Below are 57,671 nucleotides of genomic sequence, written 5' to 3'. Positions count from 1 at the left end.
GCCTGATGCACAAACCCCGTACCTTCTTTCCGGAGCTGCTGGGCTACACCCTTGCTCATTGCTTTTTGGATTCGGCTTGGTGGGCTACTCTCTCGGATAGCCCTGAAACCGCTTGGATTTCGGCACGGGAACGATTTTCGAACGCTGTCCGCCCTTTGGCATCAGCTGCGTTGGAGTCCCACCTCCGGGAATACGGCCACTTGGCGCGTATCCGCGCCGGCTGGCACCTCTACCGCCATGCGTTCGAATCACTTCTGCTCGCTTTCTCCGCCGACCGGAATCGACGCCCGACGGCCGCCGACGCCATGGCCGACATCGTTAGGGCGAAGCGCCGGTACGCCATCGGCTACCATCGTCGGGTGATGCTCCAAGAGCGTAGCCTTGATCAATGGCTGGCACAGGCCGAGGACGATCCCGGTGCGATGCTCGAAGCATTGCGCACCTCGCCTTATGTGGATCTCCGATGTCCAGCCGCCGGCCGGCTGATTCGAGCCATGCAATTCGGTGGCGCCATGTTCGGCGTGTTCACCGAAGAGGAACGGCGGTCCTGTCTCAACTGGATCGAAAATCCCGATGCCGAATCGGAAGCAATCGACGCCGGCGAAACGGCTCGCCGGTCCATTAGCGAACCCCGTGCAGTGCCAACTCCACAGAACGCACGGGCTGGACCGAAAAAACACCAGCCCTCGCCGCCTGCCATGAGCCGCCGACGGCTCTTCTCCGCGCTGCTCCGTGCCGAATCCGCCGGCGACTGCCCGCCCGAAGCGACGATCGCGGTGAAGCGCATTCTTGGCCGCAGCCGATGGCTGGACTTGCTGAAACCGATCCGTCGTTCTTTGCGCCATTATCATCCGGCGGCCTTCAGCGAGTGGATAGAAGCCGCTTATCGGCAGGAAGCCGCGCGCTATCGTCCCCTGAACGGCAATCCCAGGATTGGGCGGGAGTTTTGTCTTTGGGCAATTCTGCAACTGGCGCCGTCCATTCTGGTCGACGGCTGCTGGCTGGCCGCCATTCCGACGGCCTCCGAAAATCTCGGCGAGATCGAACGGCATCTGTTGCATATCTATGCCGACGAGGTGGGAAACGGCAGACCGGGACGCAATCATGCCAATGTCTATCGACGGCTGCTGGAGAGCTTGGACTTGGCGATTCCCGAGTTCGAGACCGAAGGCTTCGCCCAGGATCGAAGATTAACCGACGCCGCGTTTGAATTGCCGGTTTACATGCTGGCTATCGGGCTGCTCAAGGACCGCTATTTCCCGGAACTGCTGGGTCTCAATCTCGCCATCGAGTTGAGCGGACTCGGGGCCGGCTATATGCAGGTTGCGGATATTCTCCGCCATTACGGAATCGATCCCACCATCATTCAACTTCACCAGACCATCGACAATCTGGCATCCGGGCATGCGGGCCGGGCACGCGACGCCATCCTGCTCTACCTGGACCGAGTACGACAGCGGAGTGATTTTTCGGGCATGCAAGAAGCATGGCGCAGAATCCGGTTAGGTTACGTATCCCTCGGCGTCGCCATTCTGCCGATGACGGGCCGATTCATGCAGCGCTATTTTGCTGACCGTTTGAAGACGGCGTACCCGACAAGATAGGTAAACGTACGAATGGGCGAACCGGACCACAAGACGTTTATATGAACGTATCGATCGGGCAACGACACGCCAATTCTTGACTCAGAGATTCACGGACACCGAATCGAAAAAGCGTCAAGCCCAATCGCGATCCGACTGCCCGGCCGAAAAGGACAATGGCCGCTTTGCGCACGCTAGGCAGGCTTTAACCAACGATCTGGAACGACATTTCCAAGGAAGGCTTTATGTCGCAGCTTCAGCGTAACAGTGCATCTGCCGATTTTTCCGGAGAAAGCCGCATCGGTCTTGACGCGATCGACGTTTTCTCGACCTGCCCTCAATCCACTACCGGCGATCCGAAATCCTATCGACAGCGTGTCATCGAGGTAGCCCGCTGGAGCGAGCGTATCGGATGCCGAGGCATTCTGGTCTACACCGACAACTCGCTGGCGGACCCGTGGCTGGTGAGTCAAATCATTCTGGAACACACTGCGACCTTAGCTCCGCTGGTGGCCGTTCAGCCGATCTATATGCACCCTTATACGGCCGCGAAGAAAGTCGCGACGCTAGGATTTCTGTACGGGCGGCGTGTCTATTTGAACATGCTGGCCGGCGGCTTCCGCAACGATCTGTCGGCCCTTGGCGATGATACGCCCCATGACCAGCGCTACGCGCGTACGGTCGAGTACACGACGATTATCCGGCAACTGCTGGAGAGCCCGGCGGGCATAAGCTTCGAGGGAAAGTATTACCACGTCCACAATCTCAAGATGTCTCCGTCGCTGCCGCCTTCGCTGCAGCCCGGCATCCTGATATCGGGCTCGTCGGATGCCGGTATGGCGGCGGCTCACGCGATAGGCGCAACCGCGATCAAGTACCCCTTGCCTCCAAATGAAGAGCGAGGCGTAGAAAAGGATATCGGAGTGCCCTGCGGCGTTCGGGTGGGCATCGTGGCACGTTCCTCGGCCGAGCAGGCATGGCGGGCCGCCTTAGAGCGTTTTCCGGAAACCCGCGAAGGGCAGCTGACCCATCATCTCGCAATGAAAGTGTCGGACTCCGACTGGCATAAACAGCTGTCGTCGCATGCAGCGGCCGTGGACGACGATAACCCCTATTGGCTCGGCCCCTTCCACAATTACCAGACGTTTTGCCCTTATCTGGTGGGCTGTTACGAACGGGTGGCACGGGAAATCGCCAGCTACGTCAGGCTCGGCCATCTTACTTTCATTCTCGATATCCCGCCCAGCGAGGAAGAACTGGAGCATACGGCAGTCGTTTTTCGCGAAGCCCTAGAATCCCTAAAGGGGTAAGCACCGTGCCCGAACTGTTGCAAGATTACGTATCCCGACAGGCCGAGCTGCGCCCAAATGCCATTGCCGTTACCCTGGGAAGTTCCTCTTTGACTTACGGAGAACTGGATTCAGCGAGCTCGCGCTTGGCTTGGCATTTGCTAAAAGCCGGTTGCCGCCGCGGCGATCGAATTTGTCTGTTGCTGCCTAAATCGCCGGCTGCCGTCGTGGCCATGCTAGGCGTGCTCAAGGCAGATGCGGTTTATGTTCCGATCGATCTGACCAGCCCCCCCGCGCGCCTGGCACCGATGATCAGAATTTCCGAGCCGTGGGGAGCGCTGGTCTCGTCCGAGGCGGTGAAACTCTTGGATGACATCCTTGAAGAGATCGGCGACTACCCCATGATGATCGGCTCGATCGAGCAATATCGCTTGAACGGACGGAAATTCACCGCATGCTTCGATATGACCGAGGTGGACACATATCCTTCCGTACCGCCGGAGACCGAAAACAACGGGCTCGATATCGCCCACATTCTATTCACTTCCGGCTCGACGGGCGTCCCCAAGGGGGTGGTCATCACTCATCGTAACGTGATCGCCTTCGTGGAGTGGGCACGGAGTTACTTCGGCATCGAACCCGGCGACCGGATTTCGGGCCATACGCCCTTGCATTTCGATCTGTCCATGTTCGACATCTACGGCACGCTTTCGGCGGGAGCCGAGCTGCACATGATCCCGTCTGCGCTCAATTTATTGCCGCACAAACTCGCCGAATTCATCCGCTCGGCCGAGTTGACCCAATGGTTTTCGGTCCCATCGGTATTGAACCTTATGGCCAAGCACGGCATCGTGACGCAGAACGACTTTCCCATGCTCAAACGGATGTTGTGGTGCGGCGAGGTATTGCCCACTCCGACCCTCATCCATTTCATGCAGCGACTGCCGCATGTCCGGTTCACCAATCTTTACGGTCCGACCGAAACGACCATAGCGAGCAGTTATTACACCGTACCTGAATGCCCGCGGAGCGAGCTGGCGCCTATTCCGATCGGCACCGCTTGCGCCGGCGAAGAGTTGCTGGTGCTGGACTCGAACCTGAACGAAGTTCCGCCCGGCGAAATCGGCGATTTGTACATCGGGGGAGCGGGCCTGAGCCCCGGTTACTGGAAAGCCCCGGAAAAGACCGCTGCGGCGTTTCTGCCCAATCCCCGCGCGGCAAATCCCGAAGATCGCATCTACAAGACCGGCGATTTGGCGAAACGGGGAGAAGATGGCCTTTTCTATTTCGTCGGACGCGCCGACACCCAGATCAAGAGCCGTGGTTACCGGATCGAGCTCGGAGAAGTCGAAGCGGCATTCTATTCGATCGAGAGCCTAGAAGAATGTGCCGTAGTAGCCATGCCGACCGACGGATTCGAGGGCAATGCCATCTGCTGCGCCTACGTACCGCGGCAGGGTTCAACGGTGTCGGCAGCCCATTTGCGAGAGCAGGCGTCTCGATTGCTCCCGGGCTATGCGTTACCGATGCATTGGCTGCCACTGGAGCGACTCCCCAAGAACGCCAACGGCAAAATCGACCGGCCTCGTTTGCGGAGCCTCTTTCAACATGACACAGCTGTGGAACCTTGACGGCAAGTGGTTGGCGACCGCCGCCGACTGGCTCGCTGCCGAAGAGAACTATCGATGGCTGGACTTCGGCGGCGACGTGCAAATCCTGACGCCAATGCTGTTACAGGTGATGGTCCAGCGCGACATCCACTGTTTACGCCTTTTCGCGCCGCCGGAGAGCGAACAGCCGATTGGCATCGTCGGGCTCAGCAGCATCACGGATTTCTTCAAAACCGCCACTTTATGGTACGTGCTCGGCGACAAGACGTACGCAACCGGCGGTTATACGACCCAGGCAGTCCGCCAGTTACTGGACCACGGCTTCGGCAGCTTGGGGCTGCAAGCGATTAACGCGTGGGCCGTGGAGGGAAACGTCGCGTCGATCCGCGTTCTGGAGAAAACCGGTTTTCGACCGATCGGGCGGCAACGACGCTGTCACCGGTTGGGCGATCGATACCTGGACCGTCTGCTATTCGATTTATTGGCCCATGAGCACCGGAGAACAAAATGCCTCAAAGCACCGAGTCACTGATGCAAGCCGTTACGCGCCTCCTCTTCGATCGCCTCAACATCGAAATTCCCGAGCCCGATACCGATCTGGTGGACGCCGGATTGCTGGATTCTCTACTGCTCGTCAACTTGATCGCTCAATTGGAGCGGGAGTTCGGCATCTCGGTATCGATCGACGACTTGGATCTGAACCTGGAAAAATTTCGCTCGGTAAGCCGAATTGCGGCTTATATCGAAAGCCGGCGGAATCTCACCGATGTCGCTTGAGCCGGCGCGAGTCAGGAGTCTGCGGCGCCAGTCCATTCGCCCGCTCACGTCTAATGACATCGCGGCGGTAGCGGCAGTCCTCGAACGGGTATTCCGCTCGGATCGCTCCGCGGCACCGGACCGACTGGCCGACTACGTACGCCGCATGTGTCTCGATCCGCCAGGCTACGATCCCGAGATTCCGTCGCTGGTCTACGAGGATGCTCAAGGCCGAATCGGCGGATTTCTGAGAGTGAGCGTGCAGCGGATGATCTTCGACGGCCGGCCGATACGCATGGCGTGCAGCGGACCGTTCGCGACACTTCCGGAGGCAAGGGCCAAGGGCGCCGGCGTATTCCTGCTTCGGCACTTTCTCGGCGGTCCTCAGGATTTATCGATTACCGACGGCGCAAACGACCAGGGGCGTTATTTGTGGGAGCAACTGGGAGGACAGACCGCGCACCTGCACTCCTTGGGCTGGATACGGTTACTCCGGCCGGCGGCATTCGCCAGCCAATACATCGGCCGGAAGCATCCTGCTCTCAGGCCGGTCGTAAGCATGTCCCGACCGCTTTCGGTGCTGCTCGACGGTGCGGCACGGAGTCTCTTGAAAAACGGCATGTTGCGTCCGGCACGTTCCACCGAAAAGCTTGTCGAGGAAGATCTCGCGCCGGAAGCCATGGCGGCGGCTTGGCCTAGGCTCTCGGCGCGCTGGCGTCTTCACCCCGATTACGGCAAATCCTATCTGGCCTGGCTGCTGGACGAGATGTCGAGCGTGACCTCGCGGGGTCCGCTGATCGGACGGCAGGTCCGCGATTCGAACGGTAAGCTGTCGGGTTGGTATCTTTATTACCTTTCGCCCAGCCGCATCGCGGAGGTGATGCAGATCGTCGCGGACGAAAATAACGAGAACGAAATTTTCGCATCCCTGCTGCTCGATGCCGACCGCCACGGCACGACGGCCGTGCAGGGCCGGCTGGAAGCCTGGCTTATCGATCCGCTGTATCGCAACCGGTGCCGCAGCTATCACCGGGCGCCGACGCTGGCTTTGGTGCATGCCCGCAGAAGCGAGGTGACGGCTGCCGTTCATGCAGGTCAAGCTTTTTTGACACGGGCTGACGGCGAGTGGTGGACGGGGTTTCGTGAACAGTTCTGATTCGACGCCGAATTTCCGATAATCGAATATGAATCGATTCGGACAGAAAAAAACGGTTGTTTTGACATTCTGACAACGATCGCTTTCCGTCAAGCACTGCACTGTTTCAAAGTGCTCTGACAGATTCTCCTCTTGCTCCGGAATTTCTTCCAAATCGCTTTCAATCAGGAATGAATTTTGTAGGGTTGGTTAGGCCGCGAGGCCGTAACCCACCGAGCGACTTCGGATCGGTGGGTTACGCTTCGCTAACCCACCCTACGTAATGTTCACTCGAATCCCGAATGGGATTACTCCTTGTAGTAACACTACGGTTAGCCTTGAAAGGCTCGGCGTTTTAGAATGCCCCCTGCGATCCAGGGAGGTAAAACATGATACAAGCCGATCGTTCCGCTCGCTTCGCGCGCAAAGAGAATCCGGCCGATGCCTTGCTCGAGGACTACCGCGCCATTCGCAGGGACAGCGAAACCTTGTGCGCGCCGTTGGCCACCGAGGATTACGTCATCCAGGCCATGCCCGACGTCAGTCCGCCGAAGTGGCATCTGGCCCACACCACCTGGTTCTTCGAAACCTTCCTGCTAATCCCTTACCTGAAATCTTACCGGCTCTTCCACAAACAATACGGTTATTTGTTCAATTCTTATTACGAAACCGTCGGAAGCTTCTTTCCACGGCCTCAGAGGGGCCTGTTGGCGCGGCCCACCGTAGAGGAAATCTACCGGTATCGCGCTTACGTGGACGAAGCCATGGCTGAATTGCTGACTGCCCCGCCGACGTCGGACAAGGATGAAATCGCCTCGCGCCTCCTGCTCGGCTTGAATCACGAGCAGCAGCACCAGGAACTTCTCCTCACCGATATCAAGTACAACTTTGCCGTCAATCCCCTGCGCCCGGCCTACCGCCCCGCGAACCATCCGAGAGCTCCGGCAGCACCGGCATTGGAATGGCTGGACTACGGCGGCGGCATCGAAGAGATCGGCTATGCGGGCGCCGGCTTCGCCTACGACAACGAAACACCCCGCCACAAGGTTTACCTCCGGGACTACCGCCTCGCCTCGCGCCTCGTCACCAACGGCGAATACCTGGAGTTCGTCGAGGCCGGCGGCTATCGGCGGGCGGAATTGTGGCTTTCCGACGGTTGGGCGGCAGTCAGGCAGCGTGGCTGGCAGGCTCCGCTGTACTGGGAGAACATCGAGGGCGAATGGTGGCTGATGACTTTGTCGGGAATGCACCCTCTCGACGAAAGCGAACCCGTTTGCCACGTCAGCTTCTACGAAGCGGACGCCTATGCCCGTTTCCTGGGCAAGCGCCTGCCGGCCGAAGCGGAATGGGAATGCGCCGCATCCCGTTGTGCGATTCGGGGTCATTTCCGCGAATCGGGCCGCTATCATCCCGCTGCGACTTCGGAAACGGCAGGAGGCGATATCGCGCAGATTTTCGGAGACGTCTGGGAATGGACCCGGAGCCCTTATGCGCCCTACCCCGGATTCAAGCCGCTGGCCGGCTCGATCGGCGAATACAACGGCAAGTTCATGTGCAATCAGATGGTGCTCCGAGGCGGTTCGTGCGCGACGCCGGAGTCGCACATCCGCACCACTTATCGAAACTTTTTTTATCCGCCGGACCGCTGGCAGTTTACCGGCATCCGCCTGGCGGAGGATGGCTCATGACCGCTCGGCGCATCCGATTCACGGACCGGGAGCCGGCGCAGGCGGATATCCTCGACGAGGTATTGAGCGGCCTCTTCAGCCCGAAAAAACGGCTGCCCCCGAAACTGTTCTACGATAAGCGGGGCAGCGAATTGTTCGAGGCCATTTGCGAGACGCCCGAGTATTACCCGACTCGCACCGAAGTCGGCATCCTCCGCGACTCCGCTCAAGAGATCGCGGAAACCATCGGCAAGGACTGCATCCTCATCGAGCCGGGCAGCGGCAACAGCCAAAAAGTGCAGCTCCTGCTGGAAACCCTGCACCCAGCCGTCTACATGCCGATGGATATTTCCAAGGATCATCTGAAACTTTCGGTTCAGGCGCTGGGAGCCGCATACCCATGGTTGCGCGTGCATGCGATGTGCATGGACTATACCGCCGGCTTGGAACCGTTCGAGCCGCCTCCGGCTTCGGCCGAATCGAAAAAAGTCGTGTTTTTTCCCGGATCGACCATCGGTAATTTCGAGCCCGGAGAGGCTCTGGCTTTTCTTCGACGGGTCGCTCGACTCGTGGAACCGGACGGCGGTTTGCTGATCGGCGTCGATCTCAAGAAGGATCCGGCGGTGCTGCATCGGGCCTACAACGACGCGCAAGGACTGACCCGTGAGTTCAACCTGAATGTGTTGCACCGCCTCAACACCGAGTTGGACGCCGATTTCGATCCCGGTCGGTTCTATCATTACGCCTTCTACAATGTCCGAGAAAGCCGCATCGAGATGCACCTGATCAGCCGCGGCGCGCAAGAAATTCGCCTGGCCGGAGAATTCCTCACATTTGCCGACGGCGAATCGGTACACACGGAAAACTCCTACAAGTACACGGTCGAAGAGTTTCAACGACTCGCCCGGACGGCGGGCTTCAGGGTCCGGGGATGTTGGCTGGACGACTGCAATCTGTTCAGCATCCATTACTTCGACTTACCGTCGTAGGGCGAAACCACCCGATCACCAACAGCGATTTGCATACCGAAGCCCCCGCCGCCATCCATTCCGAGCGACCGCTGCTGATGCTGCGCGGAGTGACTCATGGTTATCGGGAAGGCGACCGACTGCGTCCGGTGCTCCAGGGTATCGACGGCGACATCGGCGAAGGGCGCTTCGTGGCCTTGCTGGGACAGAGCGGATCGGGGAAATCGACTCTTTTGAATCTGATCGCAGGTCTGGACGTGGCAGACTCCGGATCGATCATTGTTCGAGATCTCGATCTGAACCGGCTGCGCGAACCGGAGCGAACCCTGTTCCGGCGCAGCCATATCGGCTTCGTATATCAGTTCTTCAATCTGCTGCCGACCTTGACGGTGCTGGAAAACGTCGCCCTGCCCGCCGAATTGAACGGTTTTTCCGCCGACGAATCCCGGCGCCGGGCAGTTACGCTGCTCGAAGAAGTCGGTTTGGCCGACCGGCATGACAGCTATCCGGATTCGCTTTCCGGGGGCGAGCAGCAGCGGGTCGCCCTGGCTAGGGCGCTGGTGCACGATCCCTCGCTGATTCTCGCCGACGAACCGACCGGCAATCTGGACAGCGCGACGGGGCGGCACATTCTGGATCTCCTCGATCACGCCGTCAGAAGGCGCGGCAAGACTTTGCTGGTCGCCACCCACAGCCGGGAAGTGGCCGAGCGCGCCGATGCGGTGTGGGAGCTGCGGGACGGCAGGCTCATGTCACGATGACGCTGCTGAACAAAGCCAATCGCCGGCACTTTTACCGGCATCCGCTACAGCTCGTGCTGGCGATTCTGGGGATCGCCCTCGGGGTAGCGATGCTGGTTTCGGTGGATTTGGCCGTAGAGAGTTCGCGCCGCGCCTTTCAGCTGTCGATGAGCGCGCTGACCGGCAAGACTACCCATCACATCGTCGCCGGGATCGGACTCCTCGACGAGACGCTTTATCCCAAGCTCAGACGGGATTTAGGCGATGTGCCCATGGCGCCCGTCGTCGAGGGCTATGTCGCGGCGCACGATCAGACCCTGCGACTCGCCGGCTTCGACCCCTTCGCTGAAAGCCCGATACGGCAAGGGCTCACTCGATCCTCGTTCGCCGCGATGGTCGATCTTCTGACGGAGCCCGATACGGCGCTGATTTCCCGTGTCACCGCCCAGCGGCTCAACATCGGCCCCGGCAACAACCTGACCGTGGAGGTCGCGGGCACGCCGCGGACGGTACGCGTGGTCGGCTATGTCGATCCCGAGGAAAAGCCCGATCCCGCTTTGGAAGGCCTGCTGCTCGCCGACATCGCCACGGCCCAGGAGATACTGGGCAAGATCGGCGGGCTCGACCGCATCGACCTCGTCTTGCCCGACGAATCCCGCGAACTGGAGAAGCTACGCGGCATGCTGCCCGAAAACGCCGCGCTGATCGATGCCGCGGGACGAAACACCGCAACCGCGCGCATGGCCCATGCCTTCGAAATCAACCTGAAAGCCATGAGTCTGATGGCGCTGCTGGTCGGCCTTTTCCTGATCTACAACACGATGACCTTCACGGTGCTGCAACGCCGCCCGCTGCTCGCCAATCTCCGCATCGTCGGAGTCACTCGCAGACAGGTCATGAGCGAAATCCTGTTGGAATCCGGACTGCTCGGTCTCTTCGGCAGCTTGCTCGGATTGATGCTGGGATTGGTCGCGGCTCGCGGTCTCCTGGATCAAATCACCCGCACCATCAGCGATATGTATTTCGTCGTCACGGTGACGGAGTTTTCGGTCTCTCCTGCGGCTTTACTGCGCAGCCTGTCGATCGGAATCTCGGCCTCGGTATTGGCGGCATTGCCCGCCGCCCTGGATGCGGCTTCGACCCGGCCGGTCCGCGCCCAGCGCCGCTCCGGCCTGGAACAGAGCGTGCGCCGGTGGCTGCCGAAATTGACTTTATTGGGGATAGCAAGCGGAATCCTCGGAGTCTTCCTCCTGAACTGGCCGGCGGCCGGTCTGATTACGGCGATAGTCGGGATCTTCCTGCTGGCGGGGGCTTATGCGCTCTTTATCCCCGCAGCGATGCTGGGGCTCACCAGACTGTGTCCGCGCACCGCCAGGCCAATCGTCCGCCTGGCCATCCGAGGTACGTCCGCCGCTTTGAGCCGAACCGGTTTGGCGACGGCGGCATTGAGCATTTCGGTAGCCGTCGCCATCGGCGTCGGCATGATGGTGGAGAGCTTTCGCTTCACCATCGCCGATTGGCTGCAACAACTGCTTCAGGCCGATCTTTACGTGGCCCGTCCCACGGAAACCGGCATCGCGAGCGAACCCTTGCCCTCATCCCTGCTGGAGGACGCCGTCCGCTTGCCCGGCATCGCGGGCTTCAGCCTCGGACGCCGGACCTTCGCCGAATCCTCAGTCGGCCGCATCGAGCTCCTGGCGTTTCAGCCGGCTTACCCGGAGCGGCCGACGTTCCGTTTCAAATCGGCCGACGATCAGACGGTTTGGAAGCGGTTTATGGCCGAGCCGGTCGTCATCGTTTCCGAACCTTTTGCCACGCGGCACGGGCTGGGAGCCGGCGATTCCTTAATGTTGAGCACGTCACGAGGTCCGAAGCCGTTTGTCATCGCCGGAGTCTTTTTCGATTACCGCTCGGATCAGGGACTCGCAGTCCTGCGACGGGACTTGTATGCGGACCTTTGGAACGATACCGGCGTAACCTCGCTCGGCCTTTATCTCGCAAGCGGGATTACGGCAGAAGCGGTAAAAGCGAAAATACAGGACCTGACTCGGCAACCCGGCACCGTGCTGATCCGTTCGAATATCGAAATCCGGCAAGCCTCGATGGAGTTTTTCGAACGCACCTTCGCCGTCACCCATGTGCTGCGCCTCCTCGCCGTCGGGGTCGCGCTGATCGGGATCCTGAGCGCGCTGCTGGCGATACAGCTCGAACGGACGCGGGAATTCGCCGTGCTGCGATCGCTGGGAATGACGCCGCGGCAACTGATCGGCCTCGTGCTCACGCAAACCAGTTTTCTGGGCCTTTGCGCCGGGGTTCTTGCACTGCCCCTGGGGTTCGCCCTGGCCATGGCACTGGTCAAGGTCATCAACCTTCGGTCTTTCGGCTGGAGCATGGATTTGGCGGTTTCCGGCGTGGAGCTGTGGCAAGCGCCGCTTCTTTCGATTACCGCGGCGTTGATCGCCGGACTCTATCCGGCATGGAGGGCTAGCAGACTAACTCCGGCCTTGGCGTTGAGGGAGGAATAATGGTCGTCAAGGCTTACCCGCGTCCAAATCCTCGACCTTGAGAAAAATCCTGTTTTGCTGGCTGCGGGTGGAATAGCTTCGGCTGGCGAGCCCGCTTTCTTCGCGGACGGACGTTTCCACTTGTCCGCCGATCTCGACCCATTCGCCGAGCGCGGCCCGTATTACCGTGTGTGCGCTTTGCGTGTCGATGACGCCGAACCGGTCCCGGCTGAGCCGGTCGGACCAAGGCGACAGCTCTATGATCACCTCGCTGCCGGACAATCTGGGCGTTACCGCAAATCCGGTGGTTGCCGGCCGGTATTCGATGTTTTCGCTGTAGCCGTACCCATAGCCGTAATAGGATTGAGTCGGAACAGGGATCTGTTCTCCGACTTCGATATAGGCGGATCGCCCCTCCAGAGTCTGCAACTGTTGCGTGTGGCCGGCTGAATCGCGGCCTTCCGACTGATAAAGATGCCCGCGGATACGAATATCCGAATCGGCCGGACGGTTCAGATCGATCCGTCCGCGCAAACGCCCCTGCGCATTCAAGGTTTCCGTGGACAGATCACGGCCTTGAGTGACCGTGATCAGAAGTCTGTGCGAACTTTTATCGAGCTGCCGAACCAAGTCGCGGATTTCTTCGACCTTTCCGGGGTCGGCCTTCAGAATAAGCCGATCGCGGGCGGGGATCACGACATCGCCCGGCCCCAGCAAGGGCTGGATCAACGGCACCATCTCATCCGACGGACGGTGGAACAGCTCGATGGTCGACAAATCCTGAGCGGCGGCCGGGGCATTCGAGACTGTGACGGCGATTGCGATAAAGGCGAGACGTAGCCACATATCGGCACGAAAAGCTTAGGTTTCCACGTCGAGACGCAGCAAGCTGTCGGCAGTCAGGCGATCGGCCATGGCCCGATCGTACAAATCGAGATAACGCTGAGCGCTTTGCTGCCAAGAAAAATCCTTGCTCATACCGGCTTTTTGGACCTTCTCCCGAAGCACCTTATTCTGACAAAGCACGAAACCTCGATTCAAGGCGTGGAACAAATCATCGGCGGCAGCATCGCGGAAAACCACCCCGGTAGCCCGGCCCATCGTCAGATTCGTGGCGTTGGCATCGTCCACGGTATCCGCCAAACCGCCCACATGACGTACGACCGGCACGGCCCCGTAGCGTTGGCTGTACATCTGATTGAGACCGCAGGGCTCGAACCGGGAAGGCATCAGGAATAGGTCGGTACCGGCTTCGATTAGGTGCGCGCTCGGCTCGTCGTAACCCAGCTTGACCGCGATACGATCGGGATACAGACGTGCCCAGTGCAATAGAATCTGCTCGTATCGGGCTTCGCCGCTGCCCACGATGACGAGCTGAATGGGCATCCGAATCAGCTTGGGCAGAAGCTCGATCACGAGATCGATGCCTTTTTGCTGAACCAAGCGCCCGACCCAAGCCATCAAAACGATCCCGTCATCCTCCGCCAGCTTGAACGCCCGCTGCAACGCCGCTTTGTTGGCCGGCCTTTTTTCCAGCGAATCGATGTCGAAATTCGTCCCAATGAAGGGATCGGTGGCCGGATTCCAAGCGTCGGCATCGATACCGTTGAGTATGCCGCTGAGCCGCTCCCGGCGATGCTTGAGCAAGCCTTCGAGTCCGGCACCGAACTCCTCTCCCTGAATCTCCTCGGCATAGTGAGGGCTCACGGTAGTGATCCGGTCGGCGAAAACCAATCCTCCTTTGATGAAGGACAACTGGTTGTAAAACTCCAGCGCCTGACTGGACCAAAATCGATTCGGCAAGCGCAGCTTGACGAAGGTTTCGTGAGGAAAGACTCCCTGATAGGCGAGATTGTGGATCGTGAAAACGGTGGCTGGCCGTCCCGGCTCGTCGCTGAGCAACGCGGGTGCCAAACCGGTTTGCCAATCGTTGCAGTGCACGATGTCGGGCTTCCATCGGAGTCCCAGCCGATTCATGGCCATCTCCACGGCAACATGGCACAACAACGAGAACCGCTCGGGATTGTCGGGCCAGGGTTTTCCATCCGGCCCCAAATATGGATTGCCGGACCGCCCGAAGTACTGGGGATGGGCGAGCAGCCAAACCGGTACCGTCGAACCGGGCAGAACGCCTTCCAGAATGGCAATTTCGCCATCGCCGTGCAGCAGTCGGACCTGTTCGAAATGACCTGCCGCCATGGCCGAAGCATATCCCGGAAGCAGTATGCGGACATCGTGGCCTAGGCCCTTTAAGGCTATCGGCAGGCTTCCCGAGACGTCGGCGAGCCCCCCGGTCTTAATGAGCGGATACGCCTCGCTGGTGACGAAGAGTATTTTCTTCATTCGGGAGGTTCCGGTTCATCCTCCTTAAGAACCTCGCAAGTCAAAACGATTCCGGCCAAAGGGGGCAGTGTAAGACTGATGGAATACGGCCTTCCCATCCATTCCTTTGCTTCCGTGGTCACGGCGCTATTGCCGATATTACTCCCGCCGTAATGACGCGAGTCGGAATTGAAGATCTCTCGGTAGACGCCGGGCTCCGGCACGCCGATGCGATAGTTCTGCCTCGGCACCGGGGTAAAATTGAACACCATGACCGCGAACTCGTCGGAGGACCGTCGCAGATAGCTCAGAGTCGACTGAGGCGCATCGTGGCAATCGATCCATTCGAAGCCTTTTTGTTCGAAATCGAACCTATGTAACGCCGGGTTTTCCCGATAAAGGCGGTTGAGATCGCTCACCAGTTGCTTGAGTCCGCTGTGATTGGGGTACGCGAGTACATACCAGTCCAAAGCCTTGCTGAAATTCCATTCACCGCCTTGACCGAACTCGCAGCCCATGAACAGCAGCTTCTTGCCCGGATAAGTGAACATGAAGGTGTACAGCAAACGCAGATTGGCGAAACGCTGCCAATCGTCTCCCGGCATTTTTTGCAGCATCGAACCCTTGCCGTGGACGACTTCGTCATGGGAGAACGGCAGTATGAAATTCTCCGTGAACGCGTACAGCAAGCCGAAGGTCAGCTGATCGTGATGATAATGGCGATGGATGGGGTCCTTGCTCATGTAGAGCAAGGTGTCGTGCATCCAGCCCATGTTCCATTTCATCGAAAAGCCCAACCCCCCGGTCCAGGTGGGACGGGTCACCTGCGGCCAGGCGGTGGATTCTTCGGCCATGATAAGCGTGCCTGGAAATTGCTGGTGCGTCACGGTATTGAGCTCGCGCAGAAAGGCGATCGCTTCCAGATTCTCGTTGCCGCCGTACTTGTTGGGGATCCAGTCGCCGGGTTCACGGGAATAATCCAGGTAAAGCATCGAGGCGACCGCATCGACGCGAAGTCCGTCGAGGTGAAATTCTTCCAGCCAGAATAACGCACTGCCGATCAGAAAATTGCGGACTTCGTTTCGGCCGTAGTTGTAGATCAGCGTACCCCAGTCGCGATGTTCGCCGAGCCGCGGGTCCTCGTGTTCGTATAGCGGCGTACCGTCGAACCAGGCCAACCCGTGCGCGTCCTTCGGAAAATGAGCGGGCACCCAGTCCAGAAAGACACCGATTCCGTTTTGATGGCAGTAATCTACGAAGTAGCGGAAATCCTCCGGAGTACCGAAACGGCTGGTGGGCGCAAAATAGCCGGTGGTTTGATAACCCCACGATCCATCGAAAGGATGCTCGGTGATCGGCAGTAATTCGATATGGCTGAAGCCCTGCTCCTTGACATAGGCCACGAGTTGCCTGGCCAGCTCCCGGTAGTTTAGAAATTCGCCTTCGGCATCATGCCGCCAAGACCCTAAGTGGACCTCATAAACGGACATGGGCTCGTGGAGCCAATCGCGGTTCGCGCGGTGTTCCATCCAATCGTCGTCATTCCAATCGTAAGCCCGGTCGGGCACGACCAAGGAAGCGGTATTCGGGCGTAGCTCGAACTGCCGGCCGTAAGGATCGGTTTTTAAAAGAACGGTACCCTGCTGGCGGTTGCGAATTTCGAATTTGTACAGCGTTCCGGGTTCGAGCTCGGGAATGAATAGTTCCCACACTCCGCTGTTGCCCCGGACCCGCATCGGATGCCGCCGCCCGTCCCAGGCATTGAAATCGCCCACCACGCTGATTCTCTCCGCGTTCGGCGCCCATGTTGCGAACAGGATGCCGTCGATCCCGTCCACGGTGTGCGGATGGGCACCGAGGATACGATAGATATGCCAATGTTTGCCTTCGCCGAAAAGGTAAAGGTCGAAGTCGGAAAGCTGCGGCGGAAACGTATACGGGTCGATATGGCTTTGCGGCTGCCCCGACTTGTCCGTCCATAACAGGCGGTAATGCTCGGGAACGGAATCATGATCCAGATGACATTCGAACACATCGGTGCCGGGAATGCGTTGCATGTCCGGGCCTCGCTCCCCGATCCGCACCGTCTCGGCTTGCGGAACAATCGCCCGGATGACATCGCCACCCTCGGTCCGATGCCGACCCAAAACCGCAAACGGATCGTGGTGGCGCGCCAGAACGATCCGCTGCAATTCAGAATCCATCTGAGGCAAAACGCCGCCGGCTTCGTTCGCGGATTGTGTGTCGGTCGAGTTCACTTTATTTGGCCTCTGATAGTAAAATATAGCCGTTGGCAAATGCCCGAAACACCTGGGCGTTATGGTATCAAATTTGCGCCCCCAGTGGATGGCACAGTCTAAAGGAGCCTTTCATGCCAGAGTCGATGCATGCGTCCCGTTTCGTCAGCCGCCTTACTAGGCATACTTTGGCTCTTATTCTGGCTGGAGGCCGCGGAACACGATTACATAAGCTGACCGAGTGGCGAGCCAAACCGGCCGTGCCTTTCGGAGGCAAATTTCGAATTATCGATTTCCCACTTTCAAATTGCATAAACTCGGGCATCAGACAAGTTGGCGTATTAACGCAATATAAAGCGGACTCGTTAATTCGGCATATTCAGCAGGGTTGGGGGTTCTTACGAGCCGAACTGGGCGAGTTTGTCGATATCCTGCCTGCCCAGCAGCGCCTTCAGGAAGCTTGGTATGCCGGGACCGCCGACGCGGTATACCAGAATTTGGATATCTTCCGCCAAAGGGACCCTGAATATATCCTGATTCTCGCCGGCGACCATGTCTACAAAATGGATTACGGCTTGATGATGGCCTACCACGTGGAAATGCAGGCCGACTTGACCATCGGTTGCATGGAGGTGCCGCTAGCCGAGGCGAAAGCGTTCGGAGTCATGCATGTCAGTGAAGACAAACGCGTCTCCAACTTTGTCGAAAAGCCGGAAAATCCACCGCCCATGCCGAATCGGCCCGATCATGCATTGGTGTCCATGGGCATTTATGTCTTCAACACCGGCTTCTTGTTCGAACAGCTCATCAAAGATGCGGACACACCGGGTTCGAGTCACGACTTCGGCAAGGACATCATCCCCGCGGTAATTAAAAAATATCGAGTATTTGTCTATCCATTCCGCGATGTACAAAGTGGCGTACAAGCGTACTGGCGAGACGTCGGTACTGTGGACTCTTATTGGGCCTCCAACATGGAGCTGATCGGCATCGATCCCGAGCTTAACTTGTACGATAAGGATTGGCCGATTTGGACTTATCAGGCACAAACCCCGCCCGCCAAATTCGTGTTCGACGACGACGATCGCCGTGGAATGGCGGTAGATTCCATGGTATCCGGCGGCTGTGTTATCTCCGGCGCCGAAGTCAGGCACTCGCTGCTGTTCAGCAATGTCCGCGTGAACTCGTACTCCAAGGTAAAGGATTCAGTGATATTGCCGGATGTTAACGTCGGCAGGCACTGCCGCATTACCAAAGCGATCATCGACAAGGGCTGCCATATTCCACCGAATACCGTGATCGGGGAGAATCCGGAAGAAGATCGAAAACGGTTCTATGTCAGTCCGGGTGGCGTGGTTCTGGTGACTCCGGACGCTCTCGGACAGCGGCTGCATTTCGCCCGTTGAGGCTCGGTTAATCTTCCGGCTTTCTGCATTGGCGCTTAAAGCGCCATCGAAAATTATTTGATAAAAAAAGCTCTTGCGTTTTGAATGGCGCCCACATCGCTATTTCGCTCGATCTCTCCGAGATCCCCCTTAGCCAGCTAGTGTGATCGAAAAATTGCGCGCGCAATGCCCTCAAAACACCCGCGGCGAATCCCGGGCGCCCGTCGGGTGGATTGCACAGCCGTCCTCGAAAACGTATTTGCCGGAATCCCGGCAAGGAACAAATCAGCTTGATACGCCTTTTAACTTGCACTTGTCTCTTGACATCAAACCACTGTCGTCCAGCAATATCCGCGAAAAAGACGCTCCAAATCTCCAAACATCCCGTTAAGCGCTAGCGAAAGCATATCTGGGAAAGTCCCAACTCATAGTCGTTAAGGTGGGGAATTGACGCACGCACACAGCATATTGGACCGGCGTCGGGCCGGCATTCTTCTGCATATCACGTCCCTGCCCGGCAGTCTCGGGAACGGGGACTTGGGTCAAAACGCTTATCGATTCGTCGATTTTCTGGCTGACTGCGGCATAAGCGTCTGGCAAACGCTTCCGATTAATCCGACCCATGCCGATGGCTCACCCTACCAGTGCTTGTCGGCCCATGCCGGCAATCCGCTGATGATAGATCTTAAATGGCTGTCTGATCGCGGCTGGCTACCGGCGCCGCCGGATTCTATCGGCGAAATCTCGGTCGCCGATTATCGATTTCGTTGCCTAAAACAGGCCTTCGGCTCCTTCCAAGCATGCTTGCAAAGCGAATACCGCACTGCTTATGACGAATTCGTTAAAAAGCAGAACTGGTGGCTATCGGATTATGCGCTGTTCATTGCTCTACGCGAGGAACTCGGCAGCAAGGCATGGCAGGAATGGCCCAACGCCATTCGGGACCGAGAGCCAGCCGCGCTGGAAGCTGCCCGATTACGTCTGGCGGATCGCATCGCTCAGGTTGAATTCGAGCAATTCGTTTTTTTCGAGCAATGGACGGAGTTAAGACGCTATGCCAAGCAGAGAGCAGTCATGTTGTTCGGCGACATGCCGATATTCGTCGCCGGCGACAGCGCCGAGGTGTGGGCCTGTCGAGAATGTTTCGATTTGACCGAGACCGGTTATGCCCGCGTCGTGGCCGGAGTGCCGCCCGACTATTTTTCGGCTACCGGCCAACGCTGGGGAAATCCTCACTATAACTGGGAGCACATGAAAGCGACCGGCTTCCGCTGGTGGCTGGATCGATTCCGGAGTCAGTTGGCGCTTTACGACTGGGTACGCATCGACCACTTCCGAGGTTTCGAAGCATACTGGGAGATACCGGCCGAATCCGAAACGGCGATTCACGGCCGCTGGGTGAAGGCTCCGGGCGACGCCCTGCTGGAAACGGTATTCGCCACGCTCAACGGCTCGGGCTTACCCTTGGTTGCAGAGAACCTGGGCATTATCACACCCGAGGTGGAAGCGCTTCGCAACCGGTTTGATATTCCGGGCATGCTGATACTGCAATTCGCCTTTGACGGGGGCGACGATAATCCTTATCTGCCCCATAACCACACCGAGAACAACGTGGTCTACACGGGGACTCACGATAACGACACGACGTTATCCTGGTACGAAAACTTGTCGGAGGAACAGCGTCATCGTGTTTCCGAATACCTACTTGATCATTGCGGGGATAACAAAGTGGGAATGCCGCAAAGCCTCGTTCGATGCGCGCTCGCGTCTGTGGCGAGATTAGCGGTAATACCGATGCAGGATGTCCTGGAATTGGGTCATGGACATCGCATGAATACGCCCGGAACGATCGCCGACAATTGGCAATGGCGTTTTTCTTGGGAGCAGCTTACAGAGCATAAGGCAGAAAAACTGGCTGAGTGGGTCCGCGATCATGGGCGCTGCTGCTAGCCGTCCGACACAAAGCTGATTTGGAGTTGACCGACAACGCCCCGCGCGCAACGTATTGTACGCGACGAGAGATTAAGTAGACGGGTTTGAAAATGGCCAAAAGAAGCTTTGTTGCATAAGTCCGGTGAGGGCTAGGCCGTAACTACGGCTGATTTTCTCAACCTCCTTACGCAACAAAGCTTAGCGATCAGATGCTCCTCCGAGCCGTTATTTTTTCCTCCGGTTTTAGCGCTTGCCTTGCAGGTATTGGCTCCTGCTTCAGCGGCAAAATTTCCTAGGGTTTTGCGTTCTCGATCTGTTTCTCGATTTGTGCCCTTGTTTCCTCATAGGCCTTGGCGGGCACGCTTTCCATTTCCCTGCTCTTCAACAGGAAAACGCCGACAACAGTCGCTATGATGATACCGCCGATGTAGAGCCAGAAATTGTCTTTTTCTTGTTCCATCTTTCTTACCTCAACAAAACTCTTTGGTTTGTGACACAACGCTCCCTGACATCAAGAGCGTCCATGACGACGTAACTCGGTTACGCCCGCTGGTGGAAACCCGCGCTAGAGCCGATTACCACGCAACGGGACACTATTCTATGAGCGTTAATAATGATGTTCAAGATTGTAGCCTTGACTTTTTAGGGGCGTGACACGAATTAGGCTTTCAACCCTCTCGTTTTACGTAACTTTGTTGTCGTTCAAAGACTCGTGTAAGTACGCGAATACTCCCTCCGCTGCCCGTTCTATCATCTCTCGCACCCGGTAAAAAACGATTTCTTCCCCATGATATGGGTCGGGAACATCACGTGTCTTGAACTGAGGCGCAAAGTCTAGAAGATACCGAATCTTGTGGATGTGGGCTCTCGGACAAATAAACCGCAGCGCGTCGTAATTTTCTGCATCCATCACCAAAATGTGGTGGAACCTCTGAAAATCCGCGAGCAAAATCCTCCTTGAGCGTAAACCGCTGATATCGATCCTCCGCTCCAACATGGCCCGCTGAGCTCGCGGATCGGGTGGGCGCCCCAAATAGTGAGCATGGGTTCCGGCCGAGTCTATGAATATCTTGTCCGTGTAACCGGCATTCTTCACCAGTTCTCTTAGGGCTCCCTCGGCCATCGGAGACCGGCATATATTAGCCATACAACAAAACAGGACGTTGACTTTGTTCATTGTTTGCGGTCGCTCCGGAAAATGGAGCTTCAGGTACTTAGGACGGTTCCAGGCTATCGCGACAGCCCACTCATTCCCCCATTTGCAACAATAGGCCGCGTTTACGGGCGACATGAAAGGCGAAAAGATAAAGAGCGAAACCGATCAAGAGGTAAATCAGGTTCAACAGAACGGCCATCCAAAACGAATCGAGAGAAAAAACATGATCTCGCACAACGGCACGCATACCTTCGAAGACATGGCTGGAGGGTAACAGCAAAGCAATTTTTTGCAGCCAATCGGGAAGCACGGAAATTGGATAATAAATCCCGCTGAGCGGCGCAACTGCAAAAATCACGGCCCAAGCCAGACTTTCCGCTCCTAGTCCGTAACGCAATACGAGCGCGACCACCATCAACCCGATAGCCCATCCCATGACGAGCAGGTTTGCAAAAAACGCCACGAGCGGAAGCCCCATATCGAAAATCGAGTACCGATACAGAACGACCGCCAGACCCGCTGCCGCCCCGACGCCGATCGAGGTTCTCAAAAAACTGACCGTCAACAAGGCCATGACCAATTCGTAAGGACGCAACGGACTGACGAACAAATGCCCGAGGTTTCGGGAATACATCTCTTCGAAAAAGACTACGGAAACACCTAATTGGGCACGAAACAACACATCCCAGAGTAGAACGGCGCCTATCAACAATCCCGCAGCCTGGGCCACCCATTCACTGTGGCCGACGAAGAATTGGTTGATAAACCCCCACAAAATCATCTGCATGGTCGGCCAATAAATGAGCTCGATCAACCGAGGCCAGGAGCTGCGCATCAAATACAGATAGCGCATGACCAAGGCGAAAACACGTTGCAAGCTCATATACATGTATACACGCTACACTAAGCGGACTGGCGATCTTGGTCGCGCGCGATATCGATGAAAACCTGCTCCAGACTGTCTCGTCCGTATTTCTGCACCAGCATCGCGGGCGTATCCCGATCTACGATACGCCCTTGCTTGAGAATCAAGACGTTATCGCATAGCCGCTCCACCTCCTGCATATTATGGGAAGCGAGCAGAACTGTGGCCCCGGATTTTTCCTGATAGGCTTTCAGCAAGGTTCGGACCGTATCCGCCGAAGCCGGGTCCAGGGAAGCAGTCGGCTCGTCCATCAGCAACACTTCGGGCTCGTTCAAGAGCGCTTTGGCTAAGGCGACGCGGGTACGCTGCCCGGCCGAAAGGGAACCGTAGGCGCGGTTCATCAATGCTTCTAGATCGAAACGCTCCGCAAGAGACCGCAAGCACGCGGCTCGATGCCGAACGCCGTAGAGACGGGCATAAACGTCGAGATTCTGTTTCACCGTAAGCCGATGCGGCAAATCGACGTAGGGAGAGGTAAAATTCATGCGGGACAGCGCGGGATACCGATTCTTGATCATATCCACGCCCATGATCCGAATACTCCCAGAAGATGGCAACAAGAGTCCCAACAACATCGCCAGAGTGGTCGTCTTTCCTGCTCCATTGCCGCCGAGTAAGGCACAAGTGCTTGCTTCCGGTACCGCGAAAGAAATTCCGTCCACAGCCGTCACCGAGCCAAAGCGCTTGTTAAGACCACGAACCTCGATGGCGGGAGCCCGCATAAACTTCTCCTCTACCGAATGATCTCGTATCGCACAATGAATCCGCCTAATCGATACGCACCGGCTCTACTCGCCGGTTCGCCAACGCCTCGGACGCGGACTTTAGCGCATTACCGCTAGAATGACGCCTCCGGAGCCGGACATCACCTCTACAAGGTGCGGACCACCTCAATCGGCCGTCGGCGTTGGTGCTGTCGTTTTTGATGCATCCGAGCGAGTTCTTCTGATCCGCAGAGGAAAACAACCCGCCTTGGGACTGTGGTCGATTCCGGGCGGTAAACAGGAACCCGGCGAGACGCTCGTCCAATGCTGCCGGCGCGAGATACTGGAAGAAACCGGGATCGAGGCAGAGCTGGGCCCCGTAATTGCTCTGGTCGAGCGGATGATCGGCGAGTTTCATTATGTCATCGTCGATTTTGTCGCAACGTTGAAAGATCCGGAGAGCTTCACACCAAAGCCCGCCACCGATGTTTCGGACGCCCGCTGGGTGACAGTCGCCGATTTGAAGCACTATTCCCTGGTGGAAGGTCTGGAACGGGTTATTCGAATCGCCCTCGATAGCTTACACTCTGGTTTCGCTGTGGGCTTAATCGATGCCGACGGAAGCGGCCGCGACTTCTTGCCCTTTATCTAACCCACATCTCCAATCTAAGTTAGGCGAAGCCGGAAAATCGCGACCAAAGCACCCGTGAGCGCCAGCACTGTCGGAAAGAAAGCCGCAAATATCGGATTCATCTCATAAATCAGCCCCAAGTGACCGAAAGTGCGGTCAAACAAATAAAAACCCAACCCGATGACGACGCCTACCACGATACGCTGCCCCGTGCCGACTTCTCGCCGCACCGGCAGTACAAAAGGGGCGGCTACGAGCAGCATGACCAGAGTAACCGCCGGGTTCACGATTCTTCCCCAGAATGCCAGTTCGACGAACGCCGATTGCTGTTCGTTCTCCTTCAGATACCGGATGTATCTCGCCAGTTCGTAAGCCGATAGGTTTTCCGGACTGATCACGAACGCATTCAGCAGATTCGGTGCTAGCACCGAAGACCAATCAGCATACGCCTTTTGCTCGGTGACGATTCCGTCGGCTAGAAATTGGCTCTCGAAAATATTATCCAATCGCCACTGCTTCCCATCGTAAACGGCTTTGTCGGCATGCGTGGCCGAATGGAGTTTCTCTGTCCCATCCAGTTTGAAGATATTGATATCGCCCAAGTTTTCGGGCCGTTCGATTTGGCGGATATTGATGAATACATCGCCGTCCCGCACCCAAAATCCATACTTCGTTCTCGATGCGATCTGCTTTTGCAATGCGGTAGCCTTAAGCGTATGCGCCGCACGCTCCGCTACCGGAGCGATGTATTCGCCGATTCCGAGCGAAATGAAAACCAGCATCATGCCCCCCGCCAGCACTGCCCCGATGATGTGCAGACGTGAGGCTCCAGCGGCCTGCATGGCCACCAGCTCCCGATTGTTGGCCAAGGCTCCCAAGGTTACCAGGCTTCCGACCAATGCCGCGGAAGGCATCAGCTCGTAAAAATTGCGAGGCGAGGTCAGGATCAGATACTGAACGATACTCGCCAGGCCGTAATTCCCCTGCCCCAGATCGCCCAATTCATCCGCAAAGGTGAAAAAATTGAGGAGCGCCAACAATATCAACACGGCGATCAGCGATCCCTTGACCACTTCTCCTGCAATATACCGGCTCAGCGTTCTCATAACCCGACCTTTTCCCTGGCTACCTGAACGATCCAGCTAAAGCCGAGATTTCGAATGAACAAGACCCCGGTAATGATGAGCAAAAAGAAATAAACGCCGGAATAGCTCAGCCAAAGCGGTATCTTCTCGGTCATCAGAAGACCCTGAGTAATCTTTTGAGCATTCTCGTAAACGATATAAATCAGAAAGGCCGTAAACACGTTCCCGTAGACACCGCTACGCGGCGCGATTTTCGCGAGCGGAACGGCCAAAAAGCTCAGAAAGAGCACGCCGAACGGCACTGCCAAACGTTTCTGCAGCTCCGCCAACTCCCGTGGCGTATGCGAATACCACAGCACCATGCTATCCGACGCTTCGCGCTTGAGCGATGCCGTCTCACCCTCTGGACCATCGATGCGCACCGCGTATTCCTCAAACTCGCTGATAATAAAATCAGCTCGTCCGGGTATTCCTTGATAACGGCGGCCTTGCTGCAAAACGACGAAATGCTCGTTCAACTCGTTTCTTCTTAGATGGCCGCTCTCGGCGATCACTACGCCGGTTTTGTCCCGCTGCCGGCTTTGCACGAAGATCTTGTGCATGGAGTTGTCTTCGTTCAACTCCTCCGCATACAACACGACGTCGCCCTGGCTGAATTCGTTGAAACGTCCCGGTTTTATACCGCGTATGTCGGCACTTTTCTCGTCCTTCTTCATAAGCGCCTGGGCCTGTCGCTCGGACCACGGCATGACCTGCAGCGCCAATACGGCGGCAATGAGAGTCACCGGCAACACCATCCAGCTCATCGCCCGATAAATGCGGCTCAACCCCACCCCGCTCGATGCCAGCACCGACATCTCCTGGTCCCGATACATGCGCCCCAACACAGTCAAGGTTGCCATGAACAATGAAGCCGGAAGCAACTGGGCGGTTGCCGACAGGATTTTGAGCCCGAGCAGTTGAAATATGGTTTCGCCTGACAATTCGCCTTCGATGGCTTTGGCGAGAATACTCAGAAATTTGCGGCTGACGATGATCGTGACCAAAACGCCGAGAACGGCCCCTAAGGTCTTGGCGAGTTCCGCCGCCACCATCCGGTCGAGCACCGAGATGATCGGAGGGCGTCTCCATTGAAGCGGTTTAAAAGGGTGGGGTTTCATAATAAGCTTTAACGATTCGAGGCCCTCCCTTGAAAATTGCGGTCAATTACGACAATCCATCCCTTAAGCAATAAGCCACAAATTCTACCATGGACTATTCGGCAAAATGTGAATCGCTCATCAAGCTTAGCGCCAACTGCGCAGTTCTAGGCTTTCACCAGAAACGAAAACTGACCGCCGCAGGCAGCGGGTTGGACGAACACTTGGGAGGCTTGATCTCCAGGCTCCTCAAGCGCGACGACGTCGAAGGAAAAGTCGGCGACGTTCTATTGATAAACCATATCCCCGAAAGCGACATAGAACGTATTTTGCTCGTCGGTCTCGGCAAGAAGGGAGAATTGGCCCCCGCCGCCTACCGCAAGGTTTTGGCCGCAGCGGCGAAATCGCTGAAAGATTCGGGGGCAAAACTTGCCGTGAGCCTTCTCCACGAAGCCGAGGTCGAAGGGTACGATCTGGCTTGGAAAATCCGGCAAGCCGTGGAGGTATTGGAAGGAAACCTATACAAATTCACGCGCTTAAAAAAAGAGGCGGACGATAAGCCGCAACGCCTATCCAAACTCCAATTCCTGCTCGACAGCGAGGATCAATCGGCCGAAGCCAAACTGGGCATCAGACAAGGCTTGGCCATCGCCAACGGCATGAACATCGCGAGGGATCTGGCCAATCTGCCCGGCAACATCTGCACGCCGACCTATCTGGCGGAACAAGCCGAGCAAGTCGGGAAAAGCCGGAAAATCAAGGTGCGAATATTCGACGAGTCCGATCTCGAAGCTTTGAGCATGGGTGCCTTTCTGTCCGTCTCCAAAGGCAGCGAGCAGCCTGCCAGGCTCATCGTCATGGAATATTCCGGCGCTTCGTCGAAAGCCAAGCCTTTCGTTCTGATCGGCAAGGGACTCACTTTCGACGCCGGCGGCATTTCGCTGAAACCGGCCGCCAACATGGATGAAATGAAATACGACATGTGCGGCGGCGCGAGCGTGATCGGCGCGCTCTCGGCGATAGCCGAGCTCGAATTGCCGCTCAATGTGGTGGGATTGATCCCGGCTTCCGAAAACCTCCCGGACGGCAAAGCCAATAAGCCGGGCGACATCGTCACCAGCATGTCCGGCCTTACCGTCGAAATCCTGAATACCGATGCCGAAGGCCGTTTGCTGCTGTGCGACGCGCTAACCTACGCCAAGAAATACGAGCCGGCCGCCGTGATCGACGTCGCGACCTTGACCGGAGCCTGCATCGTCGCTTTGGGCCGTCATCCGAGCGGCTTGATGAGCAATAACGAAGGTCTAGCCCAAGCGCTGACGGAAGCCGGCGAAAAAGCCTGGGACCGGGTATGGCGCCTGCCGCTTTGGGACGAATATCAGGAGCAGCTCAAGTCCAAGTTCGCCGATCTCGCGAATATCGGTGGCCCCGACGGCGGCACGATCACGGCCGGCTGTTTCCTGTCCCGCTTCGCCAAGGACTATCCGTGGGCTCACGTCGACATCGCCGGAACCGCCTGGAGAACCGGCAATGAAAAAGGCGCGACCGGACGCCCTGTGCCGCTGCTGGTGCAGTATCTGATCGACCAAGCGCGATGACCCGGATCGATTTCTACGTGCTGCCCACCGGAGATGCTCACAGCCGCCGCTTGATGGCCTGCCGTCTTACCGAGAAGGCCATCAAGCAAGACCTCACGGTTTTCGTTTATGCCGCTTCGGAAGAGGAAGAACGGGTGCTAGACGATTTGCTATGGACATTCCGGCAAGGCAGTTTCGTCGCCCACGAACGGCTCGATGCCTCCGCAGCCCAAGCCGAAACGCCGGTGCTCATCGGACACCGGAGCTCACCGCAGGCTGCCAAGAACGTACTGATCAATTTGAGTGCCGAAATACCGCCCGATCTCGACCGATTCGAGCGTCTGGTCGAACTTGTCGACCAGGACGAAACGGTAAAACAGGCAGGACGCCGTCGATACCGGTTCTATACGGATCAAGGCCATACCATTCAGACGCATCGCTTGGATAGCTCCGACTGAAGCCTCGATCAGCTAAGTTTTCAATATAATTCGAGATCGATCGTCTTGCGCCAATCCCGCGATTGGCCATCCCTAAACAACAGAACACGTCATGGATAAAACCTACGAGCCTCATTCCATAGAATCGCGATGGTACAAATTCTGGGAGGAAAGCGGATATTTCGCGCCCAGCGGGAACGGAACGCCGTACTGCATCATGATTCCGCCGCCGAACGTGACGGGCAGTCTGCACATGGGCCACGGATTCAACAACACCATCATGGACGCCTTGATCCGCTACCATCGCATGCAAGGCTACAACACCCTCTGGCAGGTCGGCACCGACCACGCCGGCATCGCCACGCAAATGGTGGTGGAACGGCAATTGGCGGCTCAGAACCTCACTCGCCACGACTTAGGCCGCGAGAAGTTCCTCGAAAAGGTTTGGGAATGGAAGGCCGAATCCGGCGGAACCATTACCCGGCAATTGCGCCGGCTAGGCTCGTCGGTCGACTGGAGCCGGGAGCGCTTCACCATGGACGAGGGGCTTTCCCGCGCCGTGCAGGAAGCCTTCGTGCGCCTCTACGACGACGGATTGATTTACCGCGGCAAGCGCCTGGTGAACTGGGACCCCAAGCTGCATACCGCCATCTCCGACCTGGAAGTGCAGAGCGAGGAGGAAAAAGGCAGCTTATGGCACTTCCGCTACCCGCTGGCGGACGGCTCGGGTCATCTTGTCGTCGCCACCACCCGGCCGGAAACCATGCTGGGCGATACCGCCGTGGCGGTGCACCCGGAGGACGAGCGTTATAAGCACCTGGTGGGCAAGACTGTCAGGCTGCCGATTACGAACCGGGAAATCCCCATCGTCGCCGACGAATACGTCGACCCCGCGTTCGGCACCGGCTGCGTGAAAATCACGCCGGCCCACGACTTCAACGACTACGATGTAGGCAAACGCCACAACCTGCCGCTGATCAACGTACTGGACAAGGATGCCCGAATCCTGCACGAATTCACCGTGCTCACCTTCGAGGGTTATGCCGGCGCGCACGGGGAAAAAGCTCCGGAAGCTTATGCCGGCCTGGACCGCTTCGAAGCGCGTAAGCGAGTCGTGGACGAATTCGACCGATCAGGGCTATTGGAGAAAATCGAGCCGCACACGCTGAAAGTGCCGCGCGGCGACCGTTCCGGCGTAGTCGTCGAGCCGTGGCTCACCGATCAGTGGTACGTCAGCGCCAAGGAACTGGCGAAACCCGCCATCGAAGCGGTGGAAGACGGCCGCATTCGCTTCGTGCCCCAGCAGTACGAAAATCTTTATTTCTCCTGGATGCGCGACATTCAGGACTGGTGCATCTCCCGGCAATTGTGGTGGGGTCACCGCATCCCGGCCTGGTACGACGACCACGGCAACGTCTACGTAGGCCGCAACGAGGCCGAAGTGCGCTCCAAGTACAGCCTGGACGCCGGCCTGAAACTGCGCCAGGACGAGGATGTACTCGACACCTGGTTCTCCTCCGCTCTTTGGACGTTCTCGACTCTGGGCTGGCCGGACCAGACGCCGGAATTGAAGACCTTCCATCCCACCGACGTACTGGTGACCGGCTTCGACATCATTTTCTTCTGGGTGGCGCGCATGGTCATGATGACCATGCACTTCATGAAACACCCGGACGGCAGCCCGCAAGTGCCGTTCAGGACGGTTTACGTGCACGGTCTGGTGCGCGATGCGGAAGGCCAGAAAATGTCGAAATCCAAGGGCAACGTGCTGGATCCCCTGGACATCATCGACGGCATCAGCCTGGAGGATTTGGTGCAGAAGCGCACCAGCGGCCTCATGCAACCGCAAATGGCTCAGAAAATCGAAACGCGGACCCGCAAGGAGTTCCCGCAAGGCATCGCCGCGTACGGCTGCGACGCCCTACGCTTCACCTTCGCCTCCCTGGCCTCCACCGGGCGCGACATCAAATTCGACATGGGCCGGGTCGAGGGCTACCGCAATTTCTGCAACAAGCTGTGGAACGCGGCGCGCTACGCACTGATGAACACCGAGGGCAAGGACTGCGGACTGGATAATGCCAACGTTAAGTTCACCTTGGCCGACCGATGGATTCGAAGCCGATTGCAGCTGACGATACGAGAGGCCAGCAACGCCATCGAGAATTATCGCTTCGACCTGGCGGCCCAAGCGATTTATGAATTCGTTTGGAACGAGTACTGCGATTGGTACCTGGAACTGTCCAAGCCCACGCTTTACGGCGCGGAATCCCCTGACAGCCAGGGATCGACTCCGATCGAGTATGTTTTAGGAACGCGCCAGACGCTGGTCCATGTACTCGAAACCATTCTACGCCTAGCTCATCCGCTGATGCCTTTCATCACCGAAGAAATCTGGCAGCGCGTCGCTCCTCTGGCCGGCAAGAAAGGCACGAGCATCATGCTGCAAGCCTATCCCGAGGTCGACGAAGGCTGGATCGATCCGGAATCCATCGCCGAGATGGAATGGGTCATGAATATCATTCTGGGCGTTCGGCGCATCCGCGGCGAAATGAACATCGCGCCCGGCAGGCCTCTGCCGATCATGATTCAGAATGGCTCCGAACAGGATCGGATTTGGCTGAACCGCAACCAAGAGTTCATCGTAAAGCTAGCCCGCGTCGAAACCGTAACCTGGCTTTCGGAATCCGAAGCGGCTCCGGAATCCGCCACCGCGCTGGTCGGCGAGATGAAAGTTCTGATTCCCATGAAAGGATTGATCGACAAGGATGCCGAACTGGCGCGGCTGGAAAAGGAGATCCAGCGTTTGTCCAAAGACCTGCCGCGTATCGAGGGCAAGCTGAATGACACCGGCTTTCTCGAGAAAGCCCCCCCTCAAGTCGTCGCCAAGGAGCAAGCGCGCCTTCAAGAGATTCGCGTTAGCCTCGTGGAGTTGCAGGCGCAGGCGGAAAAAATCCGTGCTTTATAGGGGTACCTGTCATCATGCGCGATGATCCGGCCGCAGAAACACCTGAAGACGGTGCAAAGGCGTCAGTCAGCGAAACGTCGGCGGCCAACGTAAGAGAAAGCCCGACAACTCTGGAGGATTGGACCAACTGTCTGCGCGACAAGGAAATGCCTATTTTTTCCCGTACCGCGCAGCGTCTTAATCAAGTCATCGAGGATAAACGTTCGGGAGTATCCGAACTTTCGAAGATCATTCTCGAAGACCCGGGGCTCACGGCCAGGCTGCTGAAGTTCGCCAGCAGTCCTCACTACAACCCCAGCGGCATCCGTCTGGCAACCGTTACACGGGCTATCGTGTTGCTGGGACTCAATGTCATCCGCGAACTGGCACTAGCCTGCTCGTTCATCGAAACGGTTCTGTCCAAACAACGCAAACACCAAGTAAACCGGGAAATCGCCTGTGCCTTGCACAGCGCAGTACAGGCGAAATCACTCGCGATCTTGCTTAACGATCCACGGCCAGAGGAAGTATTTGTCGCTGCCCTGCTGCACAACATCGGCCACATCGGCTTTTGGTGCTTCGAACACGATGCCGGGGAAAAAATTCAGGTACTGACGGAACAGCAAAAAATACCTGCCGAAAAAGCCGAAAAAACCGTTTTAGGATTTCAACTCATTCATCTCGGCGCCTCCCTCAGTAAAACGTGGGGACTTGGCGGGTTGATCGAAGAGGCATTTTCCGGCAACTCACCCCGCACGGAGTACGTCAAGCTCGGTTATCAAGTCGCCAGAAATTCACCTCAAGGGTGGAACACCGAAGAAATCAGGCGCTGCATTTACCGAATGGCTGAGCTGACGGGAAAGCCGGAACGCCATTTGCTCACGATATTGCAGGATAACGCGGAAAGTGCGATAAGACTCGCCAAGCAATCCGGAGCCCATCAAGTCACACCCTATATCCCCGGCACAGATCGGGGGCCAACGGGCAAACAGCGTCAGACCGATGATCTAGCGCCGAGGGACGACACCAGCCTGATACAAATCATGCAGGACGTGACCAATCTCTTGTGCGGCGAGTTCAACGTGAACCTGGTTCTCGAAATGATCTTGGAGGGAATTTATCGGGCTTTAGGCATGGATCGGGTCCTTTTCGCGCTGTTGACGCCCGATCGCAAACGTCTCAAGGAAAAGTTCGCGCTCGGCTGGCCGTCGGTTGAATCGCGCGGACAACTGCAAATCGGCATTGCCGGTTCGTCGCCCAACATTTTTTCGAACGTGCTGGAGAAGAACGAGTATTTTTGGGCTCGCGGTGCCGACACCGAAACACAGCGGTTATTTACCGGAGAGGTCATTGCGCAGTTCGGCCAGCACGACTGCTGCCTCTCCCCGGTCAGCTACGACAAGCGGGTCATAGGACTCTTCTATGCCGACCGCGCGTTCAGCAAAGAACCGATTACCCGTGAGGTTTTCGACAGTTTCCGTCAGTTGACCATGCAGGCCAATATTGCCTTGAAGCTTCTTCAAGCGCGCTGATCCTCACCATCAAGCGGCTCCGTCCGAGCAAACTGGATAAAGCCCATGCATCGACTAATATTATCGAGGCTTTCCAACAATGCGATGCATAGCTGTCCGTAGCATTAAATCTCATGGCAATCACGGCGACGAAATTGCAACTCAGCGGACTGGCCAAAAGCCTGGTCAAGGAAGGGCTGTTGACGGAATCCGATGCACATCTTCATCTCGACAGCGCTCTTCAAAAAAAAACCCATTTCGTAAGCTATCTGGTCGGCAACAAGATTCTCGATAGCCTATCCATTGCATGCGTAGCATCCAAAGAATACGGAATTCCTCTATTCGACCTGGATGCGATATCTCCGGACATGATGCCGACCAGGGCCGTCAGCGAGAAGCTGATCCGCCAGCACCATGTCCTGCCGCTGTTCAAGCGCGGGAACCGCCTGTATCTCGGGCTCGCCGATCCCACCAATCTCCAAGCTCTGGACGAGATCAAATTTCACACCCGGTCCAGCACCGAAAGCGTCATCGTAGAGGAAGACAAACTGACGCGGATGATCGACCAGGCCCTGGAAGCAGCCGACATCTCGTTCAAAGACTTGGTGGATGCCGATCTCGACAATCTCCGGATTACCGGCGGCGATGAAATCGATCAGCCCTCCGAAGGCGAATCCTCGGATATCGATGACGCCCCGATTGTCCGATTAGTCAACAAGTTTCTCCTCGACGCCATCAAGAAAGGCGCTTCCGATATCCATTTCGAGCCTTACGAAAAAAACTTCCGCGTCCGCTTTCGTCACGACGGCATGCTCCACGAGGTCACAAGCCTTCCGGTCAACCTCTCAGGGCGGGTCGCGGCGCGCCTGAAGGTCATGTCGCGAATGGACATCGCCGAGCGGCGCATCCCTCAGGACGGCCGCATCAAGATGGCATTGTCCAGGACTCGCGCCATCGATTTCCGCGTCAATACCTGTCCGACGCTATTCGGCGAAAAAATCGTACTCCGTATCCTCGATCCGACCGCGGCCCAAATCGGAATCGAAAAGCTCGGCTTCGAACCGGAGCAGCAGCAAAACTTCCTGAGCGCCATCAATAAGCCCTATGGGATGATTCTGGTTACGGGGCCCACCGGGAGCGGTAAAACGGTCAGTCTCTACACCGGGCTCAATATCCTGAATACGGCCGACCGCAATATCTCGACGGCAGAGGATCCGGTGGAAATCACCGTGCCCGGCATCAATCAGGTCAATGTCAACGTCAAAACCGGCCTGACTTTTGCCGAGGCGCTCCGGGCATTCCTGCGGCAGGACCCGGACGTCATCATGGTAGGCGAAATTCGCGACCTGGAAACGGCCGAGATTGCGGTCAAAGCCGCACAAACCGGCCATTTGGTGCTTTCCACCCTGCACACCAACGATGCGCCCCAAACGCTCAACCGCTTGATGCAAATGGGCATCCCTGCATTCAACATCGCTTCCTCGGTGTTGCTCATCATGGCGCAGCGGCTGGCCAGGCGGCTTTGCGAGCATTGCAAGAAGGAAGAGGACCTCCCTCCGGAGGTTTTGCTGGAGGCCGGGTTTCGAGAAGAAGAGCTGGGCAGTTTTACGGTTTTCGGACCGGTCGGCTGCGATAAATGCGTAAAGGGATACAAGGGCCGCGTCGGCATTTATCAGGTCATGCCCATTTCCGAATCCATCAACCGCATCATTCTGGAGGGCGGGAACGTCCTTCAGCTCGGCGAACAAGCGAAAGCGGAGGGTGTGGCGGACCTGAGGGAATCGGGGCTTCGAAAAATCAAGTCGGGCATTACCAGTCTGGAAGAAATCGACCGCGTCACGCGAGATTAAGTCTTATGGCAAAAGAAGAACTCGTTCTGTTTATTTGGGAAGGCGCCGACCGTACCGGCGGGCGAATCAAAGGGGAACTGTCCGCGCGCACAGAAACTACGGCCAAGGCCGAACTCCGACGCCAGGGCATCAAAGTCATCAAGATCAAGAAAAAGCCCAAACCGCTCTTCAGTGCGCGAAAGAAGAAAATCACGACCAAAGACATCGCCGTATTCAGCCGACAGCTCGCGACGATGATGAGTGCAGGGGTACCGCTGGTTCAAGCCTTTGACATTGTCGGGCGTGGCCACGAGAATCCAAGCATGCAGGAACTGATCATGGGCATCAAGGCCGACGTCGAAGGAGGCAGTCCGCTTGCCGAAGCCTTGGGAAAGCATCCGATTTATTTTGACGAGCTATTCTGCAGCCTTGTGCATGCCGGCGAGCAAGCCGGCGTTCTCGAAACGCTGCTGCACAAGATAGCGGAATACAAGGAAAAAACCGAATCGCTGAAGGCCAAGATCAAAAAAGCCTTGACTTATCCCACAGCCGTCATCGTGGTTGCCTGTATCGTAACGGCCATCCTGCTGATCTTCGTGGTACCGACGTTCGAGGAATTGTTCAAGGGTTTTGGCGCGGACCTCCCGGCATTTACTCAAATGGTCATCGAGATGTCCCGGTTTCTACAGGCATCGTGGTATATCGTATTGGGAGTTCTCGTTGCCGTCGGCTTTGTGTTCGTGAAGCTCAAACAGCGCTCGGCCGCGTTCAATCAGGCCCTCGATAGATTTTCCCTGCACATACCGGCGATCGGCACCATTCTGCATAAGGCGGCGATTTCCCGTTTCGCCCGGACCTTGGCCACCATGTCGGCAGCCGGCGTCCCCTTGGTCGAGGCACTGAAGTCCGTGGCAGGTGCTACCGGTAATATCATTTATTCCAATGCCGTCCTTCGGATGCGAGACGAAGTCGCCACCGGACATCAGCTTCAACTGAGCATGCGACAGGCAAACCTGTTTCCCAACATGGTCATACAAATGGTCGCAATCGGAGAGGAATCCGGCTCTTTGGACAGCATGCTCGCCAAAGTGGCGGACTTCTACGAGGAGGAAGTGGACAACGCTGTCGATTCGCTCAGCAGCCTTCTTGAGCCCATGATCATGGCGTTCTTGGGCGTCGTTGTCGGCGGTTTGGTGGTCGCCATGTACTTGCCGATATTCAAGCTCGGCTCAGTCGTCTGATCGAGGAAATTCCGAGGTGGCGCCACTCATCCAGTTATTGGCCGAAAATCCAGCTTTGTTCTTGACCGTCATCGGCGTTCTGGGGCTCGTGGTCGGCAGTTTCCTGAACGTAGTCATTCACCGCTTGCCGATAATGCTGGAAAAAACCTGGCGGCGGGAGTGTAAAACCTATCTCGATCTCGAACCCGAATCGGAGCCGGACGAGGCCTACAATTTGCTCGTTCCGGGTTCACGTTGTCCACAGTGCAATCGGCCGATCCGCGCTTGGGAAAACATCCCGGTCGTCAGTTACCTACTGCTTAGAGGACGATGTGCCGGGTGTCGAATACCAATCCCCTTTCGCTACCCGGCCATCGAAGCGCTGACCGCCGCGATTTCTGTCGCCGTTGCCTGGCACTTCGGTTTCACTTGGCAAACCGCATCGGCACTGATCCTCAGCTGGAGTCTAGTTTGCTTGAGTTTTATCGACTTCGATCGTCAACTGCTTCCCGATGCGATTACCTTACCTATCCTATGGGCAGGACTGTTTCTTAGCCTGTTCAACATTTTTACAGACAGCTCCTCGAGTATACTGGGGGCCATCTTCGGCTATCTAAGCCTTTGGCTGGTATACCACTTGTTCAGGATCGCGACCGGCAAAGAAGGGATAGGATACGGCGATTTCAAACTGCTCGCCATGCTCGGCGCGTGGTTGGGATGGGGCCTTTTGCCGACCATAGTGCTGCTCTCATCCTTGGTCGGGGCCATCATCGGGATAGCCATGATCGCCGTTCTCAGGCACGACCGCAGCATTCCCATACCATTCGGCCCTTATTTAGCCATTGCCGGATGGATTGCCCTGCTGTGGGGCCATGACATAAACGCCGCTTATATGCGTTTCGCGGGAATTTCCGGCTGAGCCCCCATGCTTGTCATCGGTTTGACCGGCGGAATCGGTTGCGGTAAAAGCACGGTTGCCAGATTATTCGCCGCCAAGGGCGTTCCAATTCTGGACGCGGACGTCATCGCCCGCGAGTTGGTCGAACCGAATCGACCGGCATTCGAGGCGATCAAGCAGCACTTCGGGGCGGCGATTCTAAAAGATGGCTGTCTCGATCGGGCAAGATTGCGAGAAATCGTCTTTTCCAATCCCGAAGAAAAACGCTGGATCGAGACCCTGCTGCATCCCCTGGTGTATTCCGAGATCGGCCGACGAATTGCGACTCTTTCGGCACCTTACTGTATCGTGGTCGTTCCCCTGCTTCTGGAAACCGGCCAAAGGCATTTCGTGGATAGATTGCTGGTCGTCGATTGTTCAGAAGAAACGCAACGGCAGCGCGTCAGGCTCCGCGATGGATTGAGCGATAGGGAAATCGAGAAAATCATGGCGTCCCAAGCCAGCCGCACCGAACGGCTGGAAGCAGCAGACGACGTGCTCGAGAACATGGTCGATGAAGCTGCTCTATCGGACCGTATCGAAGAATTACACCAACTCTATCTCGCACTCGGTGGGCAGTAATCCGAATAATTCTTACACAAGAGCAAGCGCAAAAGGTAGTATTGACTAATCTCCGGGATAAACGAAAATGGTGTCCGCCAACGGACACCCTTTCATAAATCCTGGATCGGATTGTTTATTATGCTATCGATTGCCGAAACTCCCGCCTTGAGCGATTCCATTATTTACGAGTTCCCGCTAAATGAGCGCATACGCGTATTCATGAGGCTTGAGCAACTCTTTCAGCAGCTTGACCATTTCATGGCCGGCAATTCGATTTGGGACAGTCGGGCAGTCATTTCAACGCTGCTGGATGTCCTAACGCTCTTTAGCCGCAATGATCTGAAGTCGGAAACATTAAAGGAGTTGGATCGCCATGCTGCGGTGCTGACGCGAATGGCGCACAATCAAGACATCGATCACGCTAAGCTGGATAAGGTCCTGACGAAGCTCGATAAATTAAGCAAAGAGCTTTATGCGGTTCCCGGCAAGCTCGGCCTCTCTCTGATGGAAAACGAGCTTTTCAAGAGCATCTCTCAGCGCAGCACCATTCCGGGCGGAACTTGTTCTTTCGATTTACCGGCCTTTCATTACTGGCTTAAACTCGACGACCACACACGCCGGCACGATCTCGAAAGTTGGTTGGAGCCGTTTCGTCTCATACGCTCGGCTATCGATATTTTGCTGAATTTCATACGGACCAGTGCCGCACCGACCGATGAACAGGCTAGCGGCGGCTTCTTTCAGAAAAGCCTGGACCACACCCTGCCGTTTCAACTGCTACGCGTAGGCGTGAGGCGTTCGCAACCTTATTTTGCGGAAATCAGCGGAGGCAAGCACCGGTTCACCGTGCGCTTCATGATTCCCGACACGGTTGAACGGCCGACCCAATGCCAAGACGATATTACTTTCCAGTTAACCTGCTGCTTATTGTGACGAGCGAGTTTGTCCGACGCACTTTCATATAAAATCGTTAAATGTCCTCGTTGTCGAAAGCCAGTCGCCTGGAGCGAAACCCATCGGTTTAAGCCATTTTGCAGCGAGTACTGCAAATTGATCGATCTAGGCGAATGGGCCTCAGCGTCCTATGCCATAGCGGGTGAGCCGGCGGATCCCGACTCGCCGGACACGGAAACACCGCTATCGAGCGACTATTCGGGTTACCTGCCTGATCCATAATCTTGCGGACAGCCTATCATCCGCGAAACGGCCGTATTCATCGGGCTTTTGGGGGCACCTGAGCGGTCAAATGCCGTTTCCCGGATCATGGAACATTGTCCTTGAAAACTCGTCCTAAACCCTCATATTACAAGCGCCTGTTTCAGATCAAACGAGGAGTTTTCCATGCCTATCTATGAATACCAATGCAAATCGTGCGGCCACGAATTCGAAGCCATCCAGAAAATCAGCGACGATCCTTTGAAAGAATGCCCCGCATGCGGCGATCTCGAATTGAATAAATTGGTATCGGCCGCCGGTTTCCGACTGAAGGGGGGTGGCTGGTATGAAACGGACTTCAAGGGCGGAAAAGACAAGAAAAAGAACCTGGCCGGCGACACTTCCGACGGTAAATCGGATTCGTCGACGGCCAAGAAGGAAACCCAAAAGTCGACTGCGGATGCGGCCTCGTAAACTTGTACATCGATAGCCAGACCCGTAATATTTTCGTTTTTGTCGTTCGAATTTAGAGATATAGCAATGCGTAGCCACAGATGTGGAGAATTGACGGAAAGCCATTTGAATCAGGACGTGGACCTCTGTGGCTGGGTTCACCGCCGCCGCGACCACGGCGGCGTGATATTTATCGATCTCCGCGACCGAGAAGGCCTTGTTCAGGTCGTATTCGATCCCGATTATGCGGAAGCCTTCAAGCTGGCAGAGACGGTTCGCAGCGAATACGTGCTTAAAGTGCACGGCACGGTTCGCCTCCGCCCCGCCGGCACGGAAAACCCGAATTTGCCGACGGGCAAAATCGAGGTTCTGGCTACGCGGTTGGAAATCCTCAACAAAGCCGAAACGCCCCCGTTTCCGTTGGAAAGCGAAATCGAAGTCAGCGAGGAAACCCGTCTGCGTTTCCGCTACATCGATTTGCGCCGTCCGGTGATGCAGCATCGCATGAAGATGCGGCGCGACGTTGTACGCTTTCTAAGACAATTTCTTGATCATCACGGGTTCTACGAGATCGAAACTCCTTTCCTGACCAAAGCGACCCCGGAGGGCGCGCGGGATTATCTGGTCCCGAGCCGAACTCACCCGAACCACTTCTTCGCCCTGCCGCAGTCTCCGCAGCTGTACAAACAGCTGCTGATGATTTCCGGCATGGATCGCTATTATCAGGTGGTACGCTGCTTCCGGGATGAGGATCTTCGCGCCGATCGCCAGCCGGAGTTCACGCAGCTCGACATCGAAACCTCCTTCATGGACGAAAGCCAGATCATGTATCTCATGGAGGACATGATTCGGCAGCTGTTCACCGACGTTTTGCACGTCGAGTTGCCCAATCCCTTCCCCCGGTTGACTTATGCGGAAGCCATGCAACGCTACGGTTCGGACAAGCCGGATTTGCGCATCCCGCTCGAATTGGTCGATATCGCGGACTTGGTCGCACAAGCGGAATTCAAAGTGTTCGCCGGTCCCGCCAAGGAACCAGATGGGAGAGTCGTGGCGCTTAAACTCCCCGGCGGCGCCAATTTGTCCCGCAAGGAGATCGACGATCTGACCCAGTATGTCGCCATATACGGCGCCAAGGGCCTAGCCTACATTAAGGTCGTCGACCGCAGCGCCGGAGTCGAAGGCTTGCAATCGCCGATCGTCAAATTCCTTCCTGCGGAAGCCGTGCGCGGCATCCTAGATCGAGTCGAGGCGGAAACCGGCGACATCATTTTCTTCGGCGCCGACAAAACCAAAATCGTCAACGAAGCGATAGGCGCCCTGCGCCTGAAGCTAGGCCAAGACCGCGGACTCGTGGACAAAGGCTGGAAGCCGCTATGGGTGGTCGATTTTCCCATGTTCGAATGGGATGAAAAGGAAGCCCGTTGGTTCGCACTGCACCACCCGTTTACCGCTCCGAAATGCAGCCTCGAGGAGCTTCAGTCCGATCCCGGCCGCGCCCTTTCCCGAGCCTACGACATGGTGCTGAACGGCACTGAAATCGGCGGTGGCTCCATACGTATCCACCGTACCGACATGCAGAAAGCCGCGTTTGAGCTGCTCGGGATCGGAGATGAAGAGGCCCAACAAAAATTCGGTTTCCTGCTCAATGCGCTCCGGTATGGAGCGCCGCCTCATGGCGGCTTGGCCTTCGGTCTGGACCGGCTGGTTATGCTTATGAGCGGCGCGACATCGATACGCGAAGTCATGGCCTTCCCCAAAACTCAATCGGCCTGGTGCCCGATGATCGACGCTCCGGCCATGGTCACCGACGCTCAGCTCCGCGAACTCGGTATACGCCTTCGCCGTCCGCAAGAGGGAGAAAAAGGCGAAACGACTTAATAACAAGGAGGCGCGATAGGCGTTCGGGATTACCCCCGAATAGCGGCAGAGCTGTCGCGCCGAAGCGCGCCCTGGGTTTCGCTTGCAAAAGCCGACCGAGGCGGCGTTGCTCCTTCAATTGCAAACGTCGCTTTAGTCGCGACCTGTTTCCTTACGCTCGCCGGCCGGTTCGCGGCTGAGCCGCCCGCGCCGCCCACCGTCTTCGTGCCCCTTCGACCGAGCTCAGGGCAGGCCCTTCGACGGGGCTGAGGACAGGCAAGGCCATCTAACCGGCCTAACGCACGGTCCGCAGCTCCAACTGCCGTTTCCAGGTACAACTTATCCATTGTCCTATCGCCGTCCGGCAACACCTAAACCCTCGGCTCCATCGAATACCCGTTCGTCGTGGTTACTCCTGGAGCTAACTCTGTCGCAAGCCCCCACCAAAACTTTCCGCAAATACACTCGCATCGCTCGCGCCGAAGGCATGAACCCTTCACAGTGATGGCCGAAGCCATACGCATCCAATTAACAGCCCCATCTTGTCGCAAAACTGTGACACTACCGATGACCTTTACGCTTGAGGGACGGCACGATTTCTCCCATTGCCCCGACGAAAACGCGTTCGGACGCACGCTAGACAGAAAAACGCGTTGATTCAAGCGCATTCGACCGGTTGCAGCCAGCTCTCACGAGCGATGTCGTCTTGCAGCGACTCAACGCTTTCCAAAACGAGCGAAACTGGAACAAATCCGCTGCCGGAAGACCTCTTTTTGAGCGTAATCAAACAAAAACATCATACCCTCGCAACCCTTTCCCATCGATTCAAGAGCTGTGTCCAGACTCCCAACCCCGAAGCTCAAAGCGACGGTATCCGCGGTATACGCTGTAATCACGGCCTTTCTGCGCGTAGGTCCAAAGACCGCACTTCTCGCAGGACTGGACCGAAAAACGATGATGGTCCAGGTTTTGCTTTACATGGTTCGTACACGGTAAATATTTCGACCCCGCTGGAAACAGGATTAGGAGTTTAGGAGTTCATGATTTTACGGAGAATTGTGGATAGAAAGATTTGGTTGAGATCGCTGCCGCTGAGTGCGCACGCGATTTTGGCGTTGTTGAGTGCATGCGACAGTCAGTTCGCGTCCGACAAAACGACCCAAATCGTGGCCCGTGTTAACGGAGATGACATTTCCGTCGGTCAGCTCGATGTTCTCCTCTCTGGTTCGGCCACGCGCCCCGATAGTGAAGTCGGAAGCATTTGGGAGAAGAGCATCGACAGCCTGATAAACCAACAACTTCTTTCAAAACAAGCGATCGAAAAGCATCTTGACCGTGATCCCCGTGTCACGCTTGCTACAGCGATGGCTGAGCGTCAGGTTCTCGCGCAGGCCTACCTCGATCATATTGCTCAAGCGGTTGCCAAACCGGACCCCGCTGAAATCAGCGCTTTTTACAAATCCCATCCTCAACTGTTCGAAAAGCGCAAGATCTACGAACTCCAGCAAATATCTATCCCCCTAACGCCTGAAAACAACAAGCTTATTGACTCGCGCCTAAAGCAGCCCGTGCGGTTCAACGCCCTGTCAAAATGGCTGCACGAGCAAAATATTCCCCATACCTTACAAACGGTAATACGTCCTGCCGAACATCTACCCTTGGAGAAACTAGACGAATTTGATCGCCTAAACAAAGGAGATGCCGTGTCGTTCAAGGCAGGAGATGAGTTTCTCGTGTTGCAATTGTTGACGGTCAAAGAAGCTCCCCTCGATCACGATAAGGCCACTCCCCTGATCGAGTCCTTCCTCACAAACCAGCGGCGGATAACGCAGATAAACCGTGAATTGAGCCGGCTCCGGGAGACTGCAACCGTAGAGTATTTTGGCGGCATGGAACCTTCCGGCAATACCCTATCGCCCACCGACAGCGGCGCTGAATTTATATCGAATAACATTCCTCCATTTAAAACCCAATAATGGACTGATAATAAGCCAACTTACGCTTCGCCTAGCTGATCGATATTGGATTTCATAAGAATACGAGCATCCAGTTCTGTTTTCTTTAGACGCATCACATGGGGGTTTTATATGAGCTTAAGACAGATTCTAAACGTCTCTTACAGAATAATTTTTTGCCTGTTGTTCATCTGGTTTAAAGGAGCATCTGCGGAGAACTTCAGTGATTATCCTTCAACTTTCGGCACGCCTTATCATGACAAAGAAAGGAACCACGCTATCGATAAGTCTAGCGCTCATATACCACCTTCCGGTAAAGCAGGCTTTGCTGAAACCTCCTTCTTCGGCATAGCCAAAAGCTCCTATCGCCTCCTATCTTCTGTCAACGTAAACGCCATCCGCTTTGCCCTTGACATACCGGGCCGAAAATCCAAGAACGGCTGGAATGAATCTGAAATAACATTCCAAGGAATGCAAGAGCTTTCTCTTGATGCCATGGCCGTCGACCGCTACAAGAAAAATCGAAAAGAGGACATGTACGCTGGTTATGCCTCGCCCGCACCCGACACAGAAACCTGGCTCATGATATTGGTCGGAATTACCTTGATCGGATTGCAGGTTATACGCGGCAACAAGAAAGCCGAACCCATTTATTCTTCTCTGCATTAACGTCACCCTACGACAGCTACCCTATTTCGCTGATCTTAGGAGAAAAAGGCTTGCAGGCAATCGACCGACCTTCAGTTCTATTAGTCAAGAGTCTTCTAAATCCAATTGTGATCGTCGGGTGTTTTATCTTGACGATCCACTTTTATGGATTAAAGATCGAAAAGCATTACTTTTTGCTATTAGTAATAACATTTTTGATCGCCTCGCTAATTTTTGACGAAATAGACCTGGAACTAGACTTCAAATCGAGTCTCTTGCGTTCGTTCGGCAATATTTTCGCTCGTTGGACCTTTTTATTCGGTTTCCTGGCGATATTGGGTTTTGCCGCAAAAATGTCGGACGACTTTTCGAGAAAGCTTCTGTTGACTTGGTTTGTCGCCACGCCGTTGGTGCTCATTGCGGTACAACTATTGGCTCGTCGTGCATTGCAATCGGCGGTCTCGCAGGGCGATGCCCAACGCAGAGCAATCATTGTCGGGGTAAACGAGCTCGGCCTTAAATTAGCGAGACAGTTCGAGTCCGCGCCTTATTTGGGAATCAGCTTCGCCGGTTTCTTCGACGACAGGAGTCCGGAGCGTCTAGGCGTGAGCCACATCAATCTATTGGGAAAGATGAACGAGGTGGCGGAGTTCGTCCGAACTAAATCCATTCACCTCATCTATATCGCGTTACCGATGATGGCTCAGCCGCGGATTTTCGATCTTCTCGATAAACTCAGAGATACCACGGCATCCATTTACTTCGTTCCCGATATTTTTGTCTTCGATCTCATTCAAGCACGATTTGGGAATATAAACGGCATTCCGGTAGTGGCTGTCTGCGAATCACCGTTTTATGGCGTCAACCGGGTCATGAAGCGTATCGTCGATATCCTTTTTGCATCGATCATTCTGATTTTCATTTCCCCATTGATGCTTGCGATAGCCATCGGGGTCAAGCTGAGTTCGCCCGGTCCCGTCATTTTCAAGCAGCGTCGTTACGGCCTCGACGGCGAGGAAATCAAAGTCTATAAATTCCGAACGATGACGGTCTGCGAGGACGGTCATAACGTTCGACAGGCGAGTAAGACCGATAATCGAATTACCCGTTTCGGCCGATTTCTGCGTAAGACATCTCTGGACGAATTGCCGCAATTTATCAATGTATTGCAGGGGCGTATGAGTATAGTCGGGCCTCGTCCGCATGCCGTGGCTCATAACGAACTGTACCGCACTCAAATCAAAGGTTACATGATCCGTCACAAGGTAAAACCGGGTATTACCGGATGGGCGCAGGTCAATGGTTTCCGGGGAGAAACCGACACGTTGCAGAAAATGAAAGCCCGAATCGAGTTCGATCTCGATTATTTGCGGAACTGGTCGCTGTCTCTGGACCTGTGGATTATTTTGAGAACCGCCGGTGTCTTTCTCAAACAGGACACCGCTTACTGATCGGAAGAATATAAGGGCGCGCGTAGATTCTCATTATTTGGACTTTTGGATTCAGCCTTATTTTCGAACTTTATTCACTAAAACATGTTCAGACCCTTCGGTATTTGCCCGCATTTTTTTATCGGCTTGATCGGTTTGCTGATCCTATCGACTTCGCAGGCCGATTATTTGCTCGGCCCCAACGATGTCGTACGCATTGCGGTTTACGGCAACGAGGATCTCGCCACCGAAACCCGTGTCTCGGATAGCGGAAAAATCACGTTTCCGCTCCTTGGGGAAATCGAATTGGGCGGTTTATCCGTCGGAGAAGCGGAAGCTCGCGTCGAAACCCTTCTTTCAGAACGAGGTTACGTACGCAATCCCCAGGTAAACATCACGGTGCAGGAATACCGCAGTCACGAAGTGGCCGTATTGGGATTCGTGAACAAACCCGGACGTTTCGCCCTGGATACCGCGAGCACGGTCACTCAGTTGATCGCGCTGGCGGGAGGCGTGAATCCGCAAGGAGACGATCGGACCATCGTGACCCGAACTCGGAATGGGCAAACCTACCGCGAAGAGCTGAATCTCAAAGAACTGCTCGAGGAAGGAAAAGCGTCGGAAGACATTTTCGCCGAAGACGGAGACGTCATATTCGTGCCGCGTGCCCCGGTTTTTTACATCCACGGCGAAGTGCAGCGCCCCGGCGCATACCGTTTGGAGCGGAACATGTCCGTCGCTCAAGCGATTTCATTGGGCGGAGGCGTAACTCCTCGCGGCAGCCTGCGCAGCATCACGATCAAGCGGAGATCCTCGGAAGATCAGTTGACGACGCTCGATGCGGAGTTGGATGAACTGATCGAAAAGGACGATGTGATCTATGTGGACGAACGATGGTTTTAGCGAATCTTCCCGGAAGCAAAGGCATGCCTTCGTCCTCGGCATGGATTTCATGGATTGGTAACCAGATATGAATTTGAATCAGTTCCTGCAGATTCTATGGGCACGGCTGTGGGTGCTCGTTCTTACGCCGCTGGCGGCTGCCCTGACGGTCCTCGCGATAAGCCTGATACTGCCGAAGGCGTATACCGCCACGTCGACCCTCGTCGTCGATTACAAGGGCGTGGACCCCATTACCGGCATCGCGGTGCCGGCGCAGCTGATGCCGGGTTACATGGCCACCCAAGTCAACATCATCGGCAGCCATAACGTGGCGCTCAAGGTCGTCGATCGACTCAAGCTGGCCGATCTGCCGGAATCGAAGGAACGGTTCGAGCAAGAAGCGAAGGGAACGGGCGACATTCGCGACTGGCTGGCCGATCAGTTGCTGAAAAAACTGGAGGTTCAACCGTCGCGGGAGAGCAGCGTTATTCAAGTAAGTTATTCGGATGTCGACCCGACGCTCGCCGCCGCGCTGTCCAACGCATTCGCGGAAAATTACATCGCGACCAACCTGGAACTCAAGACCGAGCCGGCGCGCCAGAATGCCGCTTGGTTCGAGCAGCAAATCAAGGGTTTGCGGGAAAACCTGGAGAAAGCCCAGGCCAGTCTGTCCGAATACCAGCAGGAAAAGGGCATCGTCGCTCTCGACCAACACTGGGACGTAGAAAACAGCCGGCTGGAAGAGCTCTCCAAGCAGCTGGTGGCCGCTCAGTCGCACACCTACGATCTGATCTCCCGCCGCAATCAATTGGAAGCGGCAGGCAGCGCCTTCTTGCCGGAAACCTTACCGGATGTGCTTGCCAATTCCGTGGTTCAGGATCTGAAGGCGAAACTGGCGCTAGCCGAGACCAGACTTGCCGAAATCGGAGAGAAATACGACATCAACCATCCCATCCATCAGCAAGCCGTGGCCGAAGCCGGCAGCCTCAAACGCAAGTTGGCAGCCGAGACAAAAACCATCCTTCACAGCCTGAATACCGCGGTGGACATCGCGCGCATGCGCGAAAACGAGCTCAGAACGGCGCTCGGCGCGCAAAAGGCACGAGTACTGGAACTCAACAAGCAGCGGGACGAACTCGCGGTACTGACCCATGAAGTCGAACATGCCCGGCAGTCTTACACAGCCGCTTTGCAACGGTTCAATCAGACGCGCCTCGAAAGCGAGGCCAACCAAACCAATGTCGCCGTCTTGAATCCCGCCAAACCGCCGTTGCGGCCGTCGCGGCCGAAAGTGCTGCTGAACGTCGCGGTAGCGGCTTTTCTAGGCGTCATTCTGGCGGTCAGCTTCGCTTTGCTGCTGGAATTGCTCGATCGCCGCGTGCGCTCCCCGGAAGACTTGAGCATCACACTCGGACTCCCCGTGCTAGGGGTTTTGACCGATGCGAAATTACGCCATCCGAAATGGCGTTTGGCTTTCTCCAAAACTCCGGTCTGAAGCCGCCATGAAACCGGTAGGCTTCGATTGCCAAGGCCGCACGCAAATCTTCCAGCCGTCGCCCCGATGGCAGGGACGAAACGCCCATCTCTCATTGCCCAACGAGATCTTTTTATGACACAAACCCCGGCGCTCAAGATTAACCCGGAACCCATCGGCGCCGAACGCCGGATCGGACAAATCCTGCGGGAATCGGGCAGGCTCTCGCCGCTCGATGCGGAACGGGTGCTGCATCTCCAGAGAGAAACCGGGCTGCGTTTCGGCGAGGCCGCACTGCGGCTTGGATTGATTTCCGAAGAAGACATCAACCGAGCGATTTCGGAACAGTTCGATTACCGCTATTTGAAGCCGGGACAGGGAAATTTCAGCACTCGACTGATTGCCGCGTATCAGCCGTTCAGCCACCAGATGGAGGTGTTCCGCGCCATACGCAGTCAGCTGATGCTGCGCTGGCACGGCGATGGGAGCAAAACCCTGGCCGTAACCAGTCCTCGTCGCGGAGAGGGGCGCAGTTATGCCGTGTCGAACCTTGCCGTCGTATTTTCGCAACTGGGACAGCGAACGCTGCTCGTAGATGCCGATCTGCGCAACCCGAGCCAGCACGACATTTTCGCTTTGGGCCGCAACGGCATGGGCTTGTCCGATCTGCTGGTGGGTCGCGGCGGCGGCGAATGCATCCGCCGCATCGATGAATTCGCCGATCTATCGGTGCTTCCGGCCGGCACACTTCCGCCCAATCCATTGGAATTGCTCAGCCGCGGCGCATTCGATGCGCTTCTGAGGGACTTCTCGGCGGCATACGACATCGTTCTTCTGGATACGCCCGGCGGAATCGCCAGCAGCGACGCCCAAACGGTCGCCGCGCGCGCCGGCGCGTCCCTGCTGATCGTGAGAAAGCATGTAACCCCCTTCTCCGAAACCGATTTTCTCCGGCAAATGCTGACCGCCGTCGGCTGCCGGATCGTGGGCGCGGTACTCAATGAGTTTTGAAGATCGATTGCGCCGAACGCCGGACGGGAGGGGAGCCGAACATGGCGTTTAGACGCATGTTTCTTCTCGCGCAACTGGTGTTGGTCCTCAATATGGGACATTTGCTCGGCCTGGCCAACGCCAATCCCGTCGAGAAACTGTTTTTAATCCTGGCGGGACTGGTTTTCACGCTCACCCGCAAGCGCATTCCGGCCAACCTCGTGTTGATGGGCTTCATCATCCTCGTCAGCTTCGTCTGCGGTCTTCTCAGCGAGTTCGACGCCTTTTCCTGGAACCGATACGCGCGAAGCCTGGTGAGTCTCATCGCTTTTCTGCTTTTTTTTACGGCTTTTCCGGAACAGCGAGACCGGGAGTTCATATTGCTGATCGCAGCCCTCATTCCGCCGGTCTCGGTGTTGCTCGGAACGATTTACGAGGCAGTGGGCATCAGTTATCTATGGATGACGGATTATCTCGGCACCCGTCGGCTCGCCGGCAACATGGGACCGGCATTTCTCGGGGGAGCCGGCGTTACCGGCGCCGTGGCGGCCAGTTACCTCGCCCTGCAGCAGCGTTCGCGTTATCTCCTGCTTGCCCTCGTCAATGCCGGAATCACCATGCTCACGGCTTCCCGTATGCCGTCGGCGCTCGCGCTCGGCGTTACCGGCGCGATGCTGTTCATGGAAAGCCGGTCCGCGGTGTTCAGAATCTTGATGGTTCTTTACGGCTGCGTCGTGGTAGCCGGACTTTTCTACCTCATGGGAGACCAACTGATGACCCGCGTGTCGTCCGAGGCGATGAGCGGCCGCGACATCATTTGGAACGAACTGAAAGCCTACGTACACCGCTTTCCCTATTTCGGCGTCGGCTTGGGACACCAGATGGATATCCTGTCCGCTAGAACGTCCACCACGACGCACACGGTCGCCGCGCACAACGAATATCTTCGGTTCACCGTGGAGGTCGGCTATGTCGGCTCATTGCTCATGGGCTGCGCCTTCATAGCCATGCTGGTGAACCTGCTGCGCGATCCTCTTGTGACGAAAAAGTGGGCTTTTCTGATGGTCGCTGCGGCTTTCTTCGTTTATTCGTCAACCGACAACACATTCAGCGTGCCTCAAATCTTCATGGCGCTGGTGGTTGCCTTCTTCGGTTCCTGCGACCGCCGCGAACCGGTTCCGCCATCTCCCGAATCGTACAGTCCTCAACCGTTTCGGACGGCCGAGCCCGCCCTCGACCCGCCGCACAGGGTCTGACCCAGGACATCGCCAAAGTTTCACCTCAAAAAAGCAAGTATCCAGGAGAAACGTCAAAGATGAATCTCGGCAAACTCAGATGGGTCCGATTGTACCTGGTCAAATTCAAGCGCCTTTGGCTGGTGAAGGTCTTTCGCATGGATATCCATCCATCCAGCCAGTTTTCGCTGTCGACCAAATTCGATCTGACCAATCCCAAGGGGATCCACGTGGGCGAGGAGTCCTACATCGCTTTCGACGTCGCCATTCTCGCGCACGACCTGACCCGCGGCTTTCATACTCACACCCGGATCGGACGCCGGTGTTTCGTGGGAGCGAGAAGCATCATTCTGCCTGGGATCACGATCGGGGACGAAAGCATCGTAGGAGCGGGCTCGGTGGTCACGCGCGACGTGCCGCCCCGGACGGTCGTAGCAGGCAATCCGGCCCGCGTCATCAAAACCGACATCGTGGTGGCAGGTCCCTTCGGTCGCCTGGAAGGGGCCGACGAAAGGCAAGGTCGCATGATGGCGGAAAACGATTTCGCTTAACGACCGCAAACGAAGATCGCATTCGAGAGGAGCGAAAAAATGACCATTCACCGGGGGTTTAAATGCCAAGTTGTCTAATGATTGTCGAAAACCTTCCGCTGCCGCTGGACCGGCGGTCGTGGCAGGAGGCGACCGCACTGCGCGACGCCGGTTGGGAGGTTACGGTGATCTGCCCGGCCACCGAAAGGCACCCGGAACGGGAAATCGTGATCGACGGCATCCGGGTCTACCGCCATCCCCTGCCCCTGGAAGCCAGCGGCGCATTGGGCTTCTTATTGGAATACGGCGCGGCGCTGTTCCACGAAACGCGTTTGGCCTTCAAAGTGTTTCGACGCCACGGTTTCGACGTCATCCACATCGCCAATCCGCCCGATCTTTTGTTCCTGGTTGCCCTGCCCTATAAAGCGCTCGGCCGGCCGCTGATCTTCGATCATCACGACATCTGTCCGGAGCTCTACGAATCCAAGTTCAAGAAACGCGGCCCGATGCACGCCCTGCTGCGACTCTTCGAAAAACTGACCTTCCGGTTTTCGGACGTGGTCATCTCGGCCAACGAAACGTTCAAGGAACTGGCCATAAATCGGGGCGGCAAGTATCCCGACGATGTTTTTACCGTGTACGGCGTGCCGGACCTTACTAAGTTCAAACGGGTGCCGAAAACCGACGTGGAAGACACGATCACGGTCGGATACGTAGGGGTCATGGGCGCTCAGGATGGGGTGGACAACCTGATTCGTGCCGTTGCGGCGCTGCGCAACGAATCCGGGCTGCCGCGATTCACTTGCAGATTCGTCGGCGCCGGCCCCGAGCTTGCCTCGCTGAAAGCACTGGCCCAGTCGTTGGGCGTAGCCGATGTCTGCCAATTCACGGGTTTCCTGTCCGGGGAAGCGCTGTTGGCCGCCCTATCCAGCTTCGACATCGGCGTCATTCCCGATCCTTACGACACATACAACGACAAAATCAGCATGTGCAAGGTGTTCGAATACGCTACCTTGGGGATGCCTATCGTCGCCTTTGAACTAGCGGAGACCAAGCGCCTCCTCGGGGATGCGGCCCGTTACGCGCCCGACCATACGCCCGAGGGGCTGGCATCCGCCCTGGCGGCTCTCCTGAAAGACGAGTCCTTGCGCCGGAACCATGCCGAGCGCGCCTTGGAGCGGGCCCGCACGCACTTTCGCTGGCCCGACCAGGTCTCCAGCCTTCTGGCCGCCTACGATCGCGCGCTGATGCGTCGCGCCGGTCGGCGCACTTCGCCCAGCGAAGCGCGCACTCTCCGGAGCGAGCGCTCATGAACGCCGTTCCCGCGACCGAGCAAGGACGCTACGCGGAGGTGGACGCCCTGCTCTTCACCACCAACGATAGTGCGGGCGGACGCCACGACGAACTGGAGCGCATGGTCCGGAGCGTAGAGCGCGCCATAGCGACGTCCGGCCTTCGGGTCGTTCAATACCTGTTGCTGCAGCGGCACGCTCCCGGCCAGCCGCTGCCCGATCTGCCGGACTATATCCGGGTAACGACCATTCCCGATCGAGTTTCGCTCTCCAAGGCGCGGAATCTCCTCCTGAGCTGGGCGCGCGAAGACGGCATGTTCGAGCGATCATTGATGGTCGCTTTCCCCGACGACGACGCCTGGTACCCGGAGGGCACGCTGGAAGCCATGCTGGCTTTGTTCGGGGGAGACGCCTCGCTCGATCTCGCGATCTGCCGGTATTCCTCCACGCCTTCGACGCTCTCCGCCCTGCCTTCGGAGCTGCGCGCCGCGCGGCCGGCGAGCGCCAGGGCATTCGTTGCCAATGCCTCGTCCAATACGCTGTTCATGCGCGCCTCTCGCGCCGCTCAAACGGGGTATTTCGACGAGTCCCTGGGGGTCGGAGCGCCGATCAACGGCGGAGAAGACCTCGATTACGCCCTGCGCGCCTATGTCGCCGCCGGGGAAAAAGCCGTCTGGTTCGACGCCTCTCTGGTCGGGCACCGCGACCCTCATCGTTGGTTGATCGGACATTACTATGCCGGCAGCCTGTACGCGCTGTCTCGAAGCGCGGCCTCGAGCCGGGCGGTCGCCTTGCAGGCGGTGCGAAAAGTGTTGGTGGGCATCTATCTGCTGCTTCGCCGCGAACTGGCCTGGCCCGCTTTTTCACGGGCGCTGAGACTCGCCCAGGCGGCCCGATGCAGCCAACCGGCGCGTTCGTGACGAAGCCCATGAGAAAACGGTTCGAAGCGGCTGTAACGGAAATCGTGCCCAGCGGCGACCGGCTTCGCGATACGCGCCGTCCGACGCAAGCTTCTCCACGAACCGGATACGGCGTCGCACGGCGGTGGCGATGGTGGGTAACGGCCGCGGCGGCCTCAGTGTTGGCCGCCGCGATCGCCTGGGCCGGCTTTCTGAGATTTAAACCCACGGTAGCCTTGCCGGGTCTTACGCCTATCCCGGTCGAGGCGCACCCGATCGCCGAGTTTTCAAAAATCGAGATCGCGGAAACCGCAGCGTCGCCGCTGGTCTTTCGGGGCGGCTTGGTGCTCGAATCCGGCGCCCCGCATTTCGGCGGAATTTCCGGCCTGCGGATGACGGACCGCGGCCATGGGTTTGCGGCAGTCACCGATGCCGGCTATTGGGTACAAGGCCGTCTCTTGTACGACCGGGGCCGTCCGAGCGGCGTCGCCGATGTGGTGATGGCGTCGGTTCTTGGGCCCGAAGGAAAACCACTCCGAGAAAACGGCAAGGGCGACATCGAGTCTCTCGAGCTGACCGCCGAGGCCGCTTACCTGGGATTCGAAGGGCACCGCAACGGGATAGCCGTTTTCCAGCCGACATCCGACTTGCTCCGGCGCCACGGTCGGCTCCTGCCGGTTCCTCCGGACATTGTGGCACTGCCGAAAGGTCGCGGCTTGGAAGCTCTGGTCGCGATTCCCGCCGGACATGATTTCGGCGGTGCGCTCCTCGCCATTGCCGAGCGGGACCGAACCGGTCGCGACATGGCTCCGGCCTGGATTCTGAAGGAAGGGACGGCGCTGGAACTCAAGGTCCGCTTGACCGACGGCTACGACATCAGCGACGCCGTCTTTCTCCCGGAAGGTGATTTGCTCTTGCTCGAGCGGCGGCTATCGCTGCTCGGCGGTTTCAAGATGCGTCTTCGCCGCATCCCGGCGACCGACATACGGCCCGGAGCGGTTTCGGACGGCTCCCCCGTTCTGGAAGCCAATCGGCTATTTCACGAGATCGACAACATGGAAGGTATCGCCGCCCATCGCGACGAAAACGGAATCACCGTCGTCACGGCGGTGTCCGACGACAATTTCCTGCCGGTCCAACGCAAGCTTCTGCTGCAGTGGGAATTGAAATGAGCGCGCCTAAAACCGAACGTCTGCGTCCGGTCGCGGTTTTTCTGTGCGAGGATTTGCCGGTTCCGGGCCTGAACGGGTATTCCACCTACAACCACGCTTTCGTGAAATACCTGGAGTCACGGGAGTTCGAGGCGCATCTGGTGATCAGCGGACCGCGCCTGCCGGCGCCGATATTCCGCCCCCGGCGCCGATTGGGTTGCACAAGACTCCAGATTCACGTGCCCGGAACGGTTCGGCTGGGGGAGTGGCGCCTTGTCACACACCCACGGGCCCTGATTCGGTCCGTTTACCGCTGGCTGCTCGATAGCGTGGGCGGCGCATGGGCCCGACGGCTGGCGAACTGGCGCGGCGCATCGCAGAGCAAAGCCGTCTTTATCGGCCGCTGCCTGAGCGAACCGGATCTGCGCCGATTGGCGCCGCTGTTCGCCCGACTAGCTCCCCACTATGTCTTCGTCGATACCATTTTCCGGGCGCGGATCGTGAACTGGTTGCCGAACCGCACCCGCACGCTGTTGATCGCCCACGACGTCTTTTACAAGCGCTGCCAGTCCCTGGAGGCTCGCGGCATAACCGCCGTTCCCCCGGTGACCCCGGAACAGGAGCAGGCCATGCTCGGAGGCTTTGACGTGCTGCTCGCGATCAGCGACGAAGACGCCCTCGACCTCGGCAATCTGATGCCGATAGCGAAGATCGTCGCTCTTCCGGCGCCAGTTGACGCGAGGCCGATAAAGCCTCGGGGCGCCTCGGAGTCCCGCATTCTGTATCTCGGCAGCCATGCGCCGCACAACGTGGACGGACTCCGCTGGTTTTTGGAGAACGTCTGGCCGCGAGTGCGCGAGGTGCGGAACGATTTCATCCTGGACGTGGCGGGCGAGGCGTGTCTCGCCTTCACGCCCGGCATTCCGGGCGTGGTTCTGCACGGCCGCGTTCAAGACCTCTCGGAACTCGCCGCAACCGCGCTTTTCGCCATCAATCCGGTGCGCGCCGGGAGCGGCATGAAGATCAAGATGCTGGATTATTTCGCGTTCGGTCTGCCCTGCATTACGACCAGCGTGGGAGCCGCAGGTTTTCCCCCGACCGACGACAGCCCCCTCGAAATTTGCGACGACCCTGTCGATTTCGCGGCGGCCGTTCTGCAATGGGGTGGCGATCAGGCACTGCGCGAGCATCTTCGCAAAAACGCCCGTCGGTACGTGGAGCGCTTTTCGATAGACGCTTTTTTTGCGCGCTTGGACACCGCTTTGGACCGGTAGGCGTAAAGCATGAGCAGCACCACGCCTTCGCTGGGCAATAAGGTTCTGTCCGGATTGATCTGGTCGGCCGTCCGTAACTGGGGCGGACGACTGGCGACCATCGCCGTATTTTTCCTGCTTGCTCGAATTCTGTCGCCGGATGAATTCGGCGTATTCGCCGCCGCCATCGCGGTGCTCGCCTTTATCGAGATCATTGCGGAACAGGGCCTAGCCGACGCGGTCGTGCAACGTCCCACGATAGGGCCGCGAGAGTTGAATACGGTTTTCGTGGCCAATTTTATCGTGGCAGCTCTTTTGGTTACGGCGACCTGGCTGGGGGCACCGCTCATCGCCTCGGTAATGGGCATCGAGCGCCTGACCGAAATTTTGCGAGTGTCGTGCCTCGGAATACTGATCAGTTCACTCGGGTTCTGCCAGCAGGCCCTGTTCCGGCGAAATTTCCAGTACCGCTGGCTGGCCCTCAGAACCGTGGCCGCGACCGTCGTTAGCGGCGCGGTGGGTGTCGGGCTGGCGCTCGCCGGCTTCGGCGTGTGGAGTCTGGTCGGACAGTTTCTGACCAGTACCTCGGTCAATCTGATATTGCTCTGGCTCAAGCCGGTCTGGAAGCCCGGACTGAAGTTCAGTTTCGTCGGGTTCGGTCAACTCCTCCGCTACGGAAGCAATGTCCTCGGCATGCGCCTGCTGGATTTCGCCAATACCCGCGCCATCGAGCTCGCCATAGGCGCGTGGCTCGGCGCCGCCACACTCGGGTTTTATGCCGTCGGTTCCCGCATCTACACCATCATGATGCAGCTCCTCAGTTCGGTGGTCATGGACGTGGCCCATTCGGGCTTCTCGCGGATCGCCGGGGAGCGAGAACGACTGGCCCAGGCCTATTACCGCGCCATGACCGCGACCGCCGCCCTGGCGATGCCGTGCTTCGTGCTCGTCTCCGCGGTCGCCTCGGAGCTTTGCATGACGGTATTCGGCGCCAAATGGGCCGACACCGCGGACATTCTGGCTCCGCTCGCCCTCCTCGGGGCCGTTCAGACGCTCCAGTACTACAACGCATCAGGACTGAACGCCATCGGCCGGTCCGCTACAGCGCTAGCGATCGCCATCGTCAAGGCGGCGGCTACCGGCGCCGCCCTGGTGGCGACCAAAGGGCAAGGCCTGGACATAACCGTCAAGATTTACGTGCTGGCGCAACTCGTCGCGACGCCCGTGAGCTTTTATCTCGGAAGAAGGTACCTGGGCGTATCCATTCGCAGAATCCTGCGGTGCGTTATTCCGTTCGCCCTTTCGGCGGCGATGATGTTTTTCGCCGTCGGAGCGATCGGCCCCGCACTCTCCGATTTCGGCCTGAATCAGCTGTCGGACCTCGCCGTGAAGCTTGCCGCCGGAATAACGGTCTACGCCATGGGAATTGCGCTTCTCGGCCGCCGCCATCTGATCGAATCAATACAAACCATCAAATCAATGAGGCGTGGATGACTGAACAAGGTTCCGATAAGCCCCAAAAGCCGATTGAGATCAAGAACGTTCGAGCGAAGGGGGTTCGAGGCCGCCTGAGAGAGTTCTTGCGGGTGCCGATGCTGTATCGGGAATGGCGGCGCGAAAAGGGGCAATTGGTCAATCCGTCCTATCCGGATCTGCTCGAAGCCTGTAACTCGATTCTGATCGCTCCCTGCGATCCGGATACGGTTGCCGGCTCCAAGGGTGACGAGGCCATGATCACGGCGTTCGTTGAGCGGATCCGCGCATTCAATCCCGTCTGCCAATTCGGGCTGCTGACTTACCATGACCAAGTTCCCGAGACACTGGCAGATCTCGGCGTACGCCTCGAACCGGTCTGGGCAAATCCCAAGTGGTCGCTGCGCCGGCTGATCCAGACCATGTCCCGCTATGAAGGACTGGTGATCGTCGGTGGCGATGTGATGGACGGATACTACACTCCGCTGACCGCTCTGCGCCTGTGGGTGGTCGGCGATATGGCTGCGCGGCTCGGAAAACGAAGCGCGACTCTGGGATTTTCGTTCAACGAGAAACCGTCCTCGCGTTTGCGGCGCTGCCTTGGCTCCCTCGATCAGCGTTTCGTCGTTTCCGTCCGGGACGAAGTTTCTCTCGAACGCTTTAAAGGAGTCTCCCAGGCTAATTCGAGGCTAGTCGCCGATGCGGCCTTTCTGTTACGGCCCTCGTTCAGCGACCGAGTGGAGGTTGTTCGTCTTTGGGCCGATTCGCAGCGGGCGAAGGGCTGTACCGTGGTGGGTTTCAATCTCCACCCGATGCTGATCAAGGAAGGCGATCAATCCCTACGCTCGGCGATGATCAGTGCCTCGGTAGCAGCACTGCGCGACGTCGCGGCGCGGAATGATGTGAGTTATCTGTTCATCTCGCACGATTTTCGTGGTGGCCCGCTAGGCGATGAAGCCATGCTCGGACCGATTTTCGAAGGTCTTCAGGACGAGTTGGGCGAGCGAATTCGCTACTGGAAGAATCATTTCTCCGCAAAGGAGCTAAAGGCGATCGCCGGCCTAACGGACGCCGTTTTTACCGGACGGATGCATTTGGCGGTCGCGGCGCTCGGCCAGGGTGTGCCCATCGTCGCCGTCACTTATCAAGGCAAATTCGAAGGACTCTTTCGACATTTCGAACTTCCCGGACATCTGGCGGTGTCGCCCGAGTCGATTCTTGATCCTTCCCGCCTGGCACCGCTGATCGACGAACTGATTTCATCTCGCGAAGCCCTCGCCTCCCGGGTTGCGGATTCTTGGCCCAGGGTTGAACAACGTGCCTTGCTCAATATCGAGCCCTTCCTGGCGAAGGAAGTAGCTCCCAACGCGTCATCCGATGCCGTGTTTTCTAATCCATGACGATAAGGGGACAACGATGAGAGATCTGCGATTATGGAGCGGGGTGGCGTTGATGCTGGCAGGAGCAGTCCTCGAACCTATAGCCGCCGGCAAAACTGAACCGGCGTCCAAGGCCCCAGCCCTGCCCGGCAACGACACCATCAAAGCCGCCTTTACCGCCTTGAAAGCGGGTGAAGACGACTATGCACCGGCCCGTGCCGCCCGTGAGTACTGGGACGCGGCCCGCCAGCGCGTGGCACAGGATCCTCGCTGGACGGCTTGGTTGCAGGAGCGAACCAGTCGGGTCACGAAGTGGATGGCCACACCCCGCGATCACCCGGAATGGGCCGCGGGCTGGCTGCACAATTACGTGAATTTAAAGACGGGCGCCTTTCTCCACTGGACCCCCGATCAGCCGATACCGCCCGACCAGCCCGGCCACGAAAAGCTGCGCGCCGCCTGGATCGCCCATAATCGGATCTACAACATCGATCGCGTGCTGGACGCCGCCCGACTGTTCCGCCTGACCGGCGATACGCGCTACTTGGATTGGGCGGCTTCGCAGCTCGATTTCTACGCCGACGCCTACCGCGGCTTCCCGTTGCAGACCTGGAACGGCCGAGCCCAGCTGATGAATCAGAGTCTGGACGAAGCGACCCGCGCCCTGGTGTTGATCGAAGCGGTCCGGCTGCTGAAACCCCATGTCCCGGCGGCCCGCGCCGACCACTGGCGCGAGGGGCTGTTCCTGCCGTTGGCGGCCAATGTGATGGCGTCGTCGCGCGAGGTCCACAACATCGCCGTCTGGCATGCCGCGGCCGTGACCCT

The 57,671-nt window shown here is 57.3% G+C and carries 49 protein-coding genes (1 of these 49 running past the window's edge); 40 read left to right on the top strand and 9 right to left on the bottom strand.

The genetic code is table 11. The annotated features are described in order from the left end of the window. The 10 genes from B2A78_RS13740 to B2A78_RS13695 form a co-directional block, all read left to right on the top strand. Window positions 1-1,604, top strand: the 3' portion of a protein-coding gene (locus tag B2A78_RS13740) for an iron-containing redox enzyme family protein (protein ID WP_077730570.1). It extends 478 nt beyond the left edge of the window; 1,604 of the gene's 2,082 nt are visible here — the last part of the coding sequence; the start codon falls outside the window, past its left edge; the stop codon is at window positions 1,602-1,604. Between the two features lie 224 nt (window positions 1,605-1,828). Next, entirely contained in the window at window positions 1,829-2,893 is a 1,065-nt protein-coding gene (locus B2A78_RS13735) for an LLM class flavin-dependent oxidoreductase (RefSeq protein WP_077730569.1), read from the top strand. Window positions 2,894-2,898: 5 nt separating this feature from the next. Next, window positions 2,899-4,503 carry an amino acid adenylation domain-containing protein gene (locus B2A78_RS13730; RefSeq protein ID WP_077730568.1) on the top strand — a complete coding sequence of 535 codons (1,605 nt, stop codon included), beginning with the start codon at window positions 2,899-2,901 and terminating at the stop codon, window positions 4,501-4,503. Further along, window positions 4,481-5,014: a GNAT family protein gene (locus B2A78_RS13725; RefSeq protein WP_133718148.1), complete on the top strand. Its 534-nt coding sequence runs from the start codon at window positions 4,481-4,483 to the stop codon at window positions 5,012-5,014. Before B2A78_RS13730 ends, B2A78_RS13725 begins: the two co-directional genes overlap by 23 nt. Then, the gene (locus B2A78_RS13720; protein WP_077730566.1) at window positions 4,990-5,259 is read left to right on the top strand and encodes a phosphopantetheine-binding protein; all 270 of its coding nucleotides are present in this window, start codon (window positions 4,990-4,992) and stop codon (window positions 5,257-5,259) included. The genes B2A78_RS13725 and B2A78_RS13720 overlap by 25 nt, the downstream gene beginning before the upstream one ends. Then, entirely contained in the window at window positions 5,249-6,394 is a 1,146-nt protein-coding gene (locus B2A78_RS13715) for a hypothetical protein (RefSeq protein WP_077730565.1), read from the top strand. Before B2A78_RS13720 ends, B2A78_RS13715 begins: the two co-directional genes overlap by 11 nt. A 368-nt stretch (window positions 6,395-6,762) precedes the next feature. Continuing rightward, complete coding sequence (egtB, locus tag B2A78_RS13710) at window positions 6,763-8,061, top strand: ergothioneine biosynthesis protein EgtB (protein ID WP_077730564.1); 1,299 nt, start codon at window positions 6,763-6,765, stop codon at window positions 8,059-8,061. Continuing rightward, complete coding sequence (gene egtD, locus B2A78_RS13705; RefSeq protein ID WP_077730563.1) at window positions 8,058-9,029, top strand: L-histidine N(alpha)-methyltransferase; 972 nt, start codon at window positions 8,058-8,060, stop codon at window positions 9,027-9,029. The genes egtB and egtD overlap by 4 nt, the downstream gene beginning before the upstream one ends. Window positions 9,030-9,058: 29 nt before the next feature. After that, entirely contained in the window at window positions 9,059-9,769 is a 711-nt protein-coding gene (locus B2A78_RS13700; RefSeq protein WP_205780780.1) for an ABC transporter ATP-binding protein, read from the top strand. Further along, on the top strand, window positions 9,766-12,273 hold the full coding sequence (locus tag B2A78_RS13695) for an ABC transporter permease (RefSeq protein WP_077730562.1): 2,508 nt from the start codon (window positions 9,766-9,768) through the stop codon (window positions 12,271-12,273). Before B2A78_RS13700 ends, B2A78_RS13695 begins: the two co-directional genes overlap by 4 nt. Window positions 12,274-12,279: 6 nt before the next feature. On the opposite strand, the gene B2A78_RS13690 is transcribed toward B2A78_RS13695, so the two are convergent. Genes B2A78_RS13690 through glgB form a run of 3 tightly spaced genes read right to left on the bottom strand, consistent with a single transcriptional unit; the run spans window position 12,280 to window position 16,778 of the window. After that, entirely contained in the window at window positions 12,280-13,098 is an 819-nt protein-coding gene (locus tag B2A78_RS13690; RefSeq protein ID WP_077730561.1) for a hypothetical protein, read from the bottom strand. 15 nt (window positions 13,099-13,113) lie between these two features. After that, window positions 13,114-14,595: a glycogen synthase GlgA gene (glgA, locus tag B2A78_RS13685; RefSeq protein ID WP_077730560.1), complete on the bottom strand. Its 1,482-nt coding sequence runs from the start codon at window positions 14,593-14,595 to the stop codon at window positions 13,114-13,116. Beyond that, the gene (gene glgB, locus B2A78_RS13680) at window positions 14,592-16,778 is read right to left on the bottom strand and encodes a 1,4-alpha-glucan branching protein GlgB (RefSeq protein ID WP_077730612.1); all 2,187 of its coding nucleotides are present in this window, start codon (window positions 16,776-16,778) and stop codon (window positions 14,592-14,594) included. The genes glgA and glgB overlap by 4 nt, the downstream gene beginning before the upstream one ends. Window positions 16,779-16,945: 167 nt before the next feature. Here glgB and glgC point away from each other — a divergent pair, with 167 nt between their 5' ends. Together glgC and malQ are read left to right on the top strand one after the other, a co-directional pair. Then, window positions 16,946-18,217, top strand: a complete 1,272-nt coding sequence (glgC, locus tag B2A78_RS13675; protein WP_077730559.1) for a glucose-1-phosphate adenylyltransferase — start codon at window positions 16,946-16,948, stop codon at window positions 18,215-18,217. Window positions 18,218-18,643: 426 nt separating this feature from the next. Further along, window positions 18,644-20,146 carry a 4-alpha-glucanotransferase gene (gene malQ, locus B2A78_RS13670; protein ID WP_240502531.1) on the top strand — a complete coding sequence of 501 codons (1,503 nt, stop codon included), beginning with the start codon at window positions 18,644-18,646 and terminating at the stop codon, window positions 20,144-20,146. A gap of 274 nt (window positions 20,147-20,420) precedes the next feature. Here malQ and B2A78_RS26085 read toward each other — a convergent pair whose 3' ends face one another. From B2A78_RS26085 to B2A78_RS13655, 4 genes are all read right to left on the bottom strand, one after another. Then, entirely contained in the window at window positions 20,421-20,588 is a 168-nt protein-coding gene (locus B2A78_RS26085) for a hypothetical protein (protein ID WP_168175425.1), read from the bottom strand. A 222-nt stretch (window positions 20,589-20,810) separates the two neighbouring features. After that, on the bottom strand, window positions 20,811-21,305 hold the full coding sequence (locus B2A78_RS13665; protein WP_077730558.1) for a low molecular weight protein-tyrosine-phosphatase: 495 nt from the start codon (window positions 21,303-21,305) through the stop codon (window positions 20,811-20,813). A 70-nt stretch (window positions 21,306-21,375) separates the two neighbouring features. Next, window positions 21,376-22,167 (bottom strand): ABC transporter permease, encoded by a 792-nt coding sequence (locus B2A78_RS13660; protein WP_205780779.1) that lies wholly within the window; start codon window positions 22,165-22,167, stop codon window positions 21,376-21,378. 20 nt (window positions 22,168-22,187) lie between these two features. Then, window positions 22,188-22,931 carry an ABC transporter ATP-binding protein gene (locus B2A78_RS13655; protein ID WP_077730556.1) on the bottom strand — a complete coding sequence of 248 codons (744 nt, stop codon included), beginning with the start codon at window positions 22,929-22,931 and terminating at the stop codon, window positions 22,188-22,190. A gap of 121 nt (window positions 22,932-23,052) precedes the next feature. Here B2A78_RS13655 and B2A78_RS13650 point away from each other — a divergent pair, with 121 nt between their 5' ends. Further along, window positions 23,053-23,565, top strand: coding sequence for an NUDIX hydrolase (locus tag B2A78_RS13650; RefSeq protein ID WP_077730555.1), 513 nt, complete (start codon window positions 23,053-23,055; stop codon window positions 23,563-23,565). 14 nt (window positions 23,566-23,579) lie between these two features. Here B2A78_RS13650 and lptG read toward each other — a convergent pair whose 3' ends face one another. Together lptG and lptF are read right to left on the bottom strand one after the other, a co-directional pair. After that, window positions 23,580-24,650 carry an LPS export ABC transporter permease LptG gene (lptG, locus tag B2A78_RS13645; protein ID WP_077730554.1) on the bottom strand — a complete coding sequence of 357 codons (1,071 nt, stop codon included), beginning with the start codon at window positions 24,648-24,650 and terminating at the stop codon, window positions 23,580-23,582. Beyond that, a complete protein-coding gene (gene lptF, locus B2A78_RS13640; RefSeq protein WP_077730553.1) occupies window positions 24,647-25,789 on the bottom strand; it encodes an LPS export ABC transporter permease LptF in 1,143 nt (380 codons plus the stop codon). The genes lptG and lptF overlap by 4 nt, the downstream gene beginning before the upstream one ends. Window positions 25,790-25,878: 89 nt before the next feature. Between lptF and B2A78_RS13635 the strand changes: the two genes are divergently transcribed. From B2A78_RS13635 to B2A78_RS13500, 27 genes are all read left to right on the top strand, one after another. Continuing rightward, window positions 25,879-27,366, top strand: coding sequence for a leucyl aminopeptidase (locus tag B2A78_RS13635; RefSeq protein WP_077730552.1), 1,488 nt, complete (start codon window positions 25,879-25,881; stop codon window positions 27,364-27,366). Continuing rightward, window positions 27,363-27,803: a DNA polymerase III subunit chi gene (locus B2A78_RS13630; RefSeq protein ID WP_077730551.1), complete on the top strand. Its 441-nt coding sequence runs from the start codon at window positions 27,363-27,365 to the stop codon at window positions 27,801-27,803. The genes B2A78_RS13635 and B2A78_RS13630 overlap by 4 nt, the downstream gene beginning before the upstream one ends. Window positions 27,804-27,894: 91 nt before the next feature. Beyond that, entirely contained in the window at window positions 27,895-30,747 is a 2,853-nt protein-coding gene (locus B2A78_RS13625) for a valine--tRNA ligase (RefSeq protein ID WP_077730550.1), read from the top strand. 14 nt (window positions 30,748-30,761) lie between these two features. Further along, window positions 30,762-32,258, top strand: coding sequence for an HDOD domain-containing protein (locus B2A78_RS13620; protein WP_077730549.1), 1,497 nt, complete (start codon window positions 30,762-30,764; stop codon window positions 32,256-32,258). A gap of 113 nt (window positions 32,259-32,371) precedes the next feature. Continuing rightward, on the top strand, window positions 32,372-34,087 hold the full coding sequence (gene pilB / locus B2A78_RS13615; protein WP_077730548.1) for a type IV-A pilus assembly ATPase PilB: 1,716 nt from the start codon (window positions 32,372-32,374) through the stop codon (window positions 34,085-34,087). A gap of 5 nt (window positions 34,088-34,092) precedes the next feature. Next, entirely contained in the window at window positions 34,093-35,307 is a 1,215-nt protein-coding gene (locus B2A78_RS13610) for a type II secretion system F family protein (protein ID WP_077730547.1), read from the top strand. 16 nt (window positions 35,308-35,323) lie between these two features. Beyond that, window positions 35,324-36,205, top strand: a complete 882-nt coding sequence (locus B2A78_RS13605) for an A24 family peptidase (protein WP_143735169.1) — start codon at window positions 35,324-35,326, stop codon at window positions 36,203-36,205. 6 nt (window positions 36,206-36,211) lie between these two features. Further along, window positions 36,212-36,805, top strand: coding sequence for a dephospho-CoA kinase (gene coaE / locus B2A78_RS13600; protein WP_077730546.1), 594 nt, complete (start codon window positions 36,212-36,214; stop codon window positions 36,803-36,805). Between the two features lie 120 nt (window positions 36,806-36,925). Continuing rightward, window positions 36,926-37,720, top strand: a complete 795-nt coding sequence (gene zapD, locus B2A78_RS13595) for a cell division protein ZapD (protein WP_240502530.1) — start codon at window positions 36,926-36,928, stop codon at window positions 37,718-37,720. A gap of 9 nt (window positions 37,721-37,729) precedes the next feature. Further along, on the top strand, window positions 37,730-37,963 hold the full coding sequence (locus B2A78_RS13590) for a DNA gyrase inhibitor YacG (RefSeq protein ID WP_077730545.1): 234 nt from the start codon (window positions 37,730-37,732) through the stop codon (window positions 37,961-37,963). A 165-nt stretch (window positions 37,964-38,128) separates the two neighbouring features. Further along, window positions 38,129-38,416, top strand: coding sequence for a zinc ribbon domain-containing protein (locus B2A78_RS13585; RefSeq protein ID WP_077730544.1), 288 nt, complete (start codon window positions 38,129-38,131; stop codon window positions 38,414-38,416). 66 nt (window positions 38,417-38,482) lie between these two features. Continuing rightward, complete coding sequence (gene aspS, locus B2A78_RS13580) at window positions 38,483-40,276, top strand: aspartate--tRNA ligase (RefSeq protein WP_077730543.1); 1,794 nt, start codon at window positions 38,483-38,485, stop codon at window positions 40,274-40,276. 1,037 nt (window positions 40,277-41,313) lie between these two features. Further along, a complete protein-coding gene (locus B2A78_RS13570) occupies window positions 41,314-42,231 on the top strand; it encodes an EpsD family peptidyl-prolyl cis-trans isomerase (RefSeq protein ID WP_168175424.1) in 918 nt (305 codons plus the stop codon). A gap of 111 nt (window positions 42,232-42,342) precedes the next feature. Further along, entirely contained in the window at window positions 42,343-42,879 is a 537-nt protein-coding gene (locus tag B2A78_RS25700; protein ID WP_143735168.1) for a hypothetical protein, read from the top strand. Between the two features lie 107 nt (window positions 42,880-42,986). Then, complete coding sequence (locus B2A78_RS13560; RefSeq protein ID WP_077730608.1) at window positions 42,987-44,309, top strand: undecaprenyl-phosphate glucose phosphotransferase; 1,323 nt, start codon at window positions 42,987-42,989, stop codon at window positions 44,307-44,309. An 84-nt stretch (window positions 44,310-44,393) separates the two neighbouring features. Then, window positions 44,394-45,191 carry a polysaccharide export protein EpsE gene (gene epsE, locus B2A78_RS13555; RefSeq protein WP_077730539.1) on the top strand — a complete coding sequence of 266 codons (798 nt, stop codon included), beginning with the start codon at window positions 44,394-44,396 and terminating at the stop codon, window positions 45,189-45,191. Between the two features lie 67 nt (window positions 45,192-45,258). After that, window positions 45,259-46,665 (top strand): chain length determinant protein EpsF, encoded by a 1,407-nt coding sequence (gene epsF / locus B2A78_RS13550; protein ID WP_077730538.1) that lies wholly within the window; start codon window positions 45,259-45,261, stop codon window positions 46,663-46,665. Window positions 46,666-46,779: 114 nt separating this feature from the next. Continuing rightward, on the top strand, window positions 46,780-47,655 hold the full coding sequence (gene epsG / locus B2A78_RS13545; RefSeq protein ID WP_086134096.1) for a chain length determinant protein tyrosine kinase EpsG: 876 nt from the start codon (window positions 46,780-46,782) through the stop codon (window positions 47,653-47,655). Between the two features lie 41 nt (window positions 47,656-47,696). Continuing rightward, a complete protein-coding gene (locus B2A78_RS13540; protein WP_139841059.1) occupies window positions 47,697-48,890 on the top strand; it encodes an O-antigen ligase family protein in 1,194 nt (397 codons plus the stop codon). A 59-nt stretch (window positions 48,891-48,949) separates the two neighbouring features. Next, the gene (locus B2A78_RS26880) at window positions 48,950-49,420 is read left to right on the top strand and encodes an acyltransferase (protein WP_077730536.1); all 471 of its coding nucleotides are present in this window, start codon (window positions 48,950-48,952) and stop codon (window positions 49,418-49,420) included. Window positions 49,421-49,497: 77 nt separating this feature from the next. After that, on the top strand, window positions 49,498-50,712 hold the full coding sequence (locus B2A78_RS13530) for a glycosyltransferase family 4 protein (RefSeq protein ID WP_168175423.1): 1,215 nt from the start codon (window positions 49,498-49,500) through the stop codon (window positions 50,710-50,712). Beyond that, window positions 50,709-51,611 carry a hypothetical protein gene (locus tag B2A78_RS13525; RefSeq protein WP_077730534.1) on the top strand — a complete coding sequence of 301 codons (903 nt, stop codon included), beginning with the start codon at window positions 50,709-50,711 and terminating at the stop codon, window positions 51,609-51,611. Before B2A78_RS13530 ends, B2A78_RS13525 begins: the two co-directional genes overlap by 4 nt. A gap of 8 nt (window positions 51,612-51,619) precedes the next feature. Beyond that, a complete protein-coding gene (locus B2A78_RS13520; RefSeq protein WP_168175422.1) occupies window positions 51,620-52,762 on the top strand; it encodes an esterase-like activity of phytase family protein in 1,143 nt (380 codons plus the stop codon). Continuing rightward, complete coding sequence (locus B2A78_RS13515; RefSeq protein WP_077730532.1) at window positions 52,759-54,015, top strand: glycosyltransferase; 1,257 nt, start codon at window positions 52,759-52,761, stop codon at window positions 54,013-54,015. The genes B2A78_RS13520 and B2A78_RS13515 overlap by 4 nt, the downstream gene beginning before the upstream one ends. A 9-nt stretch (window positions 54,016-54,024) precedes the next feature. Continuing rightward, on the top strand, window positions 54,025-55,488 hold the full coding sequence (locus B2A78_RS13510) for a lipopolysaccharide biosynthesis protein (protein ID WP_077730531.1): 1,464 nt from the start codon (window positions 54,025-54,027) through the stop codon (window positions 55,486-55,488). Continuing rightward, complete coding sequence (locus B2A78_RS13505; RefSeq protein ID WP_168175421.1) at window positions 55,485-56,867, top strand: polysaccharide pyruvyl transferase family protein; 1,383 nt, start codon at window positions 55,485-55,487, stop codon at window positions 56,865-56,867. The genes B2A78_RS13510 and B2A78_RS13505 overlap by 4 nt, the downstream gene beginning before the upstream one ends. Before the next feature lie 16 nt (window positions 56,868-56,883). Further along, on the top strand, window positions 56,884-57,671 hold a 788-nt coding region (locus B2A78_RS13500), incomplete at its 3' end, for a hypothetical protein (RefSeq protein ID WP_205780778.1).

Source organism: Methylocaldum sp. 14B (assembly GCF_002005105.1).
Taxonomy (GTDB): domain Bacteria; phylum Pseudomonadota; class Gammaproteobacteria; order Methylococcales; family Methylococcaceae; genus Methylocaldum.
This window is presented reverse-complemented; position numbering and strand designations above follow the sequence as displayed.

What these genes read in the sequence shown, in the direction of transcription:
- B2A78_RS13735 (WP_077730569.1), top strand. Translation starts at nt 1,829, where the DNA reads ATGTCGCAGCTTCAGCGTAACAGTGCATCTGCCGATTTTTCCGGAGAA.
- B2A78_RS13725 (WP_133718148.1), top strand. Translation starts at nt 4,481, where the DNA reads ATGACACAGCTGTGGAACCTTGACGGCAAGTGGTTGGCGACCGCCGCC.
- B2A78_RS13720 (WP_077730566.1), top strand. Translation starts at nt 4,990, where the DNA reads ATGCCTCAAAGCACCGAGTCACTGATGCAAGCCGTTACGCGCCTCCTC.
- B2A78_RS13715 (WP_077730565.1), top strand. Translation starts at nt 5,249, where the DNA reads ATGTCGCTTGAGCCGGCGCGAGTCAGGAGTCTGCGGCGCCAGTCCATT.
- egtB (WP_077730564.1), top strand. Translation starts at nt 6,763, where the DNA reads ATGATACAAGCCGATCGTTCCGCTCGCTTCGCGCGCAAAGAGAATCCG.
- egtD (WP_077730563.1), top strand. Translation starts at nt 8,058, where the DNA reads ATGACCGCTCGGCGCATCCGATTCACGGACCGGGAGCCGGCGCAGGCG.
- B2A78_RS13695 (WP_077730562.1), top strand. Translation starts at nt 9,766, where the DNA reads ATGACGCTGCTGAACAAAGCCAATCGCCGGCACTTTTACCGGCATCCG.
- B2A78_RS13690 (WP_077730561.1), bottom strand. Translation starts at nt 13,098, where the DNA reads ATGTGGCTACGTCTCGCCTTTATCGCAATCGCCGTCACAGTCTCGAAT.
- glgA (WP_077730560.1), bottom strand. Translation starts at nt 14,595, where the DNA reads ATGAAGAAAATACTCTTCGTCACCAGCGAGGCGTATCCGCTCATTAAG.
- glgB (WP_077730612.1), bottom strand. Translation starts at nt 16,778, where the DNA reads ATGGATTCTGAATTGCAGCGGATCGTTCTGGCGCGCCACCACGATCCG.
- glgC (WP_077730559.1), top strand. Translation starts at nt 16,946, where the DNA reads ATGCCAGAGTCGATGCATGCGTCCCGTTTCGTCAGCCGCCTTACTAGG.
- B2A78_RS26085 (WP_168175425.1), bottom strand. Translation starts at nt 20,588, where the DNA reads ATGGAACAAGAAAAAGACAATTTCTGGCTCTACATCGGCGGTATCATC.
- B2A78_RS13665 (WP_077730558.1), bottom strand. Translation starts at nt 21,305, where the DNA reads ATGAACAAAGTCAACGTCCTGTTTTGTTGTATGGCTAATATATGCCGG.
- B2A78_RS13660 (WP_205780779.1), bottom strand. Translation starts at nt 22,167, where the DNA reads ATGAGCTTGCAACGTGTTTTCGCCTTGGTCATGCGCTATCTGTATTTG.
- B2A78_RS13655 (WP_077730556.1), bottom strand. Translation starts at nt 22,931, where the DNA reads ATGCGGGCTCCCGCCATCGAGGTTCGTGGTCTTAACAAGCGCTTTGGC.
- B2A78_RS13650 (WP_077730555.1), top strand. Translation starts at nt 23,053, where the DNA reads ATGACGCCTCCGGAGCCGGACATCACCTCTACAAGGTGCGGACCACCT.
- lptG (WP_077730554.1), bottom strand. Translation starts at nt 24,650, where the DNA reads ATGAGAACGCTGAGCCGGTATATTGCAGGAGAAGTGGTCAAGGGATCG.
- lptF (WP_077730553.1), bottom strand. Translation starts at nt 25,789, where the DNA reads ATGAAACCCCACCCTTTTAAACCGCTTCAATGGAGACGCCCTCCGATC.
- B2A78_RS13635 (WP_077730552.1), top strand. Translation starts at nt 25,879, where the DNA reads ATGGACTATTCGGCAAAATGTGAATCGCTCATCAAGCTTAGCGCCAAC.
- B2A78_RS13630 (WP_077730551.1), top strand. Translation starts at nt 27,363, where the DNA reads ATGACCCGGATCGATTTCTACGTGCTGCCCACCGGAGATGCTCACAGC.
- B2A78_RS13625 (WP_077730550.1), top strand. Translation starts at nt 27,895, where the DNA reads ATGGATAAAACCTACGAGCCTCATTCCATAGAATCGCGATGGTACAAA.
- B2A78_RS13620 (WP_077730549.1), top strand. Translation starts at nt 30,762, where the DNA reads ATGCGCGATGATCCGGCCGCAGAAACACCTGAAGACGGTGCAAAGGCG.
- pilB (WP_077730548.1), top strand. Translation starts at nt 32,372, where the DNA reads ATGGCAATCACGGCGACGAAATTGCAACTCAGCGGACTGGCCAAAAGC.
- B2A78_RS13610 (WP_077730547.1), top strand. Translation starts at nt 34,093, where the DNA reads ATGGCAAAAGAAGAACTCGTTCTGTTTATTTGGGAAGGCGCCGACCGT.
- coaE (WP_077730546.1), top strand. Translation starts at nt 36,212, where the DNA reads ATGCTTGTCATCGGTTTGACCGGCGGAATCGGTTGCGGTAAAAGCACG.
- zapD (WP_240502530.1), top strand. Translation starts at nt 36,926, where the DNA reads ATGCTATCGATTGCCGAAACTCCCGCCTTGAGCGATTCCATTATTTAC.
- B2A78_RS13585 (WP_077730544.1), top strand. Translation starts at nt 38,129, where the DNA reads ATGCCTATCTATGAATACCAATGCAAATCGTGCGGCCACGAATTCGAA.
- aspS (WP_077730543.1), top strand. Translation starts at nt 38,483, where the DNA reads ATGCGTAGCCACAGATGTGGAGAATTGACGGAAAGCCATTTGAATCAG.
- B2A78_RS25700 (WP_143735168.1), top strand. Translation starts at nt 42,343, where the DNA reads ATGAGCTTAAGACAGATTCTAAACGTCTCTTACAGAATAATTTTTTGC.
- epsE (WP_077730539.1), top strand. Translation starts at nt 44,394, where the DNA reads ATGTTCAGACCCTTCGGTATTTGCCCGCATTTTTTTATCGGCTTGATC.
- epsF (WP_077730538.1), top strand. Translation starts at nt 45,259, where the DNA reads ATGAATTTGAATCAGTTCCTGCAGATTCTATGGGCACGGCTGTGGGTG.
- epsG (WP_086134096.1), top strand. Translation starts at nt 46,780, where the DNA reads ATGACACAAACCCCGGCGCTCAAGATTAACCCGGAACCCATCGGCGCC.
- B2A78_RS13540 (WP_139841059.1), top strand. Translation starts at nt 47,697, where the DNA reads ATGGCGTTTAGACGCATGTTTCTTCTCGCGCAACTGGTGTTGGTCCTC.
- B2A78_RS26880 (WP_077730536.1), top strand. Translation starts at nt 48,950, where the DNA reads ATGAATCTCGGCAAACTCAGATGGGTCCGATTGTACCTGGTCAAATTC.
- B2A78_RS13530 (WP_168175423.1), top strand. Translation starts at nt 49,498, where the DNA reads ATGATTGTCGAAAACCTTCCGCTGCCGCTGGACCGGCGGTCGTGGCAG.
- B2A78_RS13525 (WP_077730534.1), top strand. Translation starts at nt 50,709, where the DNA reads ATGAACGCCGTTCCCGCGACCGAGCAAGGACGCTACGCGGAGGTGGAC.
- B2A78_RS13520 (WP_168175422.1), top strand. Translation starts at nt 51,620, where the DNA reads ATGAGAAAACGGTTCGAAGCGGCTGTAACGGAAATCGTGCCCAGCGGC.
- B2A78_RS13515 (WP_077730532.1), top strand. Translation starts at nt 52,759, where the DNA reads ATGAGCGCGCCTAAAACCGAACGTCTGCGTCCGGTCGCGGTTTTTCTG.
- B2A78_RS13510 (WP_077730531.1), top strand. Translation starts at nt 54,025, where the DNA reads ATGAGCAGCACCACGCCTTCGCTGGGCAATAAGGTTCTGTCCGGATTG.
- B2A78_RS13505 (WP_168175421.1), top strand. Translation starts at nt 55,485, where the DNA reads ATGACTGAACAAGGTTCCGATAAGCCCCAAAAGCCGATTGAGATCAAG.